Consider the following 56,170-nt stretch of genomic DNA (forward strand, 5'->3'; position numbering starts at 1 on the left):
CTGACGCCTGGCATCCAGCTGGTGCTCGGCTCGGTGGTGGTGCTGGTTAACGGCCTGGTCTACCTGCACGTAATGCGCCAGTGGCAGGCGCGGCGTCAGCAGCGCATTGCCTAGGGTTTGTACGAAAAGTCGCCGAGCGGCGATCAGGCAAGGCGAAAACAGGCGAGGAACGGCCGGGGTCGCGCACGACTTTTCGAGTTGTAAATGAGCATTCCGAGCCTGTTTTCAACGCAGCATGATCGTCGCGCAGGCACTTTTCGTACAAAGTCTAGCGTGTAGCAACGATAAACAGGCGCGGAAACGGCAACAGCACCGTGCCATCGGCGGCAGGCGGATACGCCTGCTCCATCGCCTGCAGGTAATACTGCAGAAAATCTGCCTGCTCCTGGGCATCCAGCGCCGCCAGATACGGCCGCAATGCCGAGCCCTTGAACCACTCCACTACCGCCGGCGCGCCGCCTGCCAGCGGGTGGTAATAAGTGGTGCGCCAGACGTCCACGCGCCGGCAATGGGGGCTGAGCACATCGTAGTAATAGGCCGCAGTGTGCCGTGGCGGCAGTTTCAGGTCACCGACCTTGCCGGCCCAGCTACCCAGTTTGGCGATCTCGCGAAGCTGGCGGTGGGCCGGTTCGTCGAGGTTGTCCGGGGTCTGGATCGCCAGGCTGCCACCGGCCGTCAGTTGACGTACCAGCTGCGGGTACAACAGCGCGTGGTCGGGCAGCCATTGCAGCGAGGCGTTGGCGAGGATCACATCGACACCCTCATCGACGCTCCAGCTAGCGATATCAGCCACTTCGAAGGCCAGCTGCGGCAAACGCTGGCGGGCGGCGGCGATCATGTCTTCGCTGCTGTCCAGGCCGGTCACCTGCGCCTCGGGATAGCGGCTGGCGAGCACTTGCGTGGAGTTGCCCGGGCCGCAGCCCAGGTCCACGGCGCTGGCGACTGTGTGGTTGGGCAGCGCCGCCACCAGGTCGCGCACCGGGCGCGTGCGTTCGTTCTCGAAGGTGCTGTATTGCGCAGCTGACCAGGTCATCGCAGGTTCCTTTAGTGGCCTTGGGAAATCGAGCGTGTCCTAGCATGCCGGTTACCCGCCGATTAAGAAACCTCGCGCAGCAATGCCGCCAGTTTGCGCCCGGCAAAACGCAGCTGCGCATCGCTCAGGGCGGTGAAGCCGATCATCACCGCAGGCCGCAGTTGCACCTGCTGGCAGAAGCTGCCGATCGGTTGCAGTTGCAGGCCCTGGTCGGCGGCGCGCTGGCAAAAATCCTGCTCATCCGCCCCTGCCGGCAACCACAGGACAAAGTGCAAACCGGCTTGCTGGCCGCTGACCTCATAACGGCCCGGCGCATGCTCGGCCAGGCAGGCGAGCAGCAGGTCGCGGCGCTGCTGATAGGCCTGGCGCGCCTGCCTCAGGTAGCGTACGAAGCTGCCATTGGCCAGGTACTCGGCCAGGCCCAGTTGCTCGGTAACCCCGACCGCGCCGCCGGTGCCCTGCAGGGTCGCCAGCAACGGTGCGCGCAGGCTCGCCGGCACCAGCATGAAACCCACGCGCAGACCGGCGAACAGGGTCTTGTTGAAACTGCCGCAGTAGATCACCCGGTCGCCGTGATCCAGGGCCTTGAGCGCCGGCAGCGGTGCGTTGTTGTAGTTGAATTCACTGTCGTAGTCGTCTTCGACGATCCACGCCTCGGCACGCTTGGCCCAGTCCAGCAGCATCAGCCGCCGCGACACCGACAGGGTCACGCCCAACGGCGACTGGTGCGCCGGGGTCACGCAGGCCAGGCGGGCATCCAGGTGACGCTCAAGCGCTTGCGCGTCGATGCCCTCGGCGGTTACCGGCACCGCCACCACCTGCGCCCCGGCCCGCGCAAACAGCGACCTGGCGGTGCGGTAGCCGGGGTCTTCGACACAGGCCTTGTCGCCCGGGCGGATAACACTGCGCGCCAACAGGTCGATGCACTGGCGGATGCCGCTGGTGACGATCAAGTCCTGGGCAGTGCAGCGGATGCCGCGATAGCGGCGCAGGTAGTCGGCGATCTGCTCGCGCAGGGCCGGCAGCCCGGCCGCATCCGGCGAGCTGAGCAAGGCTGCCGGCGCTGTCGCCAGGGCCTTGGCCAGCGACTGGGACCAGGCCTTGAGCGGGAACAGCGCCGGGTCGGCCAGGCGCGCGACAAACGGCACACCCACCTGCACACCGGCGCCGCTGGCCGTGCTCGGTGCGCTGAGCGGCTGGCACGCCGGCGCCGCTGCCGGCTCACTGCCAGCAGCGATAAAGGCGTCAGGCACCACTGCACACACCCGGGTACCGGAGCCGGCCACCCGGTTGACATAGCCCTCATCGCGCAGACGCTCGAACACCAGCTCCAGGGTGCCCCGCGACAGCTGCCAACGCTCGGCCAGGGTGCGCGTCGAGGGCAAGCGGCTGCCGGCCGCCAGGCGCTTGTCGAGGATCGCATCGCGCAGGGCGGCATAGGCGCCTTGCTGCTTGCCCTGGGCCAATGCCGTGGGCAGCGGGAGATCGAGGGCGATGGCGGCTTTGCCTGTGCGCATAGTGGTCCAATCAGGTTTGTTCTTAATGGCGCTGCCGATTAAACCACATTGGCCGTTAAGGTCTGCGCATCGATCACAAGGAACCGTTCAATGCCCACCCCCTCCTCGCCCGGCCCGCGAACCTGGCTTCTATTGCTGCTGATGATTGTCTGCCTGCCGCGGGTGGCCCTGGACATTTACCTGCCCGCCCTGCCCGACATCGCCATCGCCCTGCACGCCAGCGACGCTCAGTTGCACCTGACCCTGACCCAGTACATGCTCGGCTACGCCCTGAGCATGCTGATCAGCGGCCCGCTGTGCGACCGTTTTGGCCGCCGCCCGCTGTTGCTGCTCGGCGGCACGATCTACCTGCTGGCAAGCCTTGCCTGCAGCCTGGCCAGCAGTGTCGAGGTGCTGATTGCCGCGCGCCTGTTCCAGGCCCTGGGCGGTTGCTGCGGGGCGGTGATTGGCCGGGTGATGGTGCGTGATCACTTCGACCGCCAGCAACAGGGCCAGTTGCTCGGCTACCTGTCGATGGGTATGGCGCTGTCGCCGATGATCGCGCCCGTGCTGGGCAGCCTGATCGAAACCGGCCTGGGCTGGCGCTGGATCTTCCTGCTGCTGACCTTGAGCGCTGCCCTGAGCCTGCTGCTGATCGCCCTGCGCCTGCCGGAAACCCGCCCGCCGCAAGTGGCCGGGCTGCGTCAGCAACCGGTGCTGAAGGTCTACCTGCGCCTGCTCGGTGACGGCTACTTCATGCGCTATTCACTGGCGATTGCCTGCGTTTACTGCACCTACTTCCCGTTCATCGCCGAGTCCTCGACCCTGCTGCAACGCCGCCTGGGCCTGAGTTCGGCGCAGTACGCCGCGGTGTTCGCCGTCACCGTCGGTGGCTACCTGGTAGGCTCGCAGCTGTTTCGCCGGCGCAGTGGCCGTTACAGCGCCGATGCCTTGCTCGGCCAGGCCCTGGTGCTCAACCTGGCTGGCGCGCTGCTGCTGATGCTCGCCACCCGGCTGTGGCCCGACGCGCTGCTGGCGATCATCCTGCCGATGCTGCTGATCATGCTCTCGGTGGGCCTGGCCATTCCGGCCTGCCAGTGGGCGGTGCTGCAGCCTTATGCGGCCATCGCCGGCAGCGCCTCGGGGTTGTTCTTTTTCATCCAGATGGCCTTCACTGCACTGTGCAGCCTGGTCATCGGCCAGCTCTCCGATGGCAGCGCCGGGCCCCTGGCCGGCATGACTGCGCTGGCCAGCCTGGCCTTTGCCCTGTTGCTCAAATGGCTGCGCAGCGAAGCGATGACGCTCAAGGCCGGTTCCGGCTAACATGGGCGATTACCTCACCCGCCGGAAGCCTGCCATGAGCCTGACCATCCGCCCCGCGCGGCGCGAAGACGCCGCCCAGATCCTCGCCTTCATCACCGAGCTTGCCGACTACGAGCGCGCCGTCCACGAAGTAATCGCCTCCCGGGCCGACATCGAACGCACCTTGTTCGACGACGGCGCCAAGGCCCTGAGCCTGATTTGCGAGCGCGACGGCCAGGCCATTGGCTATGCGGTGTACTTCTACAGCTACTCGACCTGGCTGGGGCGCAACGGCATTTACCTCGAAGACCTGTACATCACCCCCGAGCAACGCGGTGGCGGTGCCGGCAAGCAGTTACTGCGTCATATCGCCGTCGAAGCCCTGGCCAACGGCTGCGGGCGCCTGGAGTGGAGCGTGCTCGACTGGAACGAGCCGGCCATCCAGTTCTATAAATCCCTGGGCGCCCTGCCCCAGGATGAATGGGTGCGCTACCGCCTCGAAGGCGCCGGCCTTGAGGCTTTCGCCCGCGGTTGAATGGCTGGGCAAGTGCGGCGCGATCGGCTAAGGTGCGCGCCTTGCCCTTACCTCGCCTTGCCAAGGAATGCACTGAATTGAAGGCCCTCTTTCGCTCCCTCCCGTTACTGTGCCTGGGCGCTGCCCTGGCGGCCTGCAGCGCCACCCCCGCCGACCCGGTGAGTTTCAAGGAAAATGACCTGTATGGCCTTAAAGACCCCAGCGGCAAGGTCATCGTTGCGCCGTCCATCGAGCTGCAACCGGTTTACCACGAAGGCATGGCAGCCGTTCGCATCAACAACAAATGGGGCTACATGGACCGCAAGGGGCAGTTGCTCATCCCGACCCTCTACAAGCGCCCCGGGCCGTTCAGCGATGGCCTGGCAGGCGTCTGCCTGACGTATTCCGAGTGTGGCTACATCGATACCCGGGGCCGCACCGTGGTGCCGTTCGAGTATGACTGGGTAGAGGGTTTCGACGACGCCAAGGATGGCCTGGCGGTAGTCGCCAAAGGCAACCTGTTCGGCATGATCAACCGCAAGGGCGAGCAGGTGATCCCCGTGCGCTTCAGCTCGCGGCCCATTACCGAGAAGGGCTATGTGCTGCTGAACGACAGCGCCAGCAAAAAAAGCGGCCTGATGAACACATCCGGCAAAGTGGTGCTGCCTTTCGAATACGACGGCTTCGCCTACAATACCTGGGGCGGACGGCTGATCAACGACAATCTGCTGAGCGCGGCAAAAGAAGGTAAATGGGGCTTTATCGACCTTAATGGCAAGGTGGTCCTGCCCTATATCTATGACAGACCCGGTTTTTTTCGCGACGGCCAGGCCATCGTACAACGCGATGGCAAGCACTACCGGATCGACCGCAAGGGCAACGAAACGCCCTTGGAATACGAGCCATTGAAGCTACCCTGAGAGTATTTCCAATGATGTAAGCCTGGTGCACAGGAGTGCTGCCCATGGTCGTCAAAGCCAATAGCCAGACCTTCACCATCCTCGCCCAGGACCCGGCGGTGCGTGATGCCCGCGGCCAATTGCTGTTCGCCCGGGTCAGCGTGCCGCTGGAAACCCTCGGCCTGGGCCCCACCGGCTACCGCCTGAAGGTGGTCGACTTCGACGCCTCGCGCAACCAGCTGTACCACGCCCACGCCTACCAGCAGGACGCCACCAGCGGCGCGATGATCGACCCCTTCGATCAGCCCGGCGAGGCGCTGCTGGGCAATCCGGCGTTCCACTGCCAGCACGTCTACGCGGTGGTCATGCGCACCCTGGCGCGCTTCGAGATGGCCCTGGGGCGCCGGGTCGGCTGGGGCTTCGAGGGCCACCAGTTGCATGTGGTGCCGCATGCTTTCGTCGAGGCCAATGCCTTCTACTCGCGGGCCGACCGCGCCTTGATGTTCGGTTATTTCAAGGGCCTCGACGGCCGGCACGTGTTCACCTGCCTGTCCCACGACATCGTCGCCCACGAGGCCACCCACGCGATTCTCGACGGCCTGCGCGGCGGCTTCATGAATGCCTCGGGGCCCGATCAGGCAGCCTTCCACGAAGGCTTTGCCGACGTGGTGGCGCTGCTGTCGGTGTTTTCCCTGCGCGAAATCATCGAGTACGCCCTGACCAATGGCGGGCGTATCGAGCTCACCGTACAGGGCGATCGCCGGCTGCTCAACGGCGACCAGCTGAGCCCGCAGAACCTTGCCGAGTCGCTGCTGTTCGGTATCGGCGAAGAGTTCGGCCAGCAACTCGAAGGCCTGCGCGCCAATGCCCTGCGCCGCTCGGTGATGCTGCCGCCGTCGGCGGATTACCTGAGCGACGAGCAGTTCGCCGAAGCCCACAACCGTGGCGAAGTTTTCGCCGCCGCCATGCTTCGGAGCATGCTCGCGCTGTGGGTGGCGCGCCTGGGCGAGCTGGGCAATTTTGGCGACAACCTGTACAACCTGCGCGAAGTGGTTGAAGAAGGCGCCAAGGCCGCCGACCAGTTGCTGACCATCGCCATCCGCGCCCTGGACTACTGCCCGCCGCTGGACCTGGAGTTCGGCGACTACCTGGCCGCCCTGCTCACCGTCGATGCCCAGGTGGCCCCGGACGATTCGCGCTACGACTACCGGTTGATCATCCGCACCACCTTCGAAGCCTTCGGCATCAATCCGCCACCAGCGCGCACCGACAGCGACGGCTGCTGGCACGGCTTTGCCGACAACGGCCAGGTGCAATACCGCAACAGCCACTTCGACTCGATGCTGCGCGACGACGAAGAGGTGTTCCGTTTTCTCTGGGAGAACCGTGCGGTGCTGGGCATCGACGAGCGCGCCTACACCGAGGTGGTGTCGGTGCGCCCGAGCATCCGCCTGGGCACCGACGGCCTGCTGCTGCGCGAGAGCGTGTGCGAATACATCATGAAGGCCAACATCTTTGGCGCCGAGCTCAAGAGCGTGTGCAACATCAGCCCGCGCCCGGCCTGGATCAAGACCACCGACGCGCTCACCGTCTACGGCGCCGGCACGCTGATTTTCGACCAGTACGGGCGCATCAAGTATCACGTCCAGCGCCCGCTCAACGACGGCCAGTGGCAATTGCGGCGCTTGAGCTACCTGGCAGGTCTCGATACCAGCGAGCTGGACCTGCGCAACCCGTTGGCGCAACTGCACCGCCAGCGCGCCTGGCAGGTCGGCCCATTGCGCGAGGAGCAAGCATGAACCCGACCAGCCTGACCCTCTATGCCTACCAGGTCGGTTTTGGCGACTGTTTTTTGCTGCGTTTCAACTACCCCGGTGACGTACGCCGCCATGTGCTGATCGACTTCGGCTCCATGGGCATGCCCAAGGGCGTTGCCCAGGGCCAGCGCCTGTTAGCGATCGCCGAAGACATCAAGGCCAAGTGTGCGGGCAAGCTCGATGCGGTGGTCGCCACCCACCGGCACGCCGACCATATCAGCGGCTTTGCCAGCAATCGCGCCGGCACCGCCAGTGGCGATGTTATTCGCAGCCTGGCACCGGAGCTGGTGCTGCAACCCTGGACCGAACAGCTGGATCTGGCCGAAGACGCCATTGCCCCCGAGCAACCGGGCCTGCGCGGCGCGCGCAGCATGGCCAAGACCCTCAAGAGCATGAATGCCCTGGCCTGCGCCGTGGTCAAGCTGCTCGACCAGGGCAAGCATGGGTTGTCCGCAGAGCTGGCCAGGCGCCTGGGGTTTATCGGCGAAGACAACATCTCCAACGCCAGCGCGGTGAACAACCTGGCGAGTATGGGCAAACGCAACGCCTATGCCTTTTTTGGCAGCGACGATGCCCTGGCCGAGCTGTTGCCCGGTGTGCGTACCCATGTTCTCGGCCCGCCCACGGTCGAGCAGAGCACCTCGATCCGCAAGCAGCGCAGCCGTGACCCGGCCGAGTTCTGGCACCTGCAGCGGCAACTGGTCGATGCCCAGGTCACTGCGCCGGACGACGACCCCGGGCCCTTTGCCGACTACCCGGCGACCCGTGGCAGCAAGCTGCCGATGAGCACCCGCTGGATCGCCCGGCGGGTGCGCGAAGCCCGTGGCGAGCAGTTGCTGCAGATCGTCACCGCGCTGGATAAGGCAATGAACAACACCAGCCTGATCCTGCTGTTTGAAGTGGCGGGCAAGAAGCTGCTGTTCCCGGGCGATGCGCAGATCGAGAACTGGAGTTACGCACTGAGCCAGCCGGACATTCGCGCGTTGCTGGCAGACGTCGACCTGTACAAGGTCGGCCACCACGGCAGCCTCAATGCCACGCCAAAAAGCCTCTGGGGCGGCTTCAACAAACGCGGCAAGGCTGGCATGCCACAACGCTTGACCAGCGTTCTGTCGACCATGCCCGGCAAGCACGGCAACCCCGAGGCCGGCACCGAAGTGCCACGGCGGCCGTTGCTGGAGGCGCTGGGCAAGGAGAGCGAGTTGCACAGCACCGATGGCTTGGAGCCGGGAAGCTTGTACGAGGAGATCGAGTTCAGCTTTTGACGATCAGGGCCCTATCGCTGGCAAGCCAGCTCCCACAAGATCAGCATCCACAGTACCTGTGGGAGCTGGCTTGCCAGCGATGCTTTTGATCAGGGCTCAAGCCCGATCCCCCTGAGGATCACACTGGTCACCGTCTGTACCGCCCGTTCGAACTGCAGCTCCGACAGCGGTTGGTGATCGTTGAGCAGCCCGACCTGGTGGCTGAAGTCGGCGTAGTGCTGGGTCGAGGCCCAGATCATGTACAGCAGGCCCGAGGGCTCCACCGCCAGGATCCGCCCGTCTTCGATCCACTGGCGGATCTTCGCTTCTTTCATTTTCGCCCAGTCGTACAGCGGGTCGTCCAGCGCCGCGCCGAGGTTCGGCGCACCATGGATGATCTCGTTGGCCCAGACTTTGGAGCCATGGGGCCGGGTACGCGAATGGTTCATCTTGGCGCGGATGTAGCTGCTCAGCACGATGCGCGGATCGTCATACAGTTCAAAACACAGGGCATCCTGCTTCCACACATCGAGCAGGCCGAACAGCACCGCCTGGTACAGCTCGGCCTTGGTGCTGAAGTAATAGTGCACGTTGCTGCGTGGAAGCTGCGCGGCCTCGGCGATGTCGGCCATGGCGGTGCCGGCGAAGCCTTTTTCGGCAAAGACCTTTTCCGCTGCCAGAAGGATGTTGTCAACGTTGCGTTGACGAATGCTGAGCTTGTGCTGGGCCATGGCCAAATCCGTTGCGACTGACCCTGCAAGGCTACCACTGCCGGAGCATTCGTGCGCTGCAAGCAAAAAGCTTGTGCGGCAACGGGCATTTTTCTGCGCGGGCACAGTCGCAATACTGCACGTCTTGTTTATCAACGCCCGCACCGGAGGAACCCGCTCATGACTATTCCCGCCCTTGGCCTTGGCACCTTCCGCCTCAAGGATCAGGTCGTGATCGATTCGGTGGCCACCGCCCTCGAACTCGGTTACCGCGCCATCGACACCGCGCAGATCTACGGCAACGAAGCCGAGGTCGGCCAGGCCGTGGCCGCCAGCGGCATCGACCGTGACGAGCTGTTCATCACCAGCAAGATCTGGACCGAGAACCTGGCCGCCGACAAGCTGATCCCCAGCCTCAAGGACAGCCTGCACAAGCTGCGCAGCGACTACCTCGACCTGACCCTGATCCACTGGCCATCGCCCCAGGGCGCAGTGCCGGTCAGCGAGTTCATGGGCGCCCTGGCCGAAGCGCAAAAGCAGGGCCTGACCCGGCAGATCGGCGTGTCCAACTTCACCATCGACCTGCTGCGCCAAGCCATTGAGGTGGTCGGCAAGAACGCCATCGCCACCAACCAGATCGAGCTGCACCCGTACCTGCAGAACCGCAGGCTGGTGGACTTCATGCACCGCCAGGGGATTGCCGTGACCTCGTACATGACCCTGGGCTACGGCAAGGTCCTGCACGACCCGGTGATCGAGCAGATCGCCGCGCAGCACGGCGCCACCCCGGCGCAGGTGACCCTGGCCTGGGCCCTGCAGCTGGGTTATGCGGTGATCCCGTCCTCGACCCGGCGCGAGAACCTGGCCGGCAACCTCAAGGCCCGCGAACTCAAGCTCAGCGCTGACGACATGGGCAGGATCGCCGCCCTCGACAGCGGCCTGCGCCTGACCAGCCCCGAGAGCCTGGCGCCAGCCTGGGACTAACCGCGGTCGGTGCAGACCCGGGCCAGTTTCAGGTACTGCAGGCTGTGTTGCCGGCCCGCGGAGTCGACATAGACCATGCTGGCCAGCACCACCTCGCAGGTGTCGCTGGCCGGTTCGCTCAGTTGCAGCACCCGGGCGACATCCACGGGCATACCATAGTGATAGACCGGCACCGGTGTGGCGGCCTGGGCCGTCGCCGCCAGCAACAGGCTCAAACCCGGCAGATAACGCAGGCTCATGGTGATTCTCCTGTGCACGCAAGCGGTTCGCCGCAGTGCCGGCGAACCTCGACCTGTTGAGTGTGGCGCGCTGCGGGCATAGGCGTTGCACCAGGGGATCAACGGCAGCGAATCAGGTAACCTGAACGCCAGACAAACGCCTGCGGATACGCCCCTCACCATGGAACTCCACATCAGCCTGCAGGGCCGCAAGGGCCTGGCCGAGCAGCTTTACCAGCAGTTGCGCGACGGCATCGACAGCGGCCGCCTGGCGGCCGGCACGCAACTGCCCCCCAGCCGCTTGCTGGCCGAGCAGTTGGGGGTGTCACGCAAGACCGTGGCCGAAGCCTATTCGCGCCTGACCTACGACAACCTGCTCAGCGGCCAGGTCGGCAAAGGCAGCTTTATCACCCCTGCCGCCACCCGCAACCCACCACCCAGTACCAGCATCCCCCTGGCCAGCGCCGCCACCCTGGCCAAATGGCAGGCCCGGGCCAACCCGCTGGCTGACCTCAAACTGCCGATGTTGCGCTACGACTTTATCGGCGGCGCCTCGAGCAAGGTGCAATTCCCCTTCGATGACTGGCGCCGCTGCAGCCAATACGCCCTGCGCCAGATCCGCCACAGCAGCGCCCGCTACAGCGCCCACCAGGGCCTGCCGGAGTTGCGCGAGGCGATCGCCCGGCATATCGCCTTCGCCCGCGGCGTGCGTTGCAGCAGCCAGGACGTGGTGGTCTGCAACGGCGCCCAGCAAGCCCTGGACCTGATCACCCGGGTGCTGGTCGAACCCGGTTGCCAGGTGGCCATGGAAGACCCCGGCTACACCCCGGCGCGCCAGTTGTTCCTGGCCCAGGGCGCCGAGCTGCAATGCGTGCCGGTCGACGCCGAGGGCATGTGCGTCGAGCAGATCGCCGAGGGTACGCGGCTGATCTACGTCACCCCGTCGCACCAGTTCCCGCTGGGCATGCCGATGAGCCCGGCGCGCCGCCAGGCCTTGCTCGAACGTGCCGCAGCGCTGGGCGCGATCATCATCGAGGACGACTACGACAGCGAGTTCCGCTATGAAGGGCGGCCCACCGACTCGTTGCAAAGCCTCGACCGCCACGGCCTGGTGGCCTATGTCGGGACCTTCTCCAAAACACTGTTGCCGGAGCTGCGCCTGGGTTACTGCATCGTCCCCGAAGCGCTGCGCGAGGCGATCTGCATCGCCAAGCAACTGACCGACTGGCACACCCCGACCCTCAACCAGTGGGCGCTGGCGCAGTTCATCAGCGAAGGCTCGCTGCAAAAGCACATCCGCCGCGTGCATGAAGTCTATGCCGCGCGCCGCGAATGCATCCTGGCCCGCCTGCAGGGTGATCTTGCGCCCTGGTTCGAAGTGGTGCCGGCCACTGCCGGTTATCACCTGAGCGCCCTGGCCCGGGGCGAGCTGGACGTGGAGTTTCTGATCAGCATGGCGCGCAAGGTCGAGGTCGGCCTGTATTCACTGGCGCCCTTCCATGCCCGCGTGCCGGTGCGCCAGGGCCTGCTGCTGGGCTTTGGCGCCATCGAACGGCTGGACATCGACCCGGCCCTGGACCGCCTGCGCGACGTGCTCCAGGCCCTTGACTGATTGGCCTCCTGACAAAGGGCAAAATTGGCTATTCGAGTACGCCGTACCTGGCGCTAAGGTAGCGCCATCGCCGCCTGTGGCGGACCTTAGCGGAGAGCAGCAATGAGCAATCGTATCGAATGGGCCAAACACTCGCCTGAAGCCTACAAAGCCATGGTCGGCCTGGAAATGGCCCTGGGTAAATCGGGGCTTGAGAATTCGCTGCTGGAACTGGTGCGCCTGCGTGCTTCGCAAATCAATGGCTGCGCCTACTGCGTCAACCTGCACGCCAACGATGCACGCAAAAGCGGCGAAAGCGAAGCGCGCCTGCAGACCCTGAGCGTCTGGGACGAAACCGAATTCTTCAGCCCGCGCGAGCGGGCGGCGCTGGCCTGGGTCGAAAGCCTGACCCGCCTGCCCGACCAGCGCGCCCCGGAGCACCAGTACCGCGCGCTGCTCGAGCACTTCAGCGAAGCCGAAGTGGTCAACCTGACCCTGGCCATCGCCACCATCAACGCCTGGAACCGCTTCGGCGTCGGCTTTGCGATGATTCCTGGCTGATCAACCCGCAGGCGTCGGCATCACCGGCGGCGTGTACTGCAAGGTGGTGCCGAGGATCCACAGCAGGAACAGCACCAGCGGCACGTGCACCAGCAACTGCACGAACGAGAAGCCGATCAGGTCGCGCGCCTTCAGGCCCAGCACGCCCAGCAGCGGCAGCATGTAGAACGGGTTGATCAGGTTCGGCAGCGCCTCGGCGGCGTTGTAGATCTGCACCGCCCAGCCCAGGTGGTACTGCAGGTCGTTGGCCACCAGCATCACGTACGGCGCTTCGATGATCCACTTGCCGCCGCCCGAAGGGATGAAGAAGCCCAGCACCGCCGAGTACACGCCCATCAGCAAGGCATAGGTGTCGTGGGTGGCGATCTGTACGAAGAAGGTCGAGATGTGGTGCGCCAGGCTCTGCGCATCGGCGCCCTGGACCTGGGTCAGGATCGCCGCGATCGAGCCGTACAGCGGGAACTGGATCAGCACCCCGGTGGTGGTCGGTACCGCACGGGCCACGGCATCGAGGAAGCTGCGCGGGCGCCAGTGCAGCAAGGCACCGGCCATGATGAACAGCAGGTTGTAGGTGTTCAGCCCGGAAATCGCGGTGATCGCAGGTTTGGTCGAAAACTCGTTGTACAGCCAGCCAGCGGCCAGGGCCACCAGCAGCAGGATCAGGATCGGGCTGTACTCCAGCCACTCGCCCGGGCGGGTGCGCTGCGGTGTTGGCGGTGCCGAGAAGCTTGGGTCGACGCCGCAGGCTTCGGCGCTGCGGGCGCTGTTGGGGCCCGGCGCAGTGGCATAGGCCACGACCAGCGAAACCACCACCAGCGCGGCGAGCATCACCCCCGACTGCCAGAGGAAGATGGTCTCGGTGAACGGGATCACCCCGGTGATCGCCAGGATCGACGGCGGCAGGCTGGCCGGGTTGGCCTGCAGTTGCGCGGCCGAAGACGACAGGCCCAGGGCCCACACCGCACCCAGGCCCAGGTAGGCGGCGGCACCGGCGGCGCGGTAGTCCATTTTAAGGTCGCTGCGCCGGGCCAGGGCGCGCACCAGCAAACCGCCGAACACCAGCGACAGGCCCCAGTTGAGCAACGAGGCGACCATCGAGATCAACGCCACCCAGCACACCGCCGAACGACCGTTGTTGGGGAGGCGCGCCAGGCGGTCGATCAGCTTGACCGCAGGTGGCGAGCTGGCCACCACGTAACCGCCGATGACCACGAAAGCCATCTGCATGGTGAACGGGATCAGGCTCCAGAAACCGTCACCGAAGGCCTTGGCGGTATCGGTGGGTTTGCCGCCCATGGCGAGGGCAGCGACCGACACCAGCACCACGGCCAGGGCGGCGAACACCCAGGAGTCGGGGAACCAGCGTTCGGCCCAGTTCGAGCAACGCAGGGCAAAACGGGCGGAGCGGCTGTCTTGGATATCAGCGGCCACGGGATTTTCCTTTTATTGGTTTTATTGGAACGGCACAAGGCCCCATCGCGGGTCAAGCCCGCTCCCACAAGGTCCACTCTGTGGGAGCTGGCTTGCCAGCGATGAGGCCAGCAAGAACTACGAAAAACTCAGATCAGAAGGTCATTTCTTTAACATCATCCGCCACGATCAGCTTGCCCGCGGTCTTCTCGATGATCTCTTCAACCGTCACCCCCGGCGCAGTCTCGCGCAGGATGAAGGCGCCGTTCTCGATCTCAAGGTATGCCAGGTCGGTGAGCACCTTGCGGATGCAGCCGGCGCCGGTCAGCGGCAGGCTGCAACGCGGCAGCAGCTTGGACTCGCCGTCCTTCGAGGCGTGGGTCATGGTGACGATGATGTTGTCGGCACCGGCCACCAGGTCCATCGCCCCGCCCATGCCTTTGACCAGCTTGCCGGGGATCATCCACGAGGCGATGTTGCCTTGCACGTCCACTTCAAAGGCGCCGAGCACGGTGAGGTCGACGTGACCGCCGCGGATCATGGCGAAGGATTCGGCCGAGTTGAAGATCGAGGCGCCGGTGCGGGCGGTGACGGTCTGCTTGCCGGCGTTGATCATGTCGGCGTCCAGCTGCGCTTCGGTGGGGAATTCACCCATGCCCAGCAGGCCGTTTTCCGATTGCAGCATTACGTCCATATCGGCCGGGACGTAGTTGGCCACCAGGGTCGGGATGCCAATGCCGAGGTTGACGTAGTAGCCATCCTTGAGTTCACGGGCTACACGTTGGGCCATTTGTTCGCGGGTAAGTGCCATGGTCAGGATCTCTTTATTGTTCTGGGGTCGGGTCAGGCTTTGACGGTGCGTTTTTCGATACGCTTCTCGAAGGTGCCGACGATGACCCGGTCGACATAGATGCCCGGGGTATGGATTTCGCTCGGCAGCAGCACGCCCGGCTCGACGATCTCTTCGACCTCGACCACGGTGATCTTGCCGGCGGTGGCGGCCAGCGGGTTGAAGTTCTGCGCGGTGTTGCGGTACACAACGTTGCCGTAGTGGTCGGCCTTCCAGCCCTTGACGATGGCGAAGTCGCCGGTGATGGACTCTTCAAGGATGTACTTGCGGCCGTTGAATTCGCGCACCTCTTTGCCTTCGGCGACCGGGGTGCCGTAGCCGGTGGCGGTGAAGAAGGCCGGGATGCCGGCGCCGCCAGCGCGCATTTTCTCGGCCAGGGTGCCTTGCGGGGTGAGTTCCACTTCAAGTTCGCCGCTGAGCAGCTGGCGCTCGAACTCGGCGTTTTCGCCCACGTAGGAGGCAACCATCTTGCGGATCTGGTGCTCTTCAAGCAGCACGCCCAGGCCAAAGCCGTCGACGCCGCAGTTGTTGGAAACCACGGTCAGGCCCTTGACGCCACGGCGCTTGATTTCGGCAATGAGGTTTTCCGGGATGCCGCACAGGCCGAAACCACCGGCCAGTACCGTCATGTTGTCGGTCAGGCCTTCAAGGGCCTGTTCATAGGTTGCTACGCGCTTGTCCAGTCCGGCCATGCTGATCCGCCTTTTGTAGTTGTTGATCCGACAGGGGTGTCGGCGAGCGTTTGAACCATCTTCACCCCTGAGCACTTATTTGTTAATTTTGTTTTTATGATCGATTGATTAACTTTTCAAAAGAATAGCCTAGCCCGATGAACGTCAAACAGCTGCGCGCCTTCGTCACCGTCGCCAAATACCAGAGCTTTGCCCAGGCTGGCGAACACCTGCACCTGTCGCAGCCTGCCCTGAGCCTGACCATCAAGGCCCTGGAGGACAACCTCGGCGGCGCCCTGCTCAGCCGCACCACCCGCAGCGTCAGCCTGACGCCGGAGGGCGAGGTGCTGCTACCGCTGGCCCGGCAACTGCTGGCCGACTGGGACAACACTGAAGAATTGCTGCGCCAGCGCTTTACCCTGCAGCTTGGGCGGGTGTCGATCGCCGCCATGCCGGCCTTTGCCGGCAACCTGCTGCCGGCGGCGCTGAAGGTATTCCGCCAGCGCTACCCGAGGGTCAACGTCACGGTGCACGACGTCATCAACGAACAAGTGCTGGAACTGGTGCGCCACCGCCGCGTCGAACTGGGCATCGGCTTCGAACCCGAAGCCAGCGAGCCGCTGCGTTTCACGCCGCTGTACCTGGACCGCTTCGTCGCCGTGGTGCCGGCCGACTCGCCGCTGGCGCAACAGCCAAAGGTAAGCTGGCGTGAACTGCTGGGCGAAGACTTCATTGCCCTGCAACGCCCTTCGGCGGTGCGCCTGCTGCTGGAGCAGCACCTGGCCGCCGAACACGGCAAGCTGGCGGTAGCCTTTGAAAGCCATCAGCTGTCGACCATCGGCCGCATGGTTGCCAACGGCCTGGGCGTCAGTGCCGTGCCGGCGCTGTGCATCGGCCAGATGCAGGAGCTGGGTGCGCGTTGCGTGCCGCTGGTAGAACCGAGTATAGAACGGCGTATTGGCGTGACCCTGCTGGCCGACCATAAACTCTCGGCAGCGGCGCAGGCGCTGCTCGATGTATTGCTTGAACATATCCGCCCACAGGAGGTGACATGCGTACCGTGAAACTTGCCGAACACAACATCCCGGCCATCGGCCAGGGCACCTGGTACATGGGCGAAGACCCGGCCCGCCAGCACGCCGAAGTCGCCGCCTTGCAGCACGGTATCGAGCTGGGCCTGAACCTCATCGATACGGCCGAAATGTACGCCGAAGGCGGCGCGGAAAAGGTCGTTGGCAAGGCCATTGCCGGGCGTCGCGAGCAGGTGTTCCTGGTCAGCAAGGTGTACCCGCACAACGCCAGCCTCAAAGGCATTCCCGCGGCCTGCGAACATAGCCTCAAGCGCCTGGGCACCGAACACATCGACCTGTACCTGCTGCACTGGCGTGGCCAGTACCCGCTGGCGGAAACCGTCGAAGCCTTCGAGCGCTTGCGCGTTGAGGGCAAGATCGGCCGTTGGGGCGTGTCCAACTTCGATGTCGACGACCTGCGCGAGCTGTATCGGCTGAGCGGTGATTGCGCGGCCAACCAGGTGCTTTACAACCCGTCCCAGCGCGGCATCGAATACGACCTGCTGCCCTGGAGCCACAAGCGTAACCTGCCGACCATGGCCTACTGCCCGCTGGCCCAGGCCGGGCGCTTGCTCAAGCACCCGGCCCTGGCCGAGATTGCCGAGCGCCATGGTGCGACGCCGGCGCAGGTGAGCCTGGCCTGGGTGATTCGCCAGGACGGCGTGATTGCCATTCCCAAGGCGGTGGACCTTGAGCATGTGCGCCTGAACGCGGCGGCGGCCAACCTGGTGCTCAGCAGTGAAGATTTTCGCGCGATTGACCGGGCCTTTGCGCCGCCGACACGCAAGCAGCATCTATCGATGGTATGAGGGCCGCGATGCTGTTCAGTGAAAATCCCGGCTCCGCACATCCAGCCCCTGCAACAGCGGGCTCAGATCCTCCAGGCGCTGGGCAATCAGGTGACGCACCCCGCTCTCGCACTCCAGCTTTCCGCTCACCCGCAGCAGTTGCGCGCCCACCAGCACCCGCCGCTGGCGCTCGGCCAGGTCGCGCCAGACCACCACGTTGACGTTGCCGAACTCGTCTTCAAGGGTGACGAAGGTCACCCCGCTGGCGGTCCCCGGTCGTTGGCGCCCGGTCACCAGCCCCGCCACGCTGACCCGATCGTTGTGTTCGGCCTGCTCCAGCGCTTGCGAACTGCGGCACCCCAGGGCATTCAGGCGGCGGCGCAGCAAGGTCAGCGGGTGCGGGCCGAGGGTGGTGCCGACACTGGCGTAGTCGGCAAACATGTCCTCGCTCAGCGACGGTTGCGGTAAATCCACCGGTGCTTCCACTGGCGCCTCGATACCAGCGAACAACGGCAGTTGCGCCTGCACCGCGGCCACGCTCCAGCGCGCCCGGTAACGGTCGCTGGCCAACCCGCGCAAGGCCCCGGCATCGGCCAGCAGCTCACGCGCACGGGCATCGAGCTGCGCCCGCAGGCACAGGTCACTGACATCGCGCCAGCCGCACTCGGCCCGCGCCTGTTCGATGCGCAAGGCGTCCTGCTGGCGAAAGCCGCGCACCTGGCGCAGGCCCAGGCGAATGGCCAGGGCGTCCCCTGCCCCCGGCTCCAGGCTGCAGTCCCAGTCGCTGTGGCAGACATCCACCGGGCGGATCTCGAGGTGATGACGGCGGGCGTCCTGCAGGATCTGGTCGGGGCTGTAGAAGCCCATGGGCCAGCTGTTGATCAGCGCACAGGCAAAGATTGCCGGCTCGTGGCACTTGAGCCAGCAACTGGCATAGGTCAGCAAGGCGAAGCTGGCGGCGTGGGACTCAGGGAAGCCATAGCTGCCAAAGCCCTTGATCTGCTCGAAGATGCGCTCGGCAAATTCTGCGCTGTAGCCGTTGTCGAGCATGCCCTGGGTCAGCCGTTGGCGGTGCGGTTCCAGGCCGCCGTGGCGCTTCCAGGCGGCCATGGCCCGGCGCAGCTGGTCGGCCTCGCCGGCCGAATAACCGCCGGCGACCATCGCCAGTTCCATCACCTGCTCCTGGAACAACGGCACGCCGAGGGTGCGCTCGAACACCTGCTTCAGCGCATCCGACGGATAGCTCACCGGCTCAAGCCCCTGGCGCCGGCGCAGGAACGGGTGAACCATGTCGCCCTGGATCGGCCCGGGGCGAACGATAGCCACCTCGATCACCAGGTCGTAGAAGTTCTTCGGCTTGAGCCGCGGCAGCATGGCCATTTGTGCCCGCGACTCGATCTGGAACACACCGACGGTGTCGGCGCGGCCGATCATCGCGTAGGTCGCCGCGCAGTCGGCCGGGATGCTCGCCAGGGTCAACCGGCGGCCACGGTGGCGATACAGCAGGTCGAAACAGCGGCGCAAGGCGCTGAGCATGCCCAGGGCAAGAATATCGACCTTGAGCAGGCCGACCAGGTCGAGGTCGTCCTTGTCCCACTGGATCACCGTGCGCTCGTCCATGGCGGCGTTTTCCACCGGCACCAGGCTGTCCAGCGGCTGCTCGGAAATCACGAAACCGCCCGGGTGCTGGGACAGGTGGCGGGGAAAGCCGATCAGCTCGCCGGTCAACGCCAGCACCCGGCGCAGCAACGGGCTGTCGGGGTCGAAACCGGCTTCGCGCAGTTGCTCGGGCGGCGGCAGGCGGTCGCTCCAGCGCCCGCAGCAATCGGCCAGGGCGTTGATCTGCTGCACCGGCAAGCCCAGCACCCGGGCGATATCGCGCACTGCACCGGCAGCGTGGTAGGTACTGGCCACGGCGGTGAGCGCCGCGCGATGACGACCGTAGCGGCGGAACACGTACTGCAGGACTTCTTCGCGGCGGTCGTGTTCGAAGTCGACGTCGATGTCCGGCGGCTCGTCGCGCTCGCGGGACAAAAAGCGCTCGAACAACAGGTGGCTTTTCATCGGGTCGAGCTCGGTGATGCCGAGCACGAAACACACCACCGAGTTGGCCGCCGAGCCGCGCCCCTGGCAGAGAATGCCCTGGCCCCGGGCGAAGTTGACGATGTCGTGGACGGTAAGAAAGTAGCTTTCGTAGTTGAGCTCGGCAATCAGTTGCAGCTCGTGTTCCAGGGACTGGCGCGCCTTGTCGCCAATGCCCCCGGGCCAGCGTTCACGGTGGCCGCGCTCGCACAGATGGCGCAGCCAGGCGCTGGCCGTCTGGCCTTCGGGCACCAGTTCGCGAGGGTATTGATAGCGCAACTGGCCCAGGTCGAACTGGCAACGCGCGGCAATGCGCAGGCTTTCTTCGAGCAATGCCGGCGGATACAGCTCGGCCAGTTGCGCCAGCGGGCGCAGGTGCCGTTCGCCATTGGCGAACAGGCGCTGGCCGGCCTCGGCCACGCTGCAGTGATGGCGGATGGCGGTCATGCTGTCCTGCAGGGCACGACGACCACGGGCATGCATGTGCACATCACCGCTGGCCACGGCCGGAATATTGAGGCGCTCGGCCAGGGCCAGCAGCTGTTGCAGGCGCCGCGGGTCATCGGCGCCACGGTGCAGCTCGACCGCCAGCCACAGCCGCTCGGCGAACACCTCGCGCAACCAGTGGCCGCTGGCCTGGTCAGCCTCGCTGCCGTCCGGCACCCACAGCGCCAGCAGGCCGTCCAGGGGCGTGGCGAAGTCTTCGCGCAGCAGTTGGTACTCGCCCTTCTTCGCCCGTCGCCGGCCCAGGGTGATGAGTTTGCACAGGTGCTGGTAACCGCCGAGGTTCTCGGCCAGCAACACCAGCTTGGGGCCGTCGTGCAGGCGTACTTCGCTGCCGACGATCAGCGCCAGGCCCGCCGCCCTGGCTGCCTGCCAGGCACGGACGATACCGGCCAGGGTGCACTCGTCGGTGATCGCCAGGGCCTGGTAGCCCTGCTGGCGGGCACGCTGGAACAGCTCCTGGGCACTGGAAGCGCCGCGCTGGAAGCTGAAGTTGGACAGGCAGTGCAGCTCGGCGTAGCCCGGGGTGTTCATGCGAACCAGCCCTGTAGCCACAAGCGGCCGTCTTCACCGAGGGTGCGGTAGGCCCAGCCGTACAGACCGCTGGCGGTACGCACCCGGTAGTAATCGCGGCGCACATCGCCGCCGTCCCACCAGCCGGACTCGATGCGCTCGGCGCCGGTCAGCAACTGCACGCCGACGCCGGGCAAGGCCTGGGGCTCGGCCAGCAGCCAGCCCGGGCGTGGCGCACCTGGTAGCGCCAGCGCCTGGCGCGGCCCGTCGCCCGCCTGCCAGGCGCACTCGGGGCGGTGATCGGCCTGGGCCGCAAGCCCCCGTACCGCTTCGTCGCCCAGCCGCGCGCGCAGGCGTTCGCGCAGTTGCTCCCAGGGCTGGTTCTGTTGCGGGCGCGGGTCGAACAGTTCGGCGCGCTGCGGCACGAAGGCCGGCAGGTCTTCGGCCAGCAGGCGCAGGTTGCGCACCGGCGCGGCAATCTGCAGTTGCTCAAGGCGGCCACGGGCCAGCTCGAACAGCAGCGACGGATCACGCTCGGCCGCCAGCAGGCCGACCGGCACGCAGGTGTCGGGCCCTTCGCCGTGCTCCAGCTGCAGGGCAAAGCGCTGCACGCCGCTGTCGCGCCCGGCGAGGAAGGCGGCAAGGTCGTTGATCAGCCGGCGCAGGGGGAACAGCAGGGCTTGATGGGATTCGACATCGAAGTTCAGCTCCAGGCGTGCATCGAAGCGGTCCGGCGGCAAATAGAATTCCAGGGCCATAGGCCGGCGCCCGAGCAGGCGGTCCAGGTGCAGTTGCACCGCTGCGGCAAAGCGCCGGGCCAGGGCGTCACGGGGCAAGGCCAGGACCTGGCCGAGCTGGCGCAGGCCCATGCGCGCCAAGGCGTTGGCGGCCTCGGCGGGCAGGCCGACGCGGTCGATGGGCATCTGCTCCAGCGCCGCGCGGGTTTGCTGCGGGCACTCAAGGGCCAGGCCGTCGTGGGCATTGGCGAGCATGCGCGCCGCCACCGGGTTGCTGGCCAGGACGATACGGTGACGAAAACCCAGCGCCTTGAGCTCTGCACGCAGCCGCGCTTCAAAGGCCGGCCAGGGCCCGAACAGGCCGAGGCTGGACTCGACTTCAAGCAACAGCACCCGTGGGTAATGCAGGCTGACCTGGGAGCTGAAGCGATAGGCCCAGGCGGCCAGAAACTGCTGCAATTGCTCGACGGCTGCCGGGTCGTGCTCGACGCAGGTAAAACTGCCGGCCAGGGCCTGGGCGGTGGTCAGCGCCTGCCCGGCGCGCAGGCCCAGGGCAGCGGCTGGCGGGTTGACCGCCTGCAAGACCCGGCGCTGGGCCGGGCCGCTGAGCAGCACCAATGGCGTGTCGGCGTCGTCGCGGGCGCGCAGCACCGCGTCGAGTGCCAGTTGCGGCAGCAGGATACAGGCCCAGAGCATGATCCATCAGCCTCGCCCGGGGCAGGCAATAGGCGTGGCCGGAGCCAGGCCGCCGCGGCACTTGAGCACCCGCCACTGGGCCGGCCGGGCATCGACGGCAATGCGCAGCGCCGCCGGTGACGGGTTGAGCGCAGCCTGTTGCGGGCGACAGGCAAAGGCCAGGGTCTGGCCGCTTTCGGCGGCAACCTGCAAGCGGCGCAAGGCGCGATCATCGGCCTTGTGCGGCCAGCACAGCACGGCGCCGCAACTGCCCGAGCGCAAACACTGCTCGGCGGCCCAGAGCACCTCGCCGGCAGTGGCCTGAACCACCGCCAGCCACTGCAGGTCGACCCCGGCCGCCTGCCAGGCCGGTGGGTAGGGAATGAACGGCGGCGCAATCAACACCACCCGCTCGCCGGCCTGGGTCAGGCGCGCCAGGCTCGGCCACAACAATTGCAGCTCGCCACAGCCTTCGGCCGCCAGCAGCAGCTCGGTCAGCGCCCCGGGCGGCCAGCCGCCACCGGGCAGCGCCGTGTCCAGAACGGCATGGCCAGTGGGCTGCAGGCCCTGGGGCAAAGCCTGCGGGCGGCCCTTCCAGAGCCGTTGCTGGTCGAGCAGGCCGTCGAGGCTGACCACCGCGCCCATCAGCCGCGCCTCACCAGGCCGCAGAACACCCCTTCGATGACGAAGTCGTGCTCCGGGCCGACCTCGATGGGGGCATACGCCGGGTTGCGCGGCAGCAGCCGGTAATGCCCGCCGGCGCGTTCGAAGCGCTTGATGGTCACCTCGCCGTCCAGGCGCGCGACGATGATCTGCCCGTCACGGGCCTCGGCCTGCTGCTTGATGCCGACCAGGTCGCCATCGAGGATGCCGGCGTCGATCATCGAGTCGCCGCGCACCTTGAGCAGGTAGTCCGGGGAGCGGCTGAACAGGTGTGAATCGAGCATCAGTTGTTCGTGGATATCCACGTCCGGGCCGATCGGCCGGCCGGCGGCGACCTGGCCGAGCACCGGGATCTCCAGCACCTCGGGGCGGCGCAAGGCACCGGCCAGGCGGATGCCACGGGCCTGGTTGGGGGTGACCTCGATGAAACCCGCCTCGGTCAGCGCCTGGATGTGCTTGCGCGCGACACTGCGCGAGGCAAAACCGAAGGCCGTGGCGATGTCGGCCAGGCTTGGCGGCTGGGCCTGATCGGCGATGCGCTGGCGAATGAAATCGAGAATAGCGCGGCGTTTGGGCGATAGTTTATTCATGGAGTACATTTGTACTCTTTTCCTGTGCATCTGACCAGCCCCGCTGATCCGGTTATCATGGCCGGCCACCGCAGCGGAAGCCGACCATGCTTGATGCCCTGTTGTTCGACCTCGACGGTACCCTGACCGATACCGACAAACTCCACCTGCTGGCCATGCAACAGCTGTTGCGCGAAGAAGGCCGGGTGTTCACCGAAGCCGAGTTCGATGCCCACGTCAGCGGCCGGGCCAATGCCGACCTGTGCCGTTACCTGTTCCCCGACCGCCCGGTGAGCGAGCACCAGCTGTTCGCCGAGCGCAAGGAGGCGCGCTTTCGCGCCCTGTCGCCCACCTTGCAGCCCACCGCCGGCCTGCTGCGTTTGCTTGAACATGCCGAACGCCAGCGCATCGGCGTTGCCGTGGTCACCAACGCGCCACGGGCCAACGCCGTGCACATGCTTGGCGCCATGGGCCTGGAGCAACGCTTCGAGCATGTGCTGGTGGCCGAAGAACTGGCCCGGGCCAAGCCCGACCCGCTGCCCTACCTCACCGGCCTTGAGCGCCTGCAGGCGCGGGCGACGCATGCGCTGGCGTTCGAGGATTCGCTGCCGGGAGTGAAGGCGGCCAGCGGCGCGGGGATCTTTACCGTCGGATTGTCGACCAGCCAGCGGCCTGAAGCCTTGCTGGAAGCCGGTGCGCAGTTGGTGGTGAAGGATTTCGACGATGAGCGCTTGTGGGCGTTGATCGGGCGGATGTCCGGCTGAAAGTGAAACCTGATCGCGGGGCAAGCCCGCTCCTACAAGTCTGTGGGAGCGGGCTTGACCCGCGATGAATTCACCACCGTTCATCAGCCCTGCACTCACCTCTGTCGAATCCCCCACCCGACAATCGACCATGAGTACATTCCCCCAGCGGAGCCGTACCCATGGACAACCATCAAAACCCCCAGGTGGTCTCGCGCAGCGAATGGCTCAGCGCCCGCCGCCAATTGTTGCTGCATGAAAAGGCCCTGACCCACCAGCGCGACGAACTGAGCAAGGCCCGCCGCGCCCTGCCCTGGGTGCGGGTCGACCAGGACTACCGCTTCGAAGGCCCCGAGGGCCGCCTGAGCCTTGGCGACCTGTTTGCCGGCCACAGCCAGCTGCTGGTCTATCACTTCATGTTCGGCGAAGGCTGGGATGAAGGCTGCCCGGGCTGTTCGTTCCTGGCCGATCATTTCGACGGCGCCAACCTGCACCTGGCCCACCACGATGTGTCGCTGGTGGCGGTGTCGCGCGCGCCCTACGTCCAGTTCCAGGCGTTCAAACAACGCATGGGCTGGAAGTTTCCCTGGGTCTCGTCGCATGCCAGCAGCTTCAACCAGGACTTCGGCGTCGGCGCCAAGGGCAGTGATCAGTACAACTATGAGCCGTATTCGGGTGAAGAAACCGAGCTGCCGGGCCTCAGCGTGTTCTACCGCTATGCCGATGGCACGCTGTTCCACACCTATTCCAGCTACGCCCGCGGCCTGGACATTCTGGTCGGTACCTACAACTTTCTCGACCTGATGCCCAAAGGCCGCAACGAGGAAGGCACCATGGACTGGGTGCGCCACCATGACCGTTATGAAGGTGCCGTCCAACCTCCCCACTGCTGCCATGAATAGCCGCGCTACCTAGTATTTTTGCCAGTAGCCAGTACGCCCTGGCGGTGCTCGAATGCACCGAGGCCTGTCGACCGACAGGCACCACCCCGGAGGCAGGGCGTATGGGACTGTTCATTGATCACACCAATTTCGAACCCGGCAATGCTCCATGGAATGGTTGGCAGAAAGGCCCTAATGGCCAGGCGCTGGCGCTGACCTCCGATGGCAGCAACCACTGGGCGTACTTCGAAGGCTTTGTGGGCAACCTGCTGGGCAGGGTGATGCGCAAGGAACTGGCAGGCCTGACACCCGGCACCGACTATCGCCTGTCGATGCGGGTAAAACGCAACGGCAACAGCTCCAAGACCCCTCACCTGTCATTCGAGCTTGATGGCACCCGACTCGAGGGCGAGTTTGCCGTCACCGCGCCTGAATGGCAGACCCTGCGCTGGCAGTTCCGTGCCCGTGAACACTCCCACGCTATCGAACTGATCGGGCGTGACGATACCGGCAACGGCAGTGATAACGGTGCTGACTTCAGCTTTGACGATATCCGTATTCACCCCACCACCATCACGGAAAACTTCGACGATCAGACCAGTCAACTGATCGACCCCGGGCAAAGCATTCAACTGCCGACCATGACCATTACCCTGCTCGAAGGCCCTGCTGGCATCAAGGCCGGTGTCGAGCGCTACGCCTTTCCAGAGGCCGGTCTACTGGAGGGCGAAGCGATTGTCCTGCAACGCGGCCAGAGCAACCCACCTTCAGCGCAACGGCTGTGCATCGACCCCATTGTACCGTGCGATAAAATCAAGTTCGCCTGGACCTGGAGGCAACGCCCGGGCGAAGTCGAGTTCCACGATGAGCAAGGCCAACTGCTCGAAAAATTGAGCTTTGACGGGGAGCCGAAACATCATTGGGTGGAGTATCAAGCGCCAACCAATCGCCCGATCGCCTCGCTGGTGATTACCTCGCGCGACTACGCCTTCCTCGATTTTTTCACCTTCTCTCAACTACCCGACGAGGCCGCGACAACACTCAACACTGTGTTCATCGATCACACCGATTTTGAACCCGGCAATGACCCATGGAATGCTTGGCAGAAAGGCCCCAATGGCCAGGCGCTGGCGCTGACCTCCGATGGCAGCAACCACTGGGCGTACTTCGAAGGCTTTGCGGGCAACCTGCTGGGCAGGGTGATGCGTAAGGAACTAGCAGGCCTGACACCCGGCACCGACTATCGCCTGTCGATGCGGGTAAAACGCAACGGCAACAGCTCCAAGACCCCTCACCTGTCATTCGAGCTCGATGGCACCCGACTCGAGGGCGAGTTTGCCGTCACCGCGCCGGAATGGCAGACCCTGCGCTGGCAGTTCCGTGCCCGTGAACATTCCCACGCTATCGAACTGATCGGGCGTGACGATACCGGCAACGGCAGTGATAACGGTGCTGATTTCAGCTTCGATGATATCCGTATTCAGCCCGCCATCGTTCACGAGGATTTCAATGGCCACCCGCAAACAATCATAACGGCCGGCCAACATATCGACCTGAGCACCTTGCGTGTGACGCTTTTGCCCGGTTCCACAGGAGAAGCCGCCATTCAAAAACATACCGGCGAAGTGCCCGGCCTGCAGGAAAAGGAAGGCTTGGCAATATGCCGTAACCAGGGTATTCAGCAACCACAAGTACTACGATTTGACTTGGTCGGTATCTATGCATCCTTGAAGTTTGCCTGGACCTGGCATGACCACCCTGGCCACGTCGCGTTCTTCAACGCCAAAGGCGAATTGCTTGAACGACGTGACGTCCAGCCACCCGCTGGCCGCCACTTGTGGATAGAGTTCACTGCCCCGACAGACAACCCAGTTGCCAGCCTCGAAGTCAAAAGCCAGGACTTTGCCTACCTGGACTTCTTCACCTTCACCAGCGCTTGACCCCATCAGACTGTATCCCGGTCCGGCTTTGCCCTACAGTAACGCGCGTCAATACTCGCGTTACTGTACAGGGCCTGCCTTGATGATCATCCAGCCACAAAAACCCTCCATCCGCGTCCTGCTGTTTTCGCTCAAGGGCTCGATCATCCCGGCGATCTGGCGCAAGGTGCTGTACACCGTGCTGATCAGCTCGGCAGTGGTCGCCACCCATGGCACCCTGTTCGAGTACAAGGTCATCCTCACCGCCACGCCCTTTACCCTCTGGGGCCTGACCCTGGCAATCTTCCTCGGCTTTCGCAACACCGTGGCCTACCAGCGCTTCTGGGAAGCGCGCACGCTGTGGGGCGAGCTGCTGATCGTCAGCCGCAACCTGACCCGCCAGAGCCTGAGCCTGCTGCCGAGCCTCGACGCCAACCAGCGCCGCGCCCTGCTCGACCCCTTGATTGCTTTCGCCTATGTGTTGCGTGACCAGTTGCGCGGCACCCCGGCCTGCGCCGACCGCCAGCGCCTGCTCGACACGCCGACGCGCACCACCCTGGCCAGCAGCGATGCGCCTGCCAGCCGCCTGCTCGGCCTGCTCGGCCAGCGCTTCATGGCCCAGGCCCGCGATGCCGGCGCCGGCGAGGTGATCCAGGCCAACCTCGACCAGCAGCTCAACCGGCTGTCGTACGTGCTGGGCGGTTGCGAGCGGATCAAAAACACGCCCATCCCCTACCCCTACATCCTCATGCTGCACCGCATCGTCCACGTCTACTGCTTCCTGCTGCCGTTCTGCCTGGTCGACAGCATCGGCTGGTTCACGCCGTTTGCCGTGTGCGTGCTGGCCTATACCTTCTTCGGCCTGGATGCCCTGGGTGACCAGATCGCCGACCCGTTCGACACCCAGCCCAACGACCTGGCCCTGGATGCCATGTGCCGCAACCTGGAAATCGCCGTGCGCGAGCTGGCCGATGAGGCGGCGCCGGCACCACTGCAACCGGTCAAAGGGGTTCTGTTGTAAGCGAGGGTTCTTCAGTACGCGCGGCATAGTGCTGGGCCAGTACCGCGCAGACCATCAGCTGGATCTGGTGGAACAGCATCAGCGGCAGGATCATTGCACCGATACCGCCGCCGACGAACAGCACCTGGGCCATCGGCACGCCGGTGGCCATGCTTTTTTTCGAGCCGGCAAACAAAATGGTGATGCGGTCTTCGAGGTTGAAGCCCAGCCAGCGCCCAAGCGCGCCGGTCAGCCACAGCACCAGCGCCAGCAGCAGGCAGCAGACCAGCGCCAGGCCCAGCAGGCGCGACGCAGGTACTGCATGCCACAGGCCGCTGACCACCGCATCGCTGAAGGCGGTATAAACCACCAGCAGGATCGAACCCTGGTCGACGCTCTTCAACCAGCGGGCATTGCGCGCCACCCAGGCGCCGATCCAGCGCCGCGCCAGTTGCCCGGCCACGAACGGCACCAGCAGTTGCACAACGATTTTCAGCACGGCATCGAGGCTCGAGCCGCTGTCACCCTCGACGCCCATCAGCAGCACCACCAGCAACGGCGTCAAGACGATGCCGAGCAAACTCGACGCCGCCGCGCTGCAGATCGCCGCCGGTACGTTGCCACGGGCCAGCGAGGTAAAGGCGATGGCCGACTGCACCGTGGCCGGCAAGGCGCACAGGTACAGCACGCCCAGGTACAGTTCATCGCCCACCAGCGGCAGCAACAGCGGCTTGAGCAGCATGCCCAGCAGCGGAAACATCACAAAGGTGCAGGCAAACACCAGCAGGTGCAGGCGCCAGTGCCCGGCACCGGCGGCGACCGCCTCGCGCGACAGCTTGGCGCCATGCAAAAAGAACAGCAGGCCGATGGCGAGGTTGGTCAACCAGCCGAACAGCACGGCGCCACTGCCTTCACAGGGCAGCAGCGTGGCAATGAGGATGACCCCGAGCAGCGCCAGGGTGAAATTGTCGAACAGCATCCGCAGGTACTTCATGGCCGCTCCCGGCTTGTTATTGTGGCGCCGCAGACGTTAAGGTCTTTGCCCGATCTTGACTAACGCCAGCGCCCCGCCAGTGTCGCCAAAAGGACAACCGCCCGCCTTCACCCCGCAGTCACTGGAGCAGCTGACGGCACTGCCGCGCCCGGTGTATGGCCATGTGCAGGCGCTGCCCAACGTGGTGCTCGGCTACCGCCATAGCCATCCGTGGGGGCAGTTGTCCTATGCCATTCGCGGCGTGCTGGAGGTGCACACCGACCAGGGTTTCTACCTGGTGCCGCCGCAGCGCGCAGTGTGGCTGCCGGCGCACGTGCCGCACCGGGTCAGTTGCGCCGACGATACCTGCCTGCGCAGCCTGTACCTGGAGCAAGCACCGGCAAGCTGGCGCGAGCCGCAATGCCGGGTAGTCGCGGTCAAGCCGCTGTTGCGCGAGCTGATCCGCAGCTTCAGCGAACTGCCGGTGGAATACGACAGCGAGGGCCCCGACGGGCGCCTGGTGCAGGTGCTGCTCGACCAGCTGAACAATGCCGAAGAGCAGCAACTGATGCTGCCACTGCCACTGGACCCTGACCTGCGCGCCCTGTGCAGCCACCTGCAGGCACAACCCGATTCGCCGACCGGGCTGGCCGACTGGGCGCGGCAAGCCGGCGTGTCGGAGAAAACCCTGAGCCGGCGTTTTCAACGCGAAACCGGCCTGAGCTTTCGCCTCTGGCGCCAGCGCATGCGCCTGCTTTGCGCCCTGCCGGCCCTTGAGCGCGGCGAGCGGGTCACCGACGTGGCCCTGGCCTGCGGCTACGAATCGCTGTCGGCGTTTATCGCCGCCTTCGGCAGGCAGTTCGGCCTGCCGCCGGGGGAGTTCTTTCGCGCACGCAACGGCAGTGATGGTTGAGCGCCTGCACGTCGAAATCCGCCGACCAGCCTGATACTCTTGCGCCCATTGCTTTTTGCCTCTTGCCAGAAAAGGAGTTCCCATGGCAACGCTCACCGTCCGCGACGAGTCGGTTTCGGGCGAAGTCTTCGACGATTTCGCCCTGCACTTTGCCACCGACACCATCACCGTGCGCCAGCTGATCCGCGAACGGGTCCATCAGGAAGTCCTGCAGCGCAGCACTGAAACCGGCCACAGTCGGCGCCAGCGCCTGGTCAGCCCCGAACCGCTGGAAGCTGCGCTCAATGGCGAGCCTGTCGTCGAGCGCCAGAGCATCGACTGGCGCAAGCAGGTCGACATCGCCTGCGAGGCCTTCGAGCGCAATGGCTTTTTCATCCTGCTCGACGAGCGTCAGGCTGAAAACCTCGACGAAGTCCTGACCATCCGCCACGACAGCGTGGTCAATTTCATCAAACTGACCCCGCTGGTAGGAGGCTGAACCATGGCACTGGAACAACTTCAGGCGTTTCGCCACGACCGCGCGCAAACCGAACTGGGCCCGGTCGAGCACATCGGCCCGGACGGCTACCCGCTGCTGGCCGGCTCCGAACTGCGCCACGAGCATGAGCTGATCAGCGAACTGCTGCCGCTGCTGCAAAAAATTCACGGCCGCCCCGACGCCATGGTCTTCGCCCTGGGCAAACTGCCGGCAGTCATGGCCCTGGATACCGACCCGGCGCTGCGCACACGCCTGGTGCTGGCGCTGATCGAACGGGTGGTGGCCTACAACGGTGAGCTGAGCACCGCCAGTGCCGGGCATGCCTTCTCGCACATTTTCGACTACGGCGTACTGCCGGCGCTGATGACCTGGCTGATGGAAAACGGCGCCGACGTCGGCCAGCTGGCCGAGCCTGTGCTGCAGTGGTTCACCAGCTACCGCTTTGCCTATTACGGCACCCTGCCAACCCTGACGGTGACCGACTGGGTCATCGCGCAACACTTCAGCACCGTGCCAACCGACCTGCGTGACCTGCTGATCATGCTGCGCAGCCAGTGCGCCGACCTGGGCCACTACGGCAACTTCGGCGAACAACTGCTGGCCAAGCTCGACCCGCTGCTGGGCAGCGGCGCCTGGCAGGTGCTGGCGCCGTGCGAACACTGGACCCAACTGGCCCTGGAAGACCTCGAACAACTGAGCCCCGAGGTGCGCGAAGACTGGCTGGCGCTGTTGCGTCAGGCCGCTGCGGCAACTTCGGCGCGGCCCTCGGCGAAATGGTTGAAGAACGCCCAGGCGCTGTTGGCCAAGGTCGGTGAAGCACCGCTGCGGGCGGCACTGCTGCGCTGGTTTGCGCGGGTCGATGCCGGGCGCTGCGGCGCGCTGCTCAACGTCGGCTGGGAAAGCACCGATGACCGCGCACGCATGCACGATGGCAACGCCACGGTGCTGCGCGGCCTGTTGTGGATGTGCGCGCCGCTGGCCGACAGCGAACTGACCCGGGCCATCGCCCGCCTGGCCCTGAGCGCCTACCGCAAGGTGCGCGGCATCGGCCCACGGGCGCCCAAGGTCGGCAACGCGGCGGTGTTCGCGCTGTCGTCGATCCCAACCAGCGAAGCAGTCGGGCAACTGGCCCTGCTCAAAGTGCGGGTCAAGTTCGGCACCGCGCAGAAGGAAATCGAAAAAGCCTTCACCAGCGCCGCCGAAGCACTGCAACTGCCCCGTGACCAGATCGAAGAACTCGGCGTGCCGACCTACGGTTTGGAGCAGGTCGGCCTGCGCCGCGAAAGTTTTGATGACGGCGCCTTTGTCGCCGAGCTCAAGGTCGATGGCAAGGCCGCTACCCTGAGCTGGTTTCGCGCCGACGGCACGCCGCAAAAATCGGTGCCGGCCAAGGTCAAGGCCGACTACAAGGACGAGCTCAAGGAGCTGCAAGGCGCGCTCAAGGACATCGGCGCCATGCTGCCGGCCCAGGCCGAGCGCCTGGACAGCCTGTTCCTGCTGGAAAAGCACTGGCCGTACGATCAATGGCAGGAGCGTTACCTCGACCACCCGCTGATCGGCACCCTGGCGCGGCGGTTGATCTGGGTGATCAGCGACGGCGGCCAGCAGTACGCCGTGGTGTTCAACGAAGGCTGCCTGCAAACCCTGGACGGTAAAACCATCAGCCCTTCCAGCGCGGCGCAAGTGCGCCTCTGGCACCCGATCGGCCGCCCGCTGGAGGAGGTCCTGGCCTGGCGCGAGCGCATTGAAGCGCTGCAGATCACCCAGCCATTCAAGCAGGCCCACCGCGAGGTCTACCTGCTGACCGAAGCCGAGCGCAACACCGCCAGCTACTCCAACCGCTTCGCCGCGCACATTTTGCGCCAGCACCAGTTCCACGCCCTGGCCGCCGCCCGCGGCTGGCGCAACAAGCTGCGACTGATGGTCGATGACACCTACCCGCCGGCCACCCGCGAGCTGCCGGCCTGGGGCTTGCGTGCCGAGTTCTGGATCGAGGGCGTGGGCGACGACTATGGCGTCGATACCAACGAAGCCGGCGCCTTCCTGCGCCTGAGCACCGACCAGGTACGCTTCTACCCGATCGACGCCGCCCAGCGCAGCGCCCATGCCGGTGGCGGCGGTTATGCCTTGAACCGCTGGGATAACGCCGTGGACGCTGCGCCCTTGCCGCTGGACCAGGTGCCGCCGTTGGTGCTCAGCGAAGTGATGCGCGATGTCGACCTGTTTGTCGGCGTCGCCTCGCTGGCCAACGACCCGCTGTGGGCCGACGGCGGGCCGGACGGCCGCTACCGCGATTACTGGCACAACCACTCGTTCGGCGAGCTGGGCGCCACCGCGCAAACGCGCAAGCAATTGCTGGAAAAACTGCTGCCGCGCATGACCCGCCTCAAAGACAAATGGACCCTGCACGGGCGCTTCCTGGAGGTCACCGGCAAGCTGCGCAGCTACAAGATCCACCTGGGCTCGGGCAACATCCTGATGCTGCCCAACGATCAGTACCTGTGCATCGTCCCCGACGCCAAGGCGCGGCAGAAAAACACCCCGCAGTACCTGCCGTTCGAGGGCGACGCGCTGCTGTCGATCATCCTCTCCAAGGCCTTGCTGCTGATTGACGACGACAAGATCAGCGACCCGACCATTACCCGGCAGTTGGCTTTGAAGTGAACGTGAAAAAGGATTGCCCCGTGTCCGCCATGAGGCTGTTGCTGCTGAGTCTGTTGCTGGTCGGCACGGTTTGCGTAGCCGATGACGAGGACTATCCGGACCCGCTGTACGGCTTCGTGGTCGGGCCTTATGCACTGATCGGCAAAGCGCCGGACAACGGCGTCACGTATTCGGGCCGGGCCACGCTGCGCTATGCAGGCGGGCAACTGCAGCTGGCAACGACCATTGACGGCAAGACCCGCACCGCCATCGGCCAGGTCGAGGTCGCGGCCATTGCCAAGGCCAAGGTGCTGCGTTTCACTTGGCCCGGTCACCGTTCGACCTGCCTGATCCACGGCGACCTGGACAACTACGCGCGCCTGACCTGCTACTGGCAACGCGACGGCGTCGAGCACAAGGAGCCGGGCATGGAAAGCTACTTCCCGACCGCCACCTGGCCGGAGAATCGCCAATGACAGCCGAGGCCGAGCGCCCGCACGTGGTGGTCATCGGCGCCGGAATCGTCGGCGCCTCGATTGCCTACCACCTGAGCAAGCACACCCAGGTGACAGTGATCGACAAGGGCCAGCCGGGCCTGGGGGTCACCTCGCGAGCCTTTGGCTGGATCAACACCACGGCGCCGCAGCCTGGCGAATTCGCCGCCTTGCGCACTCTGGCGATTGGCGAGTATCACCGCCTGCAAGATGAGCTGGGCACGGCGCCGATCAACTGGAGCGGCGCACTGTCGTTCAGTCCAGCGCCCTCGCCCGCCGCTGGCGTCGAGCCGATCGACCCGGCTCGCGTGCGAAAGCTTGAGCCGCAGTTCAAAGCGCCACTGCAACAGGCGCTGTTTGCACCGCAGGAAGGCTCAATCGACCCGCTGGCGATGACCCGTTTGCTGCTGGAACGCGCCCAGGCCAACGGCGCCAGGGTGCTGAGCGACACACAGGTGCTGGCGATTGAATGCCGGGACGGCGCCGTCGCCGCGCTTGTCAGCGCAGAGGGACGGATCAGTTGCGAGCGCCTGGTCGTAGCGGCAGGCACCGCGTGCAAGGCCTTGCTGCAGCCCTTGGGCGTCAGCTTGCCACTGCATCCGTCGCCGTCGATCCTGATCCGCCTGCGGGCGCAACGGCGGCTGGTGCACACCCTGATCGCCAGCAGCGAACTGGAAATCCGCCAACCGACGCCGGAGCTGATCCTGGCCGCCGAAGACTACCTCGACGCCGACGGCGAAGACGGTCCCGAGGGCATTGCCCAGCGGGCGCGCAATACCATCCGCAACAGTTTGCACGGCGGCCAGGGCCTTGAGCTAATCAGTACCGAGGTTGGCTTGCGACCCATGCCGGATGATCGCATCCCCATTATCGGTGCCTTGCCAACTGTCAGCGGCCTGTACCTGGCGGTGATGCATTCGGGCGTGACCCTGGCGGCCGTGGTCGGCCGGCTGGTGGCGCAAGAGCTGATCGACAGCCGACTGGCGCCCGAGCTGCAAGGCTGCCGGCCTTCGCGTTTCAGCCTGTAGCTGCCTTCAACAGCCAGGCTTTGAACGCCGCCATCGCCGGGCTTTCGGCCTTGGACTGCAGGCGCGTCAGCCAGTAGCTGCCGGTACTGATGCCCAGGGCAAATGGCTGGCGAATGGCATCGCTGGCCAGCAGGCGTTCGAACATAAGCGGTGGCGCCAGGGCCACACCGGCGCCTTGCAGGGCGGCGTCCATCATCCCCAGCGACGAATCGAAGACCATGGTCCGCGACGGCTGTACCGCGCCCGGCAGGCCAGCGGCCTGGAACCATTCGGACCACTCATCGCTGCGGTAGGAACGCAGCAGGGTGTGTTGCAGCAGGTCGGCCGGGCTGTGCAACTGCACGGCAATCGACGGCACGCACAACACCGACAGCGGCGCCTCCAGCAACGGCTGGGCATCGATGCCATGCCAGGCGCCGCTGCCAAAGCGGATGGCGTAGTCCAGGCCTTCGGCGGCGATATCGACGCGGTTGTTGTTGGTCGACAGGCGCAAATCGATAAACGGGTGCAGGGCCTGGAACTCGGGCAGGCGTGGCAGCAGCCAGCCGAGCGCAAAGGTGCCCACCGCGCCGACGGTGAGTACTTCGCGGTAGTGGCCGCCGTCGAAGCAGTCGAGGGTCTGGGCGATGCGGTCGAAGCATTCGCGCAGCACCGGCAGCAAGGTTTCGCCTTCACGGGTGAGCATCAGCCCGCGCGGCAGGCGCTTGAACAGGGTGACCTTGAGCTGGGCCTCGAGGCTCTTGACCTGATGGCTGACCGCCGCCTGGGTCACGCACAGCTCGATGGCCGCGCGGGTAAAGCTCAAATGCCGGGCCGAGGCCTCGAAGGCACGCAGGGCATTCAGGGGCAGGTGTGGTCGGATCATGCAGACTCCCAAATTTTTCTAATGGCTGCTGCGAAATATCATCGTTTGTGCAACCTGGGCAAAGCGCCTAGATTGGCGCTCCCTGCTGCAGCCAGGCTCACAACAGTCCACTTAAGGAAAGGTTGCCGATCATGCACCAAAAAACCAACCTCAAGCCAGGGATTCTGGCTGCCTTTACCCTTTGCCTGGTTGCCGGGCAAAGCCTTGCGCAGACGCCGCTGGAGTCAACGGTAAGCGCCGCCGTGCGCCCGCTGATGCAGCAACAGGCAATCCCCGGCATGGCCGTGGCTATCAGCGTCGATGGCCAGCAGCACTACTTTAACTACGGAGTGGCCTCGAAACAGAGCGGCCAGCCAGTCAATGCCGACACCCTGTTCGAGATCGGCTCGGTGAGCAAAACCTTCACCGCCACCCTTGCAGGCTTTGCCCAGGCCAGTGGCAAGCTGAGCCTTGGCGATACGGCCAGCAAGCACTGGCCCGCACTCAAAGGCACCGCGTTCGATGGCATCACCCTGCTCAACCTTGGTACCTACAGCGCGGGCGGCCTGCCCTTGCAGTTCCCTGACGCGGTCAAGGGCGAAGCCGACCTGGCCGGCTACTACGGCCACTGGAAAGCCGACTACGCGCCGGGCACTCAGCGCTTGTATTCCAACCCCAGCCTGGGCCTGTTCGGCTACCTCACGGCGAAAAGCCTGGGAACGCCGTTCGCCCAGTTGATGGAACAACAGCTGCTGCCGCAACTGGGCCTGCAGCACAGCTACCTGCAAGTGCCTGGCGCGCAGATGGGCAACTATGCCCAGGGATACAACAAGCAGGACCAAGCGGTGCGCGTCGGCCCCGGGCCGCTGGATGGCGAGGCCTATGGATTGAAAGTGACTGCCGTGGACCTGCTCCACTACCTGGACCTGAACATGCAGCCGCACAGCCTGAGCAAACCGCTGCAACGGGCCATCGCCACCACCCAGGCCGGCTATTACCAGGTCGGTGCCATGACCCAGGGCCTGGGTTGGGAGCAGTATGCCTACCCGGTCAGCCTTGAGCAGTTGCAGGCCGGCAATGCGCCGTCGATGGTGCTGGAGCCGCAACCTGTGAGCTGGCTGAAACCGGCGCGGCCGCTGCCAGCCGACACCTTCTTGAACAAGACCGGCTCGACCGATGGTTTTGGTGCCTACGTGGCGTTCGTGCCGTCAAAACGCATCGCCATTGTGTTGCTGGCGAACAAGAACTACCCGATTGCCGAGCGGGTGAAGGTGGCGCATCAGATCCTCACGGCTCTGGCCAAGTAGAATCGCGGGGCAAGTCGAGGCGTCGCCCCGCCGCTCCACAGTGGATTTGTGTACGCCGGACCTGTGGGAGCTGGCTTGCCAGCGATGAAGCCGGTGCAGCCAGCACACACAGTGTTGCCTGAATTGCGACCGCTGCGCGCTCGATCGCCGGCAAGTCCGGCTCCCACAGGTCCTACGCAGTGCTTAAAGTTGGCCTCACGGCAACCCGTTGCGCCCATGCAAGCGATAGCCTTCACGCTCGTTCAGGCGCTCATAGTAAGCCTCGACCGCCGGCAACGCCGGGCGCTCCATGGGGGTCTGCAGCCAGCGGTTGACCGACAGGCCGATGGCGATGTCCGCCAGGGCAAAGTCCTGGCCACTGACATAGGCCCCGGTACGTTCCAGCTGACGTTCGAGGATGGTCATGTGCTTCGCCCAGTTGCGGCAACCCGCCGCCAGCGCTTGCGGGTCCTGGTGGGTCGGTGCCTTGCGCACCAACGAGACAAAGGCGTAGCTCCACGAACCGTTGAGGTCGGTGGCCTGCCAATCCAGCCATTGATCAACCCGCGCCCGCGCCTTCGGTTCGGCCGGGTACAACGCCTGGCCGCCATACTGGGCGGCGAGGTAGCGGATGATGCTGTTGGACTCCCACAAGACAAAATCGCCGTCGACAATCACCGGCACCATGGCGTTGGGGTTCAGCGCCAGGAACGCCTCATCCTCGGTCGAGCGAAAGCCCGAGCCCCAGTCCTCGCGCTCGAACGGCAGCTGCAATTCGGCGCAGGTCCACAGCACCTTGCGCACGTTGATCGATGAAGCCTTGCCGAGTATCCGTAGCATCATTCACTCCTGATGGTCATGTTGTCCCAGGTGTTGCAAAAACAGGCTGAACAGCTCCGATTGGGACGAGACCCCAAGCTTGCTGTAGAGGTTGCGCCGGTGCACCTTGACCGTCTCCTGGGAGATGTCCAGGCGCTTGGCGATGGCCTTGCTGGAGTTGCCGCGCAGCACCAGGCGGGCGGTTTCCAGCTCACGCGCCGACAGCGTGTCGCTGCCAAAATGCTCCAGCGCCCGCTCGACCGGGGTCGAATGCTCGGCAACCTGCCGGGGATGCTGCTGGTGCCAGTGCTGGCGCATCAAGGCCAGCAGCCACGGCGCCAGCAGGCTCAGCTGGCCTATGGCCGCGGTGTTGTAACGCTGGTTGGCGCCCAACGAGATGGCCAGGACCTTGCCCGCATCGAGGTTGAGGATCAGTTGCAGCTCGTCCTCGCCGACCAGGGCACGAAAGTAGTTGTTGAAGTAGTCGCTCTTGCGAAACTCGTCCGGGGCGACCTCTTCCATGCGGTACACGCCATCGGCAAGGCCGTCGCGCATGGCCTGGATGAACGGGTCGAGCAGGTACAGACCGCCCAGGTACAGGGGCGCTGCCGCCGGCGCATCGCGAAAGCCGCGGTCGAATTCCTCCAGCACCTGCGGCGCGCCCTCGCGCTCCACCAGCAAGGCCAGGGCGGTGTCGCACGGCAGCAGTTGATCGAGCAGCACGATCAGCTGATGCCAGAACCCCGGCTTGCCCAACTGGTCGATGACCCGGGCCAGGCCATGGTGGTGGGCAGCGGCTTCGAATAGCAGGTTCACCGGTAACTCCTAGGGGGTAACGATTGGGGGGAATCGCCAGCGGCAGGTCGGGCTCCTAGACTCTGCACACCGGCACGCAGTATTGCCGTTGCTCAAGCACTTGTCATGCGCTGCGAACAACGGCCCTTGCGCGCCCCTCGAACCTTCCAACAGGAGCTGTGAATCAATGCGTGTACGTGATCTGGGCATTCGTATCGGCGTCGGCACCCCTGGCGCGTTCAACGCCATTACCGACGTGCCGGGCGTGCGTGTCGGCCATCACACCGTGCAGCGCGGCAGCGGCGACCACGCGGTCAATACCGGCGTCACGGTGATCGAACCACGGGCCCAGGCCGCCAGCCTGCAGCCGTGTTTTGCCGGTGTGCACGTGCTCAACGGCAACGGCGATGCCACCGGCCTTGAGTGGATTCGCGAAGCCGGCCTGCTGACCACGCCGATTGCCTACACCAACACCCACAGCGTCGGCGTGGTCCGCGATGCGCTGGTGGCGGCCGAGCGCGAGATGGCCAAGGCCCGCACCTACTGGTGCATGCCGACGGTACTGGAAACCTACGACGGCGTGCTCAATGACATCTGGGGCCAGCACGTAACGGCCGAGCATGTCCACGCCGCACTGGCCGCGGCGCAATCGGGGCCGGTGGCCGAAGGGTGCGTCGGCGGCGGTACCGGGATGATCTGCCACGAGTTCAAGGGCGGTATCGGTACCTCGTCGCGGGTCCTGGACCGCGCGGCCGGCGGCTGGACCGTCGGCGTCCTGGTGCAGGCCAACTATGGCGTACGCGGCGCCCTGCGGGTGGCCGGCTACCCGGTCGGCCAGGTGCTGGGCGAGGTGCATTCGCCGTTCAGCGCGCCGCGCAATGTCGGCGAGCCGGGCATGGGCTCGATTGTCATCACCCTGGCCACCGACGCCCCGCTGCTGCCGCACCAATGCACGCGCCTGGCGCAACGGGCCAGCGTCGGCCTGGCCCGGGTCGGCGGCGGCACCGAGGACTCCAGTGGCGACATCTTCATCGCCTTCTCTACCGGCAACAGCCTGCCGGCAGCCAACTTCGGCCACCCCGGCGCGCCGACCAGCACAGTTGAGATGGTCAACAACGACCATATCTCGGCGTTGTTCAGCGCAGCGGCGGACGCCGTCGAGGAAGCCATCGTCAATGCCCTGCTGGCTGCCACCGACCTCGAGGCCCATGGCAGCAAGGTCCTGGCGCTGCGCCCCGAGCGTTTGCTTGAGGCCCTGCAGGCGGTCGGCTGGAAGGCCTGACAGCGAAAGGCACTCGTTGCTGCGACAATTTGTCGGTATGGTGGTGTTCTGAAGATGGACGTTTACCCGCTCACAGGAAACCCAGAATGCCCCAACGTGAAGTTATCAATGCATCTGTCAGCCCAAAAGGCAGCCTGGAAACACTGTCTCAACGTGAAGTACAGCAACTGAGTGAAGCCGGTTCCGGCAGCCTGTACACCCTGTTCCGCCAGTGCGCGCTGGCAATCCTCAACACCGGCGCGCACGTCGACAACGCCAAGACCATCCTCGAAGCCTACAAGGACTTCGAGGTACGCATTCACCAGCAAGACCGCGGCGTGCGCCTGGAACTGCTGAACGCCCCGGCCGATGCCTTCGTCGACGGCGAAATGATCGCCAGCACCCGTGAAATGCTCTTCAGCGCCCTGCGCGACATCGTCTACACCGAAAGCGAACTGGCCAGCCAGCGCATCGACCTGGAAAGCTCCCAGGGCATCACCGACTACGTCTTCCACCTGCTGCGCAACGCCCGCACCCTGCGCCCTGGCGTGGAGCCGAAAATGGTCGTGTGCTGGGGCGGTCACTCGATCAGCACCGAGGAATACCAGTACACCAAGAAGGTCGGCCACGAGCTCGGCCTGCGCAAGCTGGACGTCTGCACCGGCTGCGGCCCGGGCGTGATGAAAGGCCCGATGAAGGGCGCGACCATCGCCCACGCCAAGCAGCGCATGAGCGGCAGCCGTTACCTGGGCCTGACCGAGCCTGGCATCATCGCCGCCGAAGCGCCGAACCCGATCGTCAACGAACTGGTGATCCTGCCGGACATCGAAAAGCGTCTTGAAGCCTTCGTCCGCGTCGGCCACGGCATCATCATCTTCCCTGGCGGCGCCGGTACCGCCGAAGAGTTCCTGTACCTGCTCGGCATTCTCATGCACCCGGACAACCGCGGCCTGCCGTTCCCGGTCATCCTCACCGGGCCCAAGAGCGCCGCGCCGTACCTGCAGCAACTGCATGCCTTCGTGCGCGCGACCCTGGGCGACGAGGCGCAGGCGCACTACCAGATCATCATCGACGACCCGGCCGAAGTGGCCCGGCAGATGGTCGACGGGCTCAAGGAGGTCAAGCAGTTTCGCCGCGAGCGCAACGACGCCTTCCACTTCAACTGGCTGCTGAAGATTGAAGAAGGCTTCCAGCGCCCCTTCGACCCGACCCACGAGAACATGGCCGGGCTCAAGCTCAGCCGCGCGCTACCGCCTCACGAACTGGCCGCCAACCTGCGCCGGGCGTTTTCCGGGATTGTCGCCGGCAACGTCAAGGACAAGGGCATCCGCCTGATCGAAGAGAAAGGCCCGTACGAAATCAAAGGTGACAGCGCCGTGCTCGAACCCCTCGGCCACCTGCTGCAGGCGTTCGTCGACCAGCACCGGATGAAACTGCCGGGCGGTGCCGAATACGTGCCCTGCTACCGGGTCGTGAGCTGATTCAAGCCCCGCCCCCGCTTGCGGGCACAGCCTGTGCCCGCAACATTTGCTGCTATTTTCCTACCCCCTTCAGTGAACCTGCCCGCAGAAATATGGTCTTTCAGCAGGCGGCCTGCGCGCACGCCGACTGTTCACCGGCCCAGTCATCGGGCTTTTATTGTTTATTTCACGCGAAGACCATCATGCCTATCTCTCGTCCCGTTTCTGCGGCGCCCGCGCTGTTTTCCTCCTGCAACCCGGGCGCGCGCCGCCTGCTGACCGGCAGCCTGATAGGCGCCCTGCTGGTTTTGGCCAACCCGCTGCATGCCGAAGAGGCCGCGCCCAGCAGCGAGCGCTGGGTCAGCGACAGCTTGAGCACCTACGTGCGTAGCGGCCCTACCGACGGCCACCGCATTGTCGGCAACCTCAAGTCCGGGCAAAAGGTCACACTACTGACCACCCAGGGCAACTACAGCCAGGTGCGCGGCGAATCCGGCGACACCGTGTGGATCACCAGCAGCGACCTGCAGGCCGTGCCCGGCCAGGCCGAGCGCCTGCCGCAACTGACCGAGCAGGTGACCCAGCTCAGCGAACAGCTCAAGACCATCGACGACAGCTGGAAGACCCGCGTGCAAGGCATGCAAGAGACCCTCGACTCGCGCAAGGCGCTGATCGACGAACTGCAAGCACGCAGCAAGGCGCTCAATGCCGAGCTGAGCGACGCCCAGTCGGAACTGCGCAGCACCCAGGCGCGCCTGGGTGACGAGAACAAACAGGTGTTGATGCGCTACATGGTGTACGGCGGCGGCATCGCCGGTGCCGGTTTGCTGGCGGGCTTGATCTTGCCGGCCTTGAGCCGTGGGCGCAAAAAGAATGACCGCTGGTTCTGATGGATAATCCTGAGGTGCTCAGCGATCCCCGTGGGAGCTGGCCTTGCCAGCGATCGGCCGCGCAGCGGTCGTGATCCGCAGCATCCAGCCAAAGGTCATCCCCGCCGCCGCCAGCAATATCAAGCCGGAACCGGCCAGTTGCAGCGCACTCAGCGGATGTCCCAGAGCCAGCCAGTCGACCAGGATCGCCACCACCGGATAGATGAACGACAAGGCGCCGACCAGGCTGGTGGGGATTTTCTGGATGGCGCTGTACAGCAGGGTCGACATCAAGCCGGTGTGGACGATGCCGATCGTGGCCAGCAGTGCCCAGGTAGCAGGCGCCAGGGCCAACCCCGGCAGCTGCGCAAACGGCGCCAACAGCAGCACCCCGACCAGCATCTGGATCAACACGATCAGGTGCGGCGCCACCCCCTGCAAACGCTTGGTGATAGCGGCAGCGACGGCATAGAAAAACGCCGCGCCCAGGGCCATCAGCACGCCCAGGCGGTAGTCTCCGGCAACGCTGTCAACGCTCGATCCGGCCATGACGATCAGCAGCATCCCGGCGAACGCCGCCAGCAACCAGCCGGCCTTGTTGACGGTCATCTTCTCGGCGAACAGCAGCATGCCCAAACCCACCAGCATGAACGGCTGGGTGTGATAAACCACGGTGGTAACGGCAATCGAAGCATGGGTATAGGCACTGAACAGCAACACCCAGTTCAGCACCAGCGCGACCCCGCCCAACACCGCCGCCAGCGCCTGGCGGCCGCTAATCACCCTGCGCCGGAGCAAGCCCAGGCCGGCACAGGCCAGCAGCAACGCCAGCGCGCCAAACAGGCAACGCCAGAACACCACAGCCGCTGCCGGCTGGTCTGCGGCCAGCACGAACCAGCCCACCGTGCCGGAGATCACCATGGCCGCGGTCATCTCCAGGGTGCCACGTGTTTTCAGGTGCATGCTGTATCGACTCCTGTCATATCGAACAAAGGTCCGCTATGCTGAACAGATGAGTAGCGTTCGTCAAGACGAACAAATGACCGGTATAAAGAACATATGATCGAAGCCCATTCCCCTATCCTGCTGCTGGCCAGCGCCATCCGCCGCGAGCGCGAGCGCCTGGGCCTGTCGGTGACCGAGCTGGGCAAGCGCGCGGGCCTGGCCAAGTCGACCCTGTCGCAACTGGAGTCCGGGGTCGGCAACCCCAGCCTGGAAACCCTCTGGGCCCTGGCCACTGCGTTGCAGGTGCCGGTCAGCCGGCTGATGGGCCAGCCGCGCCAGCACGTGCAGGTGATTCGCGCCGCTGAAGGCGCCGCCAGCCATAGCGAGCAGGCCCACTACGCCGCCACCCTGCTCGCCGCCTGCCCGGCCGGGGCGCAGCGCGATATCTACCGGCTGCGGGTGCAGCCGGGTGAACCGCGGCGGTCAAAACCGCATCCACCGGGTACCCTTGAGCACGTGATCCTCTGCAGCGGCCGCGCCCGGGTCGGCCCGCTCGAGCAAGCGGTGACCCTGGAGGCCGGTGACTACATGAGCTATTCGGCCGACGCCCCGCACGTGTTCGAGGCCCTGGCCGCCGACACCCTGGCGGTGATGCTGATCGAACACGGCTGAAACGAGGACTGCCCATGAGCGAACTGCTGCTGCGCCGCCTGCACGTGCCGGAGCCGATTGGCCAGGTGCTGATCATCGGCGATGACCAACGGCTGTTGGCGCTGGAATTCGATGAGCCAGAAAAACGCCTGCTGCGGTTGCTGCGCACCCGTTTCGGCGCCGCTGTGCAATTACGCGAAACCGCTGGGCTGACGGCGCTTGCCGATGCTGTGCAGGCTTATTGCTCAGGCCAGTTGCAGGCGCTTGATGCGCTGGCAGTTGATGCCGGCGGCACGCCGTTCCAGCAACGGGTGTGGGCGGCGTTACGGGAAATTCCGCCAGGCACTACCCGCACCTACGGGCAGATTGCTGCACAGTTGGGTAACCCGGCTGCCGCGCGGGCGGTAGGCTTGGCCAACGCGCTGAACCCGGTGAGCCTGGCCATTCCCTGCCATCGGCTGGTGGGCAGCAATGGCGCACTGACAGGTTATGGCGGCGGTATTGAACGCAAGCGCTGGTTGTTGCAACACGAACGCCACGCCTAGTTATATTATTTATAGATGTTATAATCGTCAGTTAATTGTTTTGGAGGGCAGTTTATGACTACATTTCAATTCATTGCCGGCATGGCCTTCTGCTTTGCAGCCCTTGCGCTAAAAGCCTACCTGATCCTGAAGCCGCCCGTAGAAGCCGGGCCTGACGCTCGATAAGCATATGTAAGCCGGAATAACAGAACGCCCCCTTTTTTATAGATCAAGGGGGCGTTTTTTATTTAGCCGATCAGAAATCCCAGCGCGTGGTCAGCATCAAGTTACGCGGATCACCGTACGACATCGAGTTATAAAAACCGATGTTGGTGTAATAACGTTTATCGAACAGGTTATTGGCATTTACCGTGGCCGAAAAACGCTCGGTGAACTGGTAGCGGGCCATCAGGTCCACCAGCCAGAACGGGTCCTGGGCGAACTCCTCGTCGATGCCCTTGGGGCGGTTGCGCAGTACCTGCCAGCCCTTGCCCTGCCAGCGCGCACCGCCGCCGACCGTCAAGCGATCAAGCGCGCCCTTGAGTTTGTAGCTGGTGTAGAAGCTGACCTGGTCTTCCGGCTCCCAGGTCGACACCTTCCGGCCCTCGTCATCGCGAATCACTTTGTGGGTGTAGCCGCCCTGCAATTGCCAGCCCGGCGCCAGCTCACCCGAGACTTCAGCTTCGAAGCCCTTGGTCTTGGCTTTGACGCCCATCCAGGCGAAGCCCACCGCCGGGTTGGTCGGGTCGCCGTTGTACTGGTTGTCCTCGACGGTGCGGTTGCTCTGGTGGATCTCGAAATAGGCAAGGCTGGCGTTGACCCGGCCATCGAGGAACTCGCCCTTGATCCCCACCTCGTAGTTCTGCCCTTCGTCCGGGTCCAGCAGGCGGTCGGTGCGGTCGCGGAACCAGCTGTCCTGAGGCATGAAGATGTCGGTGTAGCTGGCGTACAGCGAATAGGTGTCGTTGAGGTCATAGACCGCGCCTACGTAAGGGATCAGGCGGTCGTTTTCCTTGTTGTCGGCGTCGATGCCGTCGTAGCTGTAGTTGACCAGGCGCCCGCCGAGCAGCAGGGTCAGGTCGTCGATCGGGTGCAGGCGCGCGGTGAGGTAAGTGCCGTTCTGGCGAACCTTGTCGTCGGTGCGCGCCGACACCGGGCCCCAGTCAGGTTCGCCGATGTCGCCGTCCCAGTTGGGAAAGTCGAGGATGTTGTTATTGGCATGGGTAACGTCGCGGTAGTCGTTGCCCTTCCAGCGCGAGGCGGTATAGGAGTTGCCGATCACCAGTTCATGCTCGCGACCGAACAGCTGGAACGGCCCGCTCAGGTACAGGTCGAGGGAGTCGCTCACGGTTTCGCCGGTGTACTTCTGCGCATAGATGCCGGCGGTGCCGTCCTTGCGTGGCTGGTAGCCCTGGATCGAGCCGAGCGGCGCGTGGTAGCCGTTGATCTTGTGATCGAACTGGGCCTTGGCCACCCAGCCGTTGTCCAGGTGATGCTCAAGGCTGGCGAACACGGTGCGGGTGTACTGCTCCCAGCTGCTCCATTTCGCTGCGTTGTTGAAGTGGTGCGAGACATTGTTGGTGTCGCCATTGCCATCGTATAGCGGCACGGTGCCCGACCAGCTGGAGCCTTTGGGGTTGTTGTCCTGGTAGTCGGCGCCGACGGTCAGCAGGGTGTCGGGGTCGAGGTCGAACTCGAGGATGCCGTAGTAGACGCTGGTCTTGCGCTGGTAGTGGTCGAGGAACGAGTGCTTGTCCTGATAGGCCGCCACCGCCCGGCCACGCACGTTGGCGCTGTCGGTCAACGGGCCGCTGACGTCCAGTTCGCTGCGGTAGTTGTCCCAGCTGCCGGCGCCCAGATCAAAATGGCCCTTGAACTCGGCGGTGGGTTTCTTGCGCACAAGGTTGATGGTCGCGCCCAGCGAGCCTGCGCCGGTGAGCAAGCCGGTGGCGCCCTTGAGCACTTCGACGCGGTCGTAGATGGCCATGTCGCTGAGGCTGTTGCCAGCCGAGTAACCGACGTTGCGCGAAGTCGAGGGAATGCCGTCGTACTGGAAGTTGCTGATGGCAAAGCCGCGGGCGTAGTAGCTGTTGCGCTCGGTGTCATAGGCCGAGACGGTGATGCCCGGGGTGTGGCGCATCACATCGTCAATGTTGTTGAGGCCGAAGTCATCCATGTGCTGGCGGGTCACCACGGTGATCGACTGCGGCGTCTCGCGCGGGGTCAATACCAGGCGTGTGGCGGTGGCAATGGTGCCGGGGGTGTAGGAGTGGCTTTCTTCGGTGATGGTCCCCAGCTGGTTGCTGGTGACCTCGGTGGCGCTGAGGTTGATCGCACCCGCCTCGTTCACTTCGCGCACCAGGCTGTAGCGCCCGTCGGCCTCCTTGATCAGTGCCAGGCCCTTGCTGGCGAGCAAGGCGCGCAGGCCTTCCTCGACCCCGTACTGGCCGTGCAGGCCTTCGCTACGCTGGCCCCGGGTCAGCGCCGGGTCAAATGACAGCACCACGCCGGCCTGGGCGGCAAAACGGGTCAGCACCTGGCCAAGATCGTCCTGGGCCAGGTCGTAGCTGCGCGCGGCCGATTCGGCCTGGGCCATGCTCAAGGGCAACAACAGCGCGCAACAGCGCAGGGCGTGGTGAATCGGGCGGGTTCTCATTCGATGCGTTCTCTTCTGGTTGGCATTCAGGCAGTGGGCCTGCCTTCCATAAGTCGAACGACAAGACGAATTAATATCATTTGCATGAAAAATACTTTTATTTGCGTGCCTCTACCGTCACCCAATACGGCGTGCGCTGGCTGACCCGCACCGGCAACGTGCTTTCAAGGGCGCGGAAGATCTGTGCCTGGTCGTCGAGCCTGAAGGTGCCGCTGATGCGCAGCCCCACCACTTGCGGCGCGCAACGCAACCAGCCGCGGCGGTAGCGCGCCAGGTCAGCGATAAAGGCCCCCAGGTACTGCTCGTTGGCGATCAGCAGGCCCTTGCTCCAGGCATCCAGGTTGCCCTCCAGTGGCGAACTGAGCACCAGCGCCGGGTTGGCGAAGCGGCATTGCTCGCCCGCCTCCAGCAGCGCTCCGCCGCCCTGCTCGCCCGCCAGCACCTGTACGCGGCTTTCGAACACTGCCAGGCGTGTGGTGTTCTCGCCGGCCAGCAGCGAAAAGCGCGTGCCCAATGCCTGCACGGTGCCGTGGCGGGTTTGTACCAGGAAGGGCCGGTTGGCCGGGTCCTTGGCGGTGGTGATCAGCACCTCGCCATCGCGCAGCACCAGCAGGCGCTGTTGAGGGTCGAAGCGCACATCCAGGGCGCTGGCGGTGTTGAGCTGCACCTGGCTGCCGTCGTCCAGGGTCAGGTTCAGGCGTTCGCCGGTGCGGGTGTGGTAATCAGCGAGCCAGGGGCCCTGGCGCGCCTGCTGGTAACCGCCCCACCCCACAGCACCGGCTCCCGCCGCCAGCACCAGCCCCTTGAGCACACCGCGACGGCCCAGCGCCGGTTGCTGGCCGGCCAGTTCCAGGGTGCGCCCGGCCAGGCGCGTGGGCATTTGCTGCAGGCGTTGCTGCACCCGCTCGACCTGCTGCCAGGCCCAGCGGTGCTGCTCGTCGGCCTGCAGCCAGGCGTGCCAGGCGGCATGTTCGGTGCTGCCGGTGCTTTCATCACCGAGGCGCGCACGCCAGGCGGCGGCCTGCTCAAGGGCGGCGAGCTGGCGCGAATCGAGGGTGGCCATCAGTCAGCCTCGTGTTGCAGGCTGTACAGCGTGCAATGGTGCAGGGCCTTGGCGATGTCACGATTGACCGTGACCACCGAGATGCCGAGGGTTTCGGCGATGGCCTTGTAGGTCATGCCGTCCAGTTGCGAGAGCAGAAAAGCCTTGCGCACCCGGGCGCCGAGGCCGGCGAGCATGGCATCCAGCTCGCACAGGGTTTCCAGCAGGATCGCCCGCGCTTCAGCGGAAACATCCAGGGCTTCAGGTTGCTCGGCCAGCGCCTGCAGCCAGGCGCGTTCGAGCCGCGCACGGCGAAAATGGTCGATCATCAAGCGCCGGGCGATGGTCGCCAGGTAGCCCCGCGGTTCGCGTACGGCGCGCAGGCGGTCGACGGCATCGTCGGCGCTGAGCACGCGGACAAACACGTCCTGCATCAGGTCGGCGGCCAGGTCATGGCACGCCACTCGCGGGCGCAGCCAGCCGGTCAGCCAGCGGTGATGAGCCTGGTACAGGTGGCTGACCTGCTGGCGCAGGACGGGGTTGGAATCGCTCATGATGACTCGAAAAAGTAAATGAGAATTTCTATCATTCTATGCGAATGATAGAAGGCGTTGGAAGAGCGCCGCACTCAAGCTGGCCAACAGGCCTCATCGCTGGCAAGCCAGCTCCCACAGGTTTTGCACAAACCCTGAGAGCGACGCGGACCCTGTGGGAGCGGGCCTTGCCCGCGATCGAGCGCGCAGCGCTCGCAATCCCGGTGAATTTACGTCAGCCTGGCTATCATCTGTGCTCTTTCAGGAAGGAACCGCCCCTCATGTCCCTCGTCACCACCTACCTCGCCGGCCTGCGCCAGGCGCTGCCAAGCGAAGAGCTTGAACAACTGAACCTCGCCCACGGCGCTTCGGCCGCAGACCTGCAAAAACTCAGCGCCCACTACCCGCTGTGCCCCGACAGCCTGTTGCGATTGCTCGGGCAGATCGACGGCACTCATTTTCGTGATTACCCGGGCGGCACGGTCATCGTCCTGGTGCTCGGTTCGGACGTGTTCGAATACCCCTATTACCTCAGCGCCAGCGAGCAGATCCTCGAAGACGCCCGGGGCTACACCGACAGCATTCGCGGCATGTACGGCGAGTACCTGGAGGAATACCCGGAAACCGTCGGCGCGGGCATCGACAGCGACCTGGCCATGAACCAGCGCCTGTGTTTCTCCCATTGCATGAACAACGGCGGCAGCTCGAAGCTGTACATCGACTTCAACCCCGCCGCCGGTGGCACTGTCGGCCAGGTGGTGCGCTACCTGCACGACCCGGACAGTTATGAAGTGATCGCCGACAGTTTCGATCAGTACCTGCAGCAACTGATCGACGATGACTTTGCCTTTGTCGAACGCGAGATCTGAGCGCCATTACCCATTCAGGGTTACTCCATCAACGTAATTAACGCCCACGCCGTCGCGCCGCATACTCGGTTCCAGCCCCCCGCAAGGAACCCCGATGAAGATCGAACTGATACAACTCGCCGGCCGCGACGGCGATACTGCCTACAACCTGCAACGCACCCTTGAAGCGATCGCCAGTTGTGCGGCCGACACCGACCTGCTGGTGTTCCCGGAAACCCAGCTGATGGGTTTTGCCAGCGCCGAACAGCTGCCAAAGGTTGCCGAAACGGTGGACGGCCCCAGCGTCCAGGCGGTGCTGCAGGCGCTGCGCAAACGTGACGTGGCGGCGGTGATCGGCCTGGCCGAAAAGGCCGATGGCCGCTTCTACAACACCTCGCTGCTGCTGACCCCGGAAGGCATCGCCCTGCGCTATCGCAAAACCCACCTGTGGCCCTCGGAGCGCGGCCTGTTCACCCCCGGTGATCGCTACGCCACCACCACCTTCAAAGGCCTGCGTATCGGCCTGCTAATCTGCTACGACATCGAGCTGCCGGAAAGCAGCCGCGCCCTGGCGCAACTGGGCGCCGAGCTGATCGTGGTCAGCAACGGCAACATGGACCCCTACGGCCCGGTGCACCGCACCGCGATCATGGCCCGCGCCCAGGAAAACCAGGCCTTCGCCCTGATGGTCAACCGCGTCGGTGCAGGCGATGACAACCTGGTGTTCGCCGGTGGCAGCGCCCTGGTCGACCCGCACGGGCGCCTGCTGTTCGAGGCCGGGCGCGAGCCCTGCCGGCAGCTCATCGAACTGGACCTTGGGCAACTCGAACTGGCTCGCCGCGACTACGACTACCTGGCCGACCGACGCCTGCACCTGCCTGGCCAGCGCCTTGAACACGCCGATGGCCGCCGCGAACTGCTGATCCCCTGAGCGCTACCCCTATAACAAGAATCCGGAGTGCCCTTCATGAAGTCGATCCGTCGCCTGCCCCTGGCCCTGGCCGCGCTGCTAAACCTGGCCGCCGCCCAGGCCGCCGCGCCCAGCGTGCACATCTATAACTGGTATGACTACATCGCGCCGAACACCACCAAGGAGTTCCAGCAGGCCTCGGGGATCGCCCCGGTGTATGACGTGTTCGACAACAGCGATGTCATGCAGAGCAAGCTGATGGCCGGGCGCAGCGGCTATGACGTGGTGTTTGCCAGCGCCGACCTGCTGCCCAACCTGATCAAGGCCGGGGTGCTGGCCGAGCTCGACCGCAGCCAGTTGCCCAACCTGGCGCACCTGGACCCGCAGATCCTCGCCAAACTGCAGGGCAACGACCCCGGCAACCGCTTCGCCGCCCCCTACTTATGGGGCACCACGGGCCTGGGCTATGACGTCGACAAGGTCAAGGCGCGCCTGGGCAAGGATGCACCGCTCAACTCCTGGGACCTGATCTTCAAGGAAGAAAACCTCGCCAAGCTGGCCGACTGCGGCGTGGCCATGCTCGATGCACCCGGCGAGATCATCCCCATCGCCCTGCACTACCTGGGCCTGCCCTACAACAGCAAGAACCCTGAGGACTACCGCAAGGCCGAGGCGCTGCTGCTCAAGGTGCGCCCGCACATCGCCTACTTCGACTCCTCGCGGTTCATCTCCGACCTGGCCAACGGCAACGTGTGCGTGGTGCTCGGCTGGTCTGGCGGGGTGTTCGATGCCAAGCTTGCCGCCAACAACGCCAACAATGGCCGCGACATCCGCTACAGCATTCCGCACGAAGGCGCACCGTTCTGGCTCGAAAGCATGGTCCTGCTCAAGGACGCGCCCAACCCGCAGCAAGGCCTGGCCTTCATCGACTACATGCTGCGCCCCGAGGTGATCGCTGCCTCGACCAACTACCTCGGCTACCCCAACGCCAACAAGGATGCCGCGCCGCTGGTAGACGCAAAAATCCGCGACAACCCCTCGGTGTACCCGCCCCAGGCGGTGCTCGACACCCTGTTCGCCCTGGAGCCGCTGCCACTCAAGTACGAACGCATCCGCACCCGGGTATGGAGCAAGGTCAAGACCGGCAGTTAGCCTGGAGCAGGATCCCGGCGATCGCCGCGCCTCAGTCCTCCAGCGGCTTGGGCGGTGGCAAGGGCTTTGGAGGTTTTGCCGGTTTGGCCGGTTTGTCATGCTTGCCGGGCTTGGCGTCTTTCTTGCCCTTTTCGGGCTCGTTCTTCAGGTCGGCAACGGTCGGCGGCACGATGGCCTTTTCGGCCGCCGGCAACTGGTCGACCGCATCGAAAATTGCCTTGGGTTCGAGGGTGCCGGTGTGTTCGAGCCGGTGCAGTTCGCCGTCCTTGCCTACCAGTACCACCGGGGTGACCATGGTATCCCGGGCGCTGAACTTGAACTTGCGGATCAGGGCCATGGTCTCCTGCTGCTCCAGAAACTTGTCATCGCGTTTGCCGACCATGCTGGCGACGCTATACAACACCAGTTTTCGCTCCTCAAAGGCAGCCTTGGTGGCCGGGTCTTTGAGGGCCTCTACCAACTTACGCAAGGTCGGGTCGGCAGTACTGGGGGCAAGGACAATCAAGGGGCGGGCCTTGTACAGATCCTGGGCCAGAGGGTCATCGCTATCGGCAGCGAGGGCGGGGCCGGCAACGAAGGCCAGCAGGGTGGCGAGGGTCAGTGACCGGACAAGCATGCGCATCTCCTTTCAATTTCCATGCATCAAAGACTACAAGTCGCGACGAAAGATCCGGGTTGCGAGCCTAAACTACAGGGCCAGATGAGTGGGCAAAGCAAAGGTAACTTCCGATTACCAAGTGCGACCTTGGATGCATACCGAAAGGTCTGTCATCCGATTCTGAGGATAGCTGAAGGCCGCCTGCCATGCCCGTCGACCACCCTGGAAAAAGGCCTGAACCATGAGCATTGCCGATACCCTGCTGTTGCTGCTGATCCTTGTTACCGCGTTGGGCTGTGGGTTGATGGGCGGGTTGTTCTTCGCCTTCTCAAACTTTGTCATGCAGGCCCTGGAGCGCATCCCGGCGCAGAGCGCGGTCACCGCCATGCAGTCGATCAACCAGGTGGTGCTCAACCGCCTGTTCCTGTCGTTGTTTCTCGGCACCGCCGTCACCTGCGCGATCCTGCTGACCTGGGCCTGGCTGCGCTGGCCACTGCCCGGCAGCTTGTGCATCGGCATCGGCAGCGGCCTGTACCTGCTCGGCAACGTACTGGTAACCCTGCTGTTCAACGTGCCGCGTAACCAGAGCCTGGCGCGCCTGGACCCGGCCAGCAGCGAAGCGGCCAGTGCCTGGCCAACCTATGCACGGGTGTGGAACCGCTGGAACCATGTGCGCACCATCACCGCCCTGGCGGCGACGGCGTGGTTGATGGTGGCCTTGCTGCGGGTGGTGTGGACTCAATAGCGGCTGCTACGCAGCCATCGCTGGCAAGCCAGCTTCCACAGGGTCGGTGCGTGCAGGTCCGGCTAGAACAAGCCCATCTGCCGATCGATCAGCGCCGTGAAGTCATCCTCCACGAACGGCAGGATCGCATCCGCCACCGGCTGCAATTGCCGGGTCAGGTAGTGGTCGTAATCGATCGCCGAATGCCGCGTCTCCAGCGGCTCCGGCCCCGCCACGGTTATCACGTAGCTGATCCAGCCGCCGTTCTGGTACTGCCGCGGCCGGCCTTGACGGTCATTGAAGTCATCGGCCATGCGCGCCGCCCGCACATGCGGCGGTACGTTGCGCTGGTAGTCAGCCAGCGGGCGGCGCAGGCGCTTGCGGTAGATCAACAGTTCATCCTGCTCACCGGCCAACGTCTTGCGCACATACTCACGCAGGTACTGCTGGTAAGGCTGGCGCTTGAAGATGCGCTCGTACAGCTCCTGCTGAAACTGCCGGGCCAGCGGCGACCAGTCGGTGCGCACGCTTTCCAGGCCCTTGTAGATCATCTCTTCAGTGCCCTGGCCGCGTTGCACCAGGCCGGCATAGCGTTTTTTGCTGCCTTCCTCGGCGCCGCGAATGGTCGGCATCAAAAAGCGCTTGTAGTGGGTTTCGTACTGCAGTTCCAGGGCACTGTCCAGACCATAGCTGTCGCGCAGGTGCTCACGCCACCACTGGTTGACCTGCTGCACCAGCTCGCGGCCGATCTGCGCCGCGTCCGCCTCGTCATGGGCACGCTTGAGCCAGACGAAGGTCGAGTCGGTGTCGCCATAAATCACCGTATAACCCTTGGCTTCGATCAACTCGCGGGTACGGCGCATGATCTCGTGGCCGCGCATTGTGATCGATGAAGCCAGGCGCGGGTCGAAGAAGCGGCAACCGCTGGAACCGAGTACGCCGTAGAAGGCGTTCATGATGATCTTCAGCGCCTGGGACAGCGGCGCATTGTGCTCGCGCTTGGCTGTCTCGCGGCCCTGCCAGACCCGCTCGACAATCGCCGGCAGGCAATGCCGGCTGCGGGAAAAACGCGCCCCGCGAAAGCCTGGCACCGAGGTCTCATCGCCCGGCTCGCGCAAGCCTTCAACCAGCCCCAGCGGGTCAATCAGAAACGTGCGGATGATCGACGGATACAGGCTCTTGTAGTCGAGCACCAGCACCGACTCGTACAAGCCCGGTCGCGAATCCATGACAAAACCGCCCGGGCTGGCCTCCTCCGGGCGCTCGCCCTGGTTGGGCGCGACGAAGCCCTGGCGGTGCATCAAGGGCATATACAAATGACAGAACGCCGCCACCGAACCGCCGCTGCGATCAGCCGGCAAACCGGTGACCGTGGCCCGTTCGAGGAGGAAGGTCAGCAGTTCGGTCCTGGCGAAGATCCGCGTCACCAGCTCGCAGTCCTTGAGGTTGTAGCGGGCCAGGGCCGGCTTGTCCTCGGCGAACATGCGGTTGATTTCATCCATGCGCTGGTACGGGGTGTCGATCGCCTTGCCTTCGCCGAGCAGGGTCTGGGCGACGTTCTCCAGGCTGAACGAGGGGAAGCTCCAGGTCGCCGAACGCAGCCCTTCGATACCGTCGATGATCAGCCGCCCGGCCGCCCCGGCAAAAAAATGCGCGCGGCTGCCGTGCTCGCGCCAGTCCATTGCCTCACCGCCACGGCCCAGGCGCAGCGGCACCTTGAGCTGGGTGGCGTGCTGCTGCAGTACGCGCAGGTCGAACTGCACCAGGTTCCAGCCGATGATCGCATCGGGGTCGTGCACGGCCAGCCAGTCGTTGAGGCGTTCGAGCAATTGAGCGCGGCTGTCGCAGTATTCGAGGTCGAAATCCACGCCTGCGGCGTCGCCATTGGCCGGGCCGAGCATGTACACCTGGCGCTGGCCACAGCCTTCGAGGGCAATCGAATACAGCTCGCCGCGTTCGGTGGTTTCGATGTCCAGCGACACCAGTTTGAGCGTGGGGCGGTAATCGGCGGCGGGCTTGAGCTGGGCGTCGATCAACACGCCGCTGGCATCCGCCGTGCCACTGAAGCTGACCGGCGCGGTAATGAAGCGCTCCATCAGGTAGCGCTCCGGCGGGCGCACATCGGCTTCGTAGATTTGCACCCCGGCGGCGCGCAGGCGCTTTTCCAGCTGGATCAACTGGCGGTGCTGACGGCAGTACAAGCCCAGCACCGGCCGTTGTTCGAAATCGCGCAGGGCCAGCTCGCGCAACTCGACCTCGCGCTCGCCGCGCAACACCGCCTCGGCCTGGCGCCGCTGTTCGGCGGGGATGAACGCCACTGAAGTCTGCAGCGGCAGACGCAAGCGCCGTGGGCCCTGGTCGGTGGCCAGCCAGAACTCGACAACGGTACCGGCCGGGGTATCGCGCCAATGCCGGGTCAGGACAAAGCCCTGCTGTAACTCCACCGCTGCAACCTCGAAAACGCCTGTGTATGCGCCGATTCTACCCGTCTGCGCGGCGGCCTGGCGAACTTAGCTCGGCACCCGTGCGCCCGGGGCGAAACCGTGGCCATGGGCGCGACCGGCAATCAGCAGGGCCAGGGCGATCAGCGCCAGCAACACCCAGGGGAAACTGCCCACGCCCCACTGGCTGAGCAACACACCGCCAAGCAGGCCACCGGCGGCAATGGCCGAGTTCCATACCGTGACGATCATCGACTGGGCGACATCGGCGCCCTCCCCGGCGGCATCGGCGCTGGCGGTTTGCAGCAGGGTTGGCGCGCCGCCGTAGGTCAGGCCCCAGAGCGCGACACTGACATACACCAGCGGCGCCGACTGGCTGACAAAACCAAGCACAAGCGCCACCACGGCAAAACCGAACAAACTCAGCAGGACCATGTTGCGCAGGTGCTTGTCGATCAGCGCACCCACCACGCCGATGCCGGCCAGGGCGGCAATGCCGAAGGTCAGCAGGACCATGCCGGTGCTCGCCGCCAGGCCCACCGAGGCCAGGTACGGCACGATGTAGGTGTACAGCACGTTGTGCGCCAGCACCCAGGTGAGGATCACCAGCAGCACCGCCAGCACCCCGGGTGTGCGCAGCACCTGAGCGATACCGGGGCGTTGGCCCGGGGCATGGCCGTCGAAATCCGGCACCTTGCACAGCACCCAGGCCACCAGCACCAGGGTCGCGCCGGACACCAGGGCAAAGGTCATGCGCCAGCCCAGCAACTCGCCCAGCCAGGTGCCGGCCGGCACCCCCAGCGACAAGGCCACTGGCGCACCAATCATCGCCACCGCCATGGCCCGGCCTTGCTGCTCGGGGCTGACCATGCGCCGTGCATGCCCGGCAATCACGCCCCAGGCCAGGCCCGCGGCAACACCGGTCATGAAGCGCGCGACCAGGGTCAGCCAGTACGAACTCGACAACGCCGTCACCGTGTTGAACAGCAAAAAGCCGATAATCGCCAGCAACAATACCGGCCGCCGGCGCCAACCCTGGGTCAGGGTCACCAGCGGGATGGCGGTCAAAAGCGAGCCCAGGGCATAGACGCTGACCATCTGCCCGGCCATCGCCTCACTGACCTGCATGCCGCTCGAGATCTGCCCAAGCAGCCCGGCCGGCAAGGTTTCGCTGAGGATGGCGATAAAGCCGGTCATGGCCAGGGCCAGCAGGCCGCTGACCGGCAAGGGCTGCTCCAGTGCGGCCGGCCCATCGGCGCTGCAACTGATGTGGGTCATGGTGAAACTCCTGTAGGAAAGATGGGCGAACCTTAAGCCTGCGCGCACTGCGGAAAAAGCCGGGTACAATTCCGCTCATAACGGACACGGGTGTCCGCAATCGGGAAATGCAGATGGATAGCCTCAGCGGTTTCGTGGTGTTCGTGCGGGTGGCAGAAACCGGCAGTTTTGTCGGCGCTGCGCAGTCGCTGGGGGTCAGCGCCTCGGCCATTGGCAAGCGCGTGGCGCGCCTGGAGCGCCGCCTGGGCGTACGCCTGTTTCACCGCAGCACGCGCAGCATCACCCTCACCGCCGAGGGCAGTCAGTTTCTGGAGCGCAGCCGGCGCATCCTTGCCGAAATCGAGGCCACCGAGCTTGAGCTGTCCCAGGCCAGTGAAGTGCCGCGCGGGCGTTTGCGCATCAGCCTGCCGCAAGTCACTGCGCTGGTGATGCCGGCCTTGAGCGAGTTCATGGCGCAGTATCCGGAGATCGAGCTGGACCTGGATTTCGACGACCGCATGGTCGATATCATCGGCGAAGGTTTTGACGTGGTAATGCGCGGCGGCACGCCCAGCGACTCAC

Annotated in this window: 53 protein-coding genes (2 of these 53 only partly in view); 31 read left to right on the forward strand and 22 right to left on the reverse strand. The window is 64.9% G+C overall.

Annotation, left to right across the window (positions count from 1 at the left end):
• A protein-coding gene (locus UB48_RS03340; protein WP_045194073.1) for a DUF2784 domain-containing protein crosses the window boundary here: on the forward strand, positions 1 to 114 show its 3' end. Its footprint begins 270 nt before the window's first position; only the last 114 of its 384 coding nucleotides appear in the window; its start codon lies beyond the left edge, outside the window; its stop codon occupies positions 112 to 114.
• Between the two features lie 154 nt (positions 115 to 268).
• Here UB48_RS03340 and tam read toward each other — a convergent pair whose 3' ends face one another.
• Both tam and UB48_RS03350 read right to left on the reverse strand, forming a co-directional pair.
• The gene (gene tam / locus UB48_RS03345) at positions 269 to 1,033 is read right to left on the reverse strand and encodes a trans-aconitate 2-methyltransferase (RefSeq protein ID WP_045194074.1); all 765 of its coding nucleotides are present in this window, start codon (positions 1,031 to 1,033) and stop codon (positions 269 to 271) included.
• A gap of 62 nt (positions 1,034 to 1,095) precedes the next feature.
• Complete coding sequence (locus UB48_RS03350; RefSeq protein ID WP_045194075.1) at positions 1,096 to 2,550, reverse strand: PLP-dependent aminotransferase family protein; 1,455 nt, start codon at positions 2,548 to 2,550, stop codon at positions 1,096 to 1,098.
• A 90-nt stretch (positions 2,551 to 2,640) separates the two neighbouring features.
• On the opposite strand from UB48_RS03350, the gene UB48_RS03355 reads away from it, so the two are divergent.
• The 5 genes from UB48_RS03355 (at position 2,641) to UB48_RS03375 (ending at position 8,326) form a co-directional block, all read left to right on the forward strand.
• On the forward strand, positions 2,641 to 3,852 hold the full coding sequence (locus UB48_RS03355) for a multidrug effflux MFS transporter (protein ID WP_045194076.1): 1,212 nt from the start codon (positions 2,641 to 2,643) through the stop codon (positions 3,850 to 3,852).
• Positions 3,853 to 3,886: 34 nt separating this feature from the next.
• Complete coding sequence (locus tag UB48_RS03360; protein WP_045195638.1) at positions 3,887 to 4,366, forward strand: GNAT family N-acetyltransferase; 480 nt, start codon at positions 3,887 to 3,889, stop codon at positions 4,364 to 4,366.
• Between the two features lie 77 nt (positions 4,367 to 4,443).
• Positions 4,444 to 5,265, forward strand: coding sequence for a WG repeat-containing protein (locus UB48_RS03365; RefSeq protein WP_045194077.1), 822 nt, complete (start codon positions 4,444 to 4,446; stop codon positions 5,263 to 5,265).
• Positions 5,266 to 5,309: 44 nt separating this feature from the next.
• Entirely contained in the window at positions 5,310 to 7,043 is a 1,734-nt protein-coding gene (locus UB48_RS03370) for a hypothetical protein (RefSeq protein ID WP_045194078.1), read from the forward strand.
• Positions 7,040 to 8,326 carry a hypothetical protein gene (locus UB48_RS03375; RefSeq protein ID WP_045194079.1) on the forward strand — a complete coding sequence of 429 codons (1,287 nt, stop codon included), beginning with the start codon at positions 7,040 to 7,042 and terminating at the stop codon, positions 8,324 to 8,326. Before UB48_RS03370 ends, UB48_RS03375 begins: the two co-directional genes overlap by 4 nt.
• Before the next feature lie 89 nt (positions 8,327 to 8,415).
• Here the strand turns inward: UB48_RS03375 and UB48_RS03380 are convergent, their stop codons facing one another.
• Entirely contained in the window at positions 8,416 to 9,036 is a 621-nt protein-coding gene (locus UB48_RS03380) for a TetR/AcrR family transcriptional regulator (protein WP_045194080.1), read from the reverse strand.
• Between the two features lie 159 nt (positions 9,037 to 9,195).
• On the opposite strand from UB48_RS03380, the gene dkgB reads away from it, so the two are divergent.
• Positions 9,196 to 9,999, forward strand: a complete 804-nt coding sequence (gene dkgB / locus UB48_RS03385; protein WP_045194081.1) for a 2,5-didehydrogluconate reductase DkgB — start codon at positions 9,196 to 9,198, stop codon at positions 9,997 to 9,999.
• Here dkgB and UB48_RS03390 read toward each other — a convergent pair.
• Positions 9,996 to 10,238, reverse strand: coding sequence for a DUF2790 domain-containing protein (locus UB48_RS03390; RefSeq protein WP_045194082.1), 243 nt, complete (start codon positions 10,236 to 10,238; stop codon positions 9,996 to 9,998). The two genes, dkgB and UB48_RS03390, sit on opposite strands and share 4 nt — an antisense overlap.
• Positions 10,239 to 10,398: 160 nt before the next feature.
• On the opposite strand from UB48_RS03390, the gene UB48_RS03395 reads away from it, so the two are divergent.
• Together UB48_RS03395 and UB48_RS03400 are read left to right on the forward strand one after the other, a co-directional pair.
• Complete coding sequence (locus UB48_RS03395; RefSeq protein ID WP_045194083.1) at positions 10,399 to 11,829, forward strand: PLP-dependent aminotransferase family protein; 1,431 nt, start codon at positions 10,399 to 10,401, stop codon at positions 11,827 to 11,829.
• Positions 11,830 to 11,931: 102 nt separating this feature from the next.
• Positions 11,932 to 12,369: a carboxymuconolactone decarboxylase family protein gene (locus UB48_RS03400; protein ID WP_045194084.1), complete on the forward strand. Its 438-nt coding sequence runs from the start codon at positions 11,932 to 11,934 to the stop codon at positions 12,367 to 12,369.
• Here the strand turns inward: UB48_RS03400 and UB48_RS03405 are convergent, their stop codons facing one another.
• From UB48_RS03405 to UB48_RS03415, 3 genes are all read right to left on the reverse strand, one after another.
• On the reverse strand, positions 12,370 to 13,800 hold the full coding sequence (locus UB48_RS03405; protein WP_045194085.1) for a short-chain fatty acid transporter: 1,431 nt from the start codon (positions 13,798 to 13,800) through the stop codon (positions 12,370 to 12,372).
• Between the two features lie 133 nt (positions 13,801 to 13,933).
• On the reverse strand, positions 13,934 to 14,590 hold the full coding sequence (locus UB48_RS03410; protein WP_045194086.1) for a CoA transferase subunit B: 657 nt from the start codon (positions 14,588 to 14,590) through the stop codon (positions 13,934 to 13,936).
• Between the two features lie 32 nt (positions 14,591 to 14,622).
• Positions 14,623 to 15,321 carry a CoA transferase subunit A gene (locus UB48_RS03415; protein ID WP_045194087.1) on the reverse strand — a complete coding sequence of 233 codons (699 nt, stop codon included), beginning with the start codon at positions 15,319 to 15,321 and terminating at the stop codon, positions 14,623 to 14,625.
• A 137-nt stretch (positions 15,322 to 15,458) separates the two neighbouring features.
• Here UB48_RS03415 and UB48_RS03420 point away from each other — a divergent pair, with 137 nt between their 5' ends.
• Positions 15,459 to 16,364, forward strand: a complete 906-nt coding sequence (locus tag UB48_RS03420) for a LysR family transcriptional regulator (protein WP_045194088.1) — start codon at positions 15,459 to 15,461, stop codon at positions 16,362 to 16,364.
• The gene (locus UB48_RS03425; protein ID WP_045194089.1) at positions 16,352 to 17,179 is read left to right on the forward strand and encodes an aldo/keto reductase; all 828 of its coding nucleotides are present in this window, start codon (positions 16,352 to 16,354) and stop codon (positions 17,177 to 17,179) included. Before UB48_RS03420 ends, UB48_RS03425 begins: the two co-directional genes overlap by 13 nt.
• Before the next feature lie 15 nt (positions 17,180 to 17,194).
• Here the strand turns inward: UB48_RS03425 and UB48_RS03430 are convergent, their stop codons facing one another.
• From UB48_RS03430 to lexA, 4 genes are read right to left on the reverse strand one after another with little or no spacing between them, the layout of a single operon-like run.
• The gene (locus UB48_RS03430) at positions 17,195 to 20,299 is read right to left on the reverse strand and encodes an error-prone DNA polymerase (RefSeq protein ID WP_275558775.1); all 3,105 of its coding nucleotides are present in this window, start codon (positions 20,297 to 20,299) and stop codon (positions 17,195 to 17,197) included.
• Entirely contained in the window at positions 20,275 to 21,690 is a 1,416-nt protein-coding gene (locus UB48_RS03435; RefSeq protein ID WP_045194091.1) for a DNA polymerase Y family protein, read from the reverse strand. The genes UB48_RS03430 and UB48_RS03435 overlap by 25 nt, the downstream gene beginning before the upstream one ends.
• Before the next feature lie 6 nt (positions 21,691 to 21,696).
• A complete protein-coding gene (gene imuA / locus UB48_RS03440) occupies positions 21,697 to 22,314 on the reverse strand; it encodes a translesion DNA synthesis-associated protein ImuA (RefSeq protein ID WP_045194092.1) in 618 nt (205 codons plus the stop codon).
• Complete coding sequence (lexA, locus tag UB48_RS03445) at positions 22,314 to 22,931, reverse strand: transcriptional repressor LexA (protein WP_045194093.1); 618 nt, start codon at positions 22,929 to 22,931, stop codon at positions 22,314 to 22,316. The genes imuA and lexA overlap by 1 nt, the downstream gene beginning before the upstream one ends.
• A 77-nt stretch (positions 22,932 to 23,008) precedes the next feature.
• Here lexA and UB48_RS03450 point away from each other — a divergent pair, with 77 nt between their 5' ends.
• The 4 genes from UB48_RS03450 (at position 23,009) to UB48_RS03465 (ending at position 27,465) form a co-directional block, all read left to right on the forward strand.
• Positions 23,009 to 23,665, forward strand: coding sequence for an HAD family phosphatase (locus UB48_RS03450; protein WP_045194094.1), 657 nt, complete (start codon positions 23,009 to 23,011; stop codon positions 23,663 to 23,665).
• Positions 23,666 to 23,826: 161 nt separating this feature from the next.
• Positions 23,827 to 24,546, forward strand: coding sequence for a thioredoxin family protein (locus UB48_RS03455; RefSeq protein WP_045194095.1), 720 nt, complete (start codon positions 23,827 to 23,829; stop codon positions 24,544 to 24,546).
• Positions 24,547 to 24,590: 44 nt separating this feature from the next.
• Positions 24,591 to 26,465 carry a hypothetical protein gene (locus UB48_RS03460; RefSeq protein ID WP_156160161.1) on the forward strand — a complete coding sequence of 625 codons (1,875 nt, stop codon included), beginning with the start codon at positions 24,591 to 24,593 and terminating at the stop codon, positions 26,463 to 26,465.
• Between the two features lie 82 nt (positions 26,466 to 26,547).
• The gene (locus tag UB48_RS03465; protein ID WP_045194097.1) at positions 26,548 to 27,465 is read left to right on the forward strand and encodes a bestrophin family protein; all 918 of its coding nucleotides are present in this window, start codon (positions 26,548 to 26,550) and stop codon (positions 27,463 to 27,465) included.
• Here UB48_RS03465 and UB48_RS03470 read toward each other — a convergent pair.
• Positions 27,446 to 28,438 carry a bile acid:sodium symporter family protein gene (locus tag UB48_RS03470; RefSeq protein WP_045194098.1) on the reverse strand — a complete coding sequence of 331 codons (993 nt, stop codon included), beginning with the start codon at positions 28,436 to 28,438 and terminating at the stop codon, positions 27,446 to 27,448. The genes UB48_RS03465 and UB48_RS03470 overlap by 20 nt on opposite strands.
• A 79-nt stretch (positions 28,439 to 28,517) precedes the next feature.
• Between UB48_RS03470 and UB48_RS03475 the strand changes: the two genes are divergently transcribed.
• From UB48_RS03475 to UB48_RS03495, 5 genes are all read left to right on the forward strand, one after another.
• Positions 28,518 to 29,330: a helix-turn-helix domain-containing protein gene (locus UB48_RS03475; protein WP_045194099.1), complete on the forward strand. Its 813-nt coding sequence runs from the start codon at positions 28,518 to 28,520 to the stop codon at positions 29,328 to 29,330.
• A gap of 82 nt (positions 29,331 to 29,412) precedes the next feature.
• A complete protein-coding gene (locus tag UB48_RS03480; RefSeq protein WP_052676463.1) occupies positions 29,413 to 29,808 on the forward strand; it encodes a hypothetical protein in 396 nt (131 codons plus the stop codon).
• Between the two features lie 3 nt (positions 29,809 to 29,811).
• Positions 29,812 to 32,472, forward strand: a complete 2,661-nt coding sequence (locus UB48_RS03485; RefSeq protein ID WP_045194101.1) for a DUF4132 domain-containing protein — start codon at positions 29,812 to 29,814, stop codon at positions 32,470 to 32,472.
• A gap of 29 nt (positions 32,473 to 32,501) precedes the next feature.
• Positions 32,502 to 32,927 carry a hypothetical protein gene (locus UB48_RS03490; RefSeq protein ID WP_052676464.1) on the forward strand — a complete coding sequence of 142 codons (426 nt, stop codon included), beginning with the start codon at positions 32,502 to 32,504 and terminating at the stop codon, positions 32,925 to 32,927.
• Complete coding sequence (locus UB48_RS03495; RefSeq protein WP_045194102.1) at positions 32,924 to 33,973, forward strand: FAD-binding oxidoreductase; 1,050 nt, start codon at positions 32,924 to 32,926, stop codon at positions 33,971 to 33,973. The genes UB48_RS03490 and UB48_RS03495 overlap by 4 nt, the downstream gene beginning before the upstream one ends.
• On the opposite strand, the gene UB48_RS03500 is transcribed toward UB48_RS03495, so the two are convergent.
• Entirely contained in the window at positions 33,963 to 34,838 is an 876-nt protein-coding gene (locus UB48_RS03500; RefSeq protein WP_045194103.1) for a LysR family transcriptional regulator, read from the reverse strand. The two genes, UB48_RS03495 and UB48_RS03500, sit on opposite strands and share 11 nt — an antisense overlap.
• Positions 34,839 to 34,969: 131 nt before the next feature.
• Between UB48_RS03500 and ampC the strand changes: the two genes are divergently transcribed.
• Positions 34,970 to 36,124, forward strand: a complete 1,155-nt coding sequence (gene ampC / locus UB48_RS03505) for a class C beta-lactamase (protein WP_045194104.1) — start codon at positions 34,970 to 34,972, stop codon at positions 36,122 to 36,124.
• A gap of 195 nt (positions 36,125 to 36,319) precedes the next feature.
• Here the strand turns inward: ampC and UB48_RS03510 are convergent, their stop codons facing one another.
• Together UB48_RS03510 and UB48_RS03515 are read right to left on the reverse strand one after the other, a co-directional pair.
• Positions 36,320 to 36,943, reverse strand: coding sequence for a glutathione S-transferase family protein (locus tag UB48_RS03510; RefSeq protein ID WP_045194105.1), 624 nt, complete (start codon positions 36,941 to 36,943; stop codon positions 36,320 to 36,322).
• Between the two features lie 3 nt (positions 36,944 to 36,946).
• Positions 36,947 to 37,738: a helix-turn-helix transcriptional regulator gene (locus UB48_RS03515; RefSeq protein WP_045194106.1), complete on the reverse strand. Its 792-nt coding sequence runs from the start codon at positions 37,736 to 37,738 to the stop codon at positions 36,947 to 36,949.
• Positions 37,739 to 37,904: 166 nt separating this feature from the next.
• Here UB48_RS03515 and UB48_RS03520 point away from each other — a divergent pair, with 166 nt between their 5' ends.
• The 3 genes from UB48_RS03520 (at position 37,905) to UB48_RS03530 (ending at position 41,328) form a co-directional block, all read left to right on the forward strand.
• Positions 37,905 to 38,999, forward strand: coding sequence for a P1 family peptidase (locus UB48_RS03520; protein ID WP_045194107.1), 1,095 nt, complete (start codon positions 37,905 to 37,907; stop codon positions 38,997 to 38,999).
• 86 nt (positions 39,000 to 39,085) lie between these two features.
• Complete coding sequence (gene ppnN, locus UB48_RS03525) at positions 39,086 to 40,459, forward strand: nucleotide 5'-monophosphate nucleosidase PpnN (RefSeq protein WP_045194108.1); 1,374 nt, start codon at positions 39,086 to 39,088, stop codon at positions 40,457 to 40,459.
• A gap of 182 nt (positions 40,460 to 40,641) precedes the next feature.
• Positions 40,642 to 41,328: a TIGR04211 family SH3 domain-containing protein gene (locus tag UB48_RS03530; RefSeq protein ID WP_045195640.1), complete on the forward strand. Its 687-nt coding sequence runs from the start codon at positions 40,642 to 40,644 to the stop codon at positions 41,326 to 41,328.
• A gap of 18 nt (positions 41,329 to 41,346) precedes the next feature.
• Here the strand turns inward: UB48_RS03530 and UB48_RS03535 are convergent, their stop codons facing one another.
• Positions 41,347 to 42,270 (reverse strand): DMT family transporter, encoded by a 924-nt coding sequence (locus UB48_RS03535; RefSeq protein WP_045194109.1) that lies wholly within the window; start codon positions 42,268 to 42,270, stop codon positions 41,347 to 41,349.
• Positions 42,271 to 42,366: 96 nt separating this feature from the next.
• Here UB48_RS03535 and UB48_RS03540 point away from each other — a divergent pair, with 96 nt between their 5' ends.
• Together UB48_RS03540 and UB48_RS03545 are read left to right on the forward strand one after the other, a co-directional pair.
• Positions 42,367 to 42,924: a helix-turn-helix domain-containing protein gene (locus UB48_RS03540; RefSeq protein WP_045194110.1), complete on the forward strand. Its 558-nt coding sequence runs from the start codon at positions 42,367 to 42,369 to the stop codon at positions 42,922 to 42,924.
• A gap of 14 nt (positions 42,925 to 42,938) precedes the next feature.
• Complete coding sequence (locus UB48_RS03545) at positions 42,939 to 43,448, forward strand: methylated-DNA--[protein]-cysteine S-methyltransferase (protein WP_052676465.1); 510 nt, start codon at positions 42,939 to 42,941, stop codon at positions 43,446 to 43,448.
• A 235-nt stretch (positions 43,449 to 43,683) separates the two neighbouring features.
• Here UB48_RS03545 and UB48_RS03550 read toward each other — a convergent pair whose 3' ends face one another.
• The 3 genes from UB48_RS03550 to UB48_RS03560 form a co-directional block, all read right to left on the reverse strand.
• Positions 43,684 to 46,023, reverse strand: coding sequence for a TonB-dependent siderophore receptor (locus UB48_RS03550; protein WP_275559265.1), 2,340 nt, complete (start codon positions 46,021 to 46,023; stop codon positions 43,684 to 43,686).
• Positions 46,024 to 46,180: 157 nt separating this feature from the next.
• Positions 46,181 to 47,146: a FecR domain-containing protein gene (locus UB48_RS03555; protein ID WP_045194112.1), complete on the reverse strand. Its 966-nt coding sequence runs from the start codon at positions 47,144 to 47,146 to the stop codon at positions 46,181 to 46,183.
• Positions 47,146 to 47,679, reverse strand: a complete 534-nt coding sequence (locus UB48_RS03560) for a sigma-70 family RNA polymerase sigma factor (protein WP_045194113.1) — start codon at positions 47,677 to 47,679, stop codon at positions 47,146 to 47,148. The genes UB48_RS03555 and UB48_RS03560 overlap by 1 nt, the downstream gene beginning before the upstream one ends.
• Positions 47,680 to 47,939: 260 nt before the next feature.
• On the opposite strand from UB48_RS03560, the gene UB48_RS03565 reads away from it, so the two are divergent.
• From UB48_RS03565 to UB48_RS03575, 3 genes are all read left to right on the forward strand, one after another.
• Positions 47,940 to 48,527, forward strand: coding sequence for an SMI1/KNR4 family protein (locus UB48_RS03565; RefSeq protein ID WP_045194114.1), 588 nt, complete (start codon positions 47,940 to 47,942; stop codon positions 48,525 to 48,527).
• Positions 48,528 to 48,621: 94 nt separating this feature from the next.
• Positions 48,622 to 49,437, forward strand: coding sequence for a carbon-nitrogen hydrolase family protein (locus UB48_RS03570; RefSeq protein WP_045194115.1), 816 nt, complete (start codon positions 48,622 to 48,624; stop codon positions 49,435 to 49,437).
• 36 nt (positions 49,438 to 49,473) lie between these two features.
• Entirely contained in the window at positions 49,474 to 50,568 is a 1,095-nt protein-coding gene (locus UB48_RS03575) for a polyamine ABC transporter substrate-binding protein (protein WP_045194116.1), read from the forward strand.
• A 31-nt stretch (positions 50,569 to 50,599) separates the two neighbouring features.
• Here UB48_RS03575 and UB48_RS03580 read toward each other — a convergent pair whose 3' ends face one another.
• Positions 50,600 to 51,184: a DUF4174 domain-containing protein gene (locus tag UB48_RS03580; protein ID WP_045194117.1), complete on the reverse strand. Its 585-nt coding sequence runs from the start codon at positions 51,182 to 51,184 to the stop codon at positions 50,600 to 50,602.
• A gap of 223 nt (positions 51,185 to 51,407) precedes the next feature.
• On the opposite strand from UB48_RS03580, the gene UB48_RS03585 reads away from it, so the two are divergent.
• Positions 51,408 to 51,911: a DUF1772 domain-containing protein gene (locus UB48_RS03585; RefSeq protein ID WP_045194118.1), complete on the forward strand. Its 504-nt coding sequence runs from the start codon at positions 51,408 to 51,410 to the stop codon at positions 51,909 to 51,911.
• Positions 51,912 to 51,973: 62 nt separating this feature from the next.
• Here UB48_RS03585 and UB48_RS03590 read toward each other — a convergent pair whose 3' ends face one another.
• Both UB48_RS03590 and UB48_RS03595 read right to left on the reverse strand, forming a co-directional pair.
• The gene (locus tag UB48_RS03590; RefSeq protein ID WP_045194119.1) at positions 51,974 to 54,334 is read right to left on the reverse strand and encodes a DNA polymerase II; all 2,361 of its coding nucleotides are present in this window, start codon (positions 54,332 to 54,334) and stop codon (positions 51,974 to 51,976) included.
• A gap of 66 nt (positions 54,335 to 54,400) precedes the next feature.
• Positions 54,401 to 55,609: an MFS transporter gene (locus tag UB48_RS03595; RefSeq protein ID WP_045194120.1), complete on the reverse strand. Its 1,209-nt coding sequence runs from the start codon at positions 55,607 to 55,609 to the stop codon at positions 54,401 to 54,403.
• 113 nt (positions 55,610 to 55,722) lie between these two features.
• On the opposite strand from UB48_RS03595, the gene UB48_RS03600 reads away from it, so the two are divergent.
• Positions 55,723 to 56,170 carry the 5' portion of a LysR family transcriptional regulator gene (locus UB48_RS03600; RefSeq protein ID WP_045194121.1) on the forward strand. It continues 458 nt past the right edge of the window, so only the first 448 of its 906 coding nucleotides appear in the window; it begins with the start codon at positions 55,723 to 55,725; its stop codon lies off the right edge, out of view.

Origin of the sequence: Pseudomonas sp. 2(2015) (assembly GCF_000955865.1) — a bacterium.
In the GTDB taxonomy this organism is placed as follows: Bacteria; Pseudomonadota; Gammaproteobacteria; order Pseudomonadales; family Pseudomonadaceae; genus Aquipseudomonas.

Coding starts and splice junctions, on each gene's coding strand:
- UB48_RS03415 (WP_045194087.1), bottom strand. CDS start 15,321: ATGGCCGGACTGGACAAGCGCGTAGCAACCTATGAACAGGCCCTTGAA.
- dkgB (WP_045194081.1), top strand. CDS start 9,196: ATGACTATTCCCGCCCTTGGCCTTGGCACCTTCCGCCTCAAGGATCAG.
- UB48_RS03420 (WP_045194088.1), top strand. CDS start 15,459: ATGAACGTCAAACAGCTGCGCGCCTTCGTCACCGTCGCCAAATACCAG.
- UB48_RS03560 (WP_045194113.1), bottom strand. CDS start 47,679: ATGAGCGATTCCAACCCCGTCCTGCGCCAGCAGGTCAGCCACCTGTAC.
- UB48_RS03575 (WP_045194116.1), top strand. CDS start 49,474: ATGAAGTCGATCCGTCGCCTGCCCCTGGCCCTGGCCGCGCTGCTAAAC.
- UB48_RS03410 (WP_045194086.1), bottom strand. CDS start 14,590: ATGGCACTTACCCGCGAACAAATGGCCCAACGTGTAGCCCGTGAACTC.
- UB48_RS03470 (WP_045194098.1), bottom strand. CDS start 28,438: ATGAAGTACCTGCGGATGCTGTTCGACAATTTCACCCTGGCGCTGCTC.
- tam (WP_045194074.1), bottom strand. CDS start 1,033: ATGACCTGGTCAGCTGCGCAATACAGCACCTTCGAGAACGAACGCACG.
- UB48_RS03485 (WP_045194101.1), top strand. CDS start 29,812: ATGGCACTGGAACAACTTCAGGCGTTTCGCCACGACCGCGCGCAAACC.
- UB48_RS03395 (WP_045194083.1), top strand. CDS start 10,399: ATGGAACTCCACATCAGCCTGCAGGGCCGCAAGGGCCTGGCCGAGCAG.
- UB48_RS03400 (WP_045194084.1), top strand. CDS start 11,932: ATGAGCAATCGTATCGAATGGGCCAAACACTCGCCTGAAGCCTACAAA.
- UB48_RS03380 (WP_045194080.1), bottom strand. CDS start 9,036: ATGGCCCAGCACAAGCTCAGCATTCGTCAACGCAACGTTGACAACATC.
- UB48_RS03390 (WP_045194082.1), bottom strand. CDS start 10,238: ATGAGCCTGCGTTATCTGCCGGGTTTGAGCCTGTTGCTGGCGGCGACG.
- UB48_RS03500 (WP_045194103.1), bottom strand. CDS start 34,838: ATGATCCGACCACACCTGCCCCTGAATGCCCTGCGTGCCTTCGAGGCC.
- ppnN (WP_045194108.1), top strand. CDS start 39,086: ATGCCCCAACGTGAAGTTATCAATGCATCTGTCAGCCCAAAAGGCAGC.
- imuA (WP_045194092.1), bottom strand. CDS start 22,314: ATGGGCGCGGTGGTCAGCCTCGACGGCCTGCTCGACCAGCAACGGCTC.
- UB48_RS03450 (WP_045194094.1), top strand. CDS start 23,009: ATGCTTGATGCCCTGTTGTTCGACCTCGACGGTACCCTGACCGATACC.
- UB48_RS03425 (WP_045194089.1), top strand. CDS start 16,352: ATGCGTACCGTGAAACTTGCCGAACACAACATCCCGGCCATCGGCCAG.
- UB48_RS03495 (WP_045194102.1), top strand. CDS start 32,924: ATGACAGCCGAGGCCGAGCGCCCGCACGTGGTGGTCATCGGCGCCGGA.
- UB48_RS03580 (WP_045194117.1), bottom strand. CDS start 51,184: ATGCTTGTCCGGTCACTGACCCTCGCCACCCTGCTGGCCTTCGTTGCC.
- UB48_RS03555 (WP_045194112.1), bottom strand. CDS start 47,146: ATGGCCACCCTCGATTCGCGCCAGCTCGCCGCCCTTGAGCAGGCCGCC.
- UB48_RS03435 (WP_045194091.1), bottom strand. CDS start 21,690: ATGCTCTGGGCCTGTATCCTGCTGCCGCAACTGGCACTCGACGCGGTG.
- ampC (WP_045194104.1), top strand. CDS start 34,970: ATGCACCAAAAAACCAACCTCAAGCCAGGGATTCTGGCTGCCTTTACC.
- UB48_RS03510 (WP_045194105.1), bottom strand. CDS start 36,943: ATGCTACGGATACTCGGCAAGGCTTCATCGATCAACGTGCGCAAGGTG.
- UB48_RS03490 (WP_052676464.1), top strand. CDS start 32,502: ATGAGGCTGTTGCTGCTGAGTCTGTTGCTGGTCGGCACGGTTTGCGTA.
- UB48_RS03465 (WP_045194097.1), top strand. CDS start 26,548: ATGATCATCCAGCCACAAAAACCCTCCATCCGCGTCCTGCTGTTTTCG.
- UB48_RS03360 (WP_045195638.1), top strand. CDS start 3,887: ATGAGCCTGACCATCCGCCCCGCGCGGCGCGAAGACGCCGCCCAGATC.
- UB48_RS03565 (WP_045194114.1), top strand. CDS start 47,940: ATGTCCCTCGTCACCACCTACCTCGCCGGCCTGCGCCAGGCGCTGCCA.
- UB48_RS03595 (WP_045194120.1), bottom strand. CDS start 55,609: ATGACCCACATCAGTTGCAGCGCCGATGGGCCGGCCGCACTGGAGCAG.
- UB48_RS03350 (WP_045194075.1), bottom strand. CDS start 2,550: ATGCGCACAGGCAAAGCCGCCATCGCCCTCGATCTCCCGCTGCCCACG.
- UB48_RS03480 (WP_052676463.1), top strand. CDS start 29,413: ATGGCAACGCTCACCGTCCGCGACGAGTCGGTTTCGGGCGAAGTCTTC.
- UB48_RS03585 (WP_045194118.1), top strand. CDS start 51,408: ATGAGCATTGCCGATACCCTGCTGTTGCTGCTGATCCTTGTTACCGCG.
- UB48_RS03355 (WP_045194076.1), top strand. CDS start 2,641: ATGCCCACCCCCTCCTCGCCCGGCCCGCGAACCTGGCTTCTATTGCTG.
- UB48_RS03540 (WP_045194110.1), top strand. CDS start 42,367: ATGATCGAAGCCCATTCCCCTATCCTGCTGCTGGCCAGCGCCATCCGC.
- UB48_RS03455 (WP_045194095.1), top strand. CDS start 23,827: ATGGACAACCATCAAAACCCCCAGGTGGTCTCGCGCAGCGAATGGCTC.
- UB48_RS03530 (WP_045195640.1), top strand. CDS start 40,642: ATGCCTATCTCTCGTCCCGTTTCTGCGGCGCCCGCGCTGTTTTCCTCC.
- UB48_RS03370 (WP_045194078.1), top strand. CDS start 5,310: ATGGTCGTCAAAGCCAATAGCCAGACCTTCACCATCCTCGCCCAGGAC.
- UB48_RS03520 (WP_045194107.1), top strand. CDS start 37,905: ATGCGTGTACGTGATCTGGGCATTCGTATCGGCGTCGGCACCCCTGGC.
- UB48_RS03545 (WP_052676465.1), top strand. CDS start 42,939: ATGAGCGAACTGCTGCTGCGCCGCCTGCACGTGCCGGAGCCGATTGGC.
- UB48_RS03570 (WP_045194115.1), top strand. CDS start 48,622: ATGAAGATCGAACTGATACAACTCGCCGGCCGCGACGGCGATACTGCC.
- UB48_RS03375 (WP_045194079.1), top strand. CDS start 7,040: ATGAACCCGACCAGCCTGACCCTCTATGCCTACCAGGTCGGTTTTGGC.
- UB48_RS03535 (WP_045194109.1), bottom strand. CDS start 42,270: ATGCACCTGAAAACACGTGGCACCCTGGAGATGACCGCGGCCATGGTG.
- lexA (WP_045194093.1), bottom strand. CDS start 22,931: ATGTACTCCATGAATAAACTATCGCCCAAACGCCGCGCTATTCTCGAT.
- UB48_RS03550 (WP_275559265.1), bottom strand. CDS start 46,023: ATGGCCCAGGCCGAATCGGCCGCGCGCAGCTACGACCTGGCCCAGGAC.